The sequence below is a fragment of the Marivirga atlantica genome (assembly GCF_016734805.1).
In the GTDB taxonomy this organism is placed as follows: Bacteria; Bacteroidota; Bacteroidia; order Cytophagales; family Cyclobacteriaceae; genus Marivirga; species Marivirga atlantica.
In genome coordinates, this window is sequence record NZ_JAERQG010000003.1 from 1 (window position 1) to 57,671 (window position 57,671).

A 57,671-nucleotide genomic window follows, 5' to 3' on the forward strand; every position below is an offset into this window, starting at 1 on the left:
CTGTTAGCGGCACTGATGCTTCAGGATGTAGCAGCTCTTCTACCGGTACTACCTTTACCGTGGAAGATGCCCCTGCACAACCTACTATCTCCACAGCTTCAGCCACTGAATGCTTAGGAACAAGTGTTACACTAACAGCCTCTGCTGCACCTAACAGTGGTGCCTACAGATGGTACAAAGATGGTGTTTTAGTTGGTGGAGCTACTTCTCAGGCTATCGTGCTCAATACTGTGGCTGAGTCTGGTAATTATACTGTAGAGGTAACTGATGGTAATAATACAGCCGTATGTTACTCTACTGCTTCTGCTCCTACTACCGCTACAATCAATCCTTTGCCGAATGCCGGCTTATCGGTTACACCTTCAGCTACTGCTGTATGTGATGGGGGTTCTATTACTTTTAACATTGCAGGCTCACAGTCTGGGGTGAACTATCAGTTATTTGATGAATCTAATACGGCCATCTCTGCTGCTGTCGGGGGTAATGGTGGGAACATCAATATCTCCTCCGATCCTTTTGTGTTTGCTACACTGGGAAGCTCAGAAGTCATCACCGTGCGTGCTACCAATGCTTCTACTACTTGTACCGATGACCTTACCGATACTGAAACTATCACCATCAACCAAAATCCAACTACAGCAGATGCCGGAACAGACATAGAGCAGTGTGCTAATGGCACTTTCACATTATCAGGAAACAATCCATCAATCGGAACAGGCTTATGGACAGTAGTTTCAGGATCGGCTACAATTGACACGCCAACTGCCTTTAACTCCACTGTTAGTGGCGTAGCTGCCGGTACATCGGTTACTTTAAGATGGACTGTATCAAATTCGCCATGTATCAGCTCGAGTGATGAGGTAATTTTAACCAATTATCCATCACCTGTATTTGATCCAGTTCCTACAGATATAGAAGCTTGTTCTGGTGAACTAATCAATATCAACTTTAGTACGTTGTCAGGATCAGATAATATTAGCTGGTCAGCAAATAATACATTAGTAGGTAATCCGGCAAGTGGTGGTTCAAACCTCAATTTTGTTACAACTTCCAATAATACCGGTAGTGATATCATAACCACTATAACTGTATCAGCAACAAATGCTGCCTGTAGCACTCCAGTCACTACAGACTTCACTATTACTTTACATCCAACTCCGGATATAGCTAGTTTCTTCCCTCCTGTAGAAGTCTGTGAAAATGAAAATACTATTGATTTAAATGGTTTAGGTTTGTCAGCATTGCCTGCCGGGGGAACGTATTCTTTTAGCGGAGCAGGAATAACAGGAACTAATTTCGATGCAACTGTAGTAAGTCTTGGTGTTCAGGAAATTGACGTAACCTATACCACTTCAGATGGCTGTTCCAAAACTGAGCAAATCAATTTACTCAATGTAATTGCAGAACCGACTGCCAATGCAGGTTCACCGGCTGAAACTTGTGTAAACACTTCTTTTACAGTTTCAGATGCTTCTGCAACAAACAGTGCCGGAATACTTTGGACACATGACGGATCGGGAACTATAAGTAATGCAACAAGTTTAACGCCCACTTACACACCTGATGCCTTGGATGCAGGTACTGATGTGACTCTAACTTTAACTGTAGATGGATTTAGCGCTTGTGCAGATGCAGTGGACACTAAAACCTTAACTATTACAGCAGAACCTGTAGTAGATGCAGGATCAGACAGTGAAGTTTGTGCTTCTGAAGCTTCTTTCGATCTTAGTGATGCAGTAACTGACGCTTCTGCTGCTCAGTTCTCTACACTCAGTTGGGCAACTTCAGGTACGGGTACTTTTGATGATAATACCAGCCTGCTGCCTGTTTACACACCTTCTGCTGCAGATAAATCAGCCGGATCTGTGACACTCACACTTACAGCCAATGGAAATGGTTCTTGTGCTTCGGCTTCTTCTGATATGGTATTAACCATCACGCCTGTGCCTGTAGTAGATGCAGGTTCAGATAGTGAAGTATGTGCTTCTGAAGCTTCTTTCGATCTTAGTGATGCAGTAACTGACGCTTCTGCTGCTCAGTTCTCTACACTCAGCTGGGCGACTTCCGGTACAGGTACTTTTGATGATAATACGGCACTGCTGCCTGTTTACACACCTTCTGCCGCAGATAAATCAGCCGGATCTGTGACACTCACACTTACAGCCAATGGAAATGGTTCTTGTGCGTCTGCCTCTTCGGATATGATCTTAACCATCACGCCTGTACCTGTAGTAGATGCAGGTTCAGATAGTGAAGTTTGTGCTTCTGAAGCTTCTTTCGATCTTAGCGATGCAGTAACTGACGCTTCTGCTGCTCAGTTCTCTACACTCAGCTGGGCGACTTCCGGTACGGGTACTTTTGATGATAATACGGCACTGCTGCCTGTTTATACACCTTCGGCTGCGGATAAATCAGCCGGATCTGTGACACTCACACTTACAGCCAATGGAAATGGTTCTTGTGCGTCTGCCTCTTCGGATATGGTATTAACCATCACCCCTGTGCCTGTAGTAGATGCAGGATCAGACAGTGAGGTTTGTGCTTCTGAAGCTTCTTTCGATCTTAGTGATGCAGTAACTGATGCCTCTGCTTCTCAATTCTCTACACTCAGCTGGGCGACTTCCGGTACGGGTACTTTTGATGATAATACGGCACTGCTGCCTGTTTATACACCTTCGGCTGCGGATAAATCAGCCGGATCTGTGACACTCACACTTACAGCCAATGGAAATGGTTCTTGTGCGTCTGCCTCTTCGGATATGGTATTAACCATCACCCCTGTGCCTGTAGTAGATGCAGGATCAGACAGTGAGGTTTGTGCTTCTGAAGCTTCTTTCGATCTTAGTGATGCAGTAACTGATGCCTCTGCTTCTCAATTCTCTACACTCAGCTGGGCGACTTCCGGTACGGGTACTTTTGACGATAATACCAGCCTGCTGCCTGTTTATACACCTTCAGCTGCAGATAAATCAGCTGGATCAGTGACACTCACACTTACGGCCAATGGAAATGGTTCTTGTGCGTCTGCCTCTTCGGATATGATCTTAACCATCACCCCTGTCCCTGTAGTAGATGCAGGATCAGACAGTGAAGTTTGTGCTTCTGAAGCTTCTTTCGATCTTAGTGATGCAGTAACTGACGCTTCTGCTGCTCAGTTCTCTACACTCAGTTGGGCAACTTCAGGTACGGGTACTTTTGATGATAATACCAGCCTGCTGCCTGTTTACACACCTTCTGCTGCAGATAAATCAGCCGGATCTGTGACATTGACGCTTACAGCCAATGGCAATGGTTCTTGTGCTTCGGCTTCTTCGGATATGATCTTAACCATCACGCCTGTACCTGTAGTAGATGCAGGTTCAGATAGTGAAGTTTGTGCTTCTGAAGCTTCTTTCGATCTTAGCGATGCAGTAACTGACGCTTCTGCTGCTCAGTTCTCTACACTCAGCTGGGCGACTTCCGGCACAGGTACTTTTGATGATAATACGGCACTGCTGCCTGTTTATACACCTTCGGCTGCGGATAAATCAGCCGGATCTGTGACACTCACACTTACAGCCAATGGAAATGGTTCTTGTGCGTCTGCCTCTTCGGATATGGTATTAACCATCACCCCTGTGCCTGTAGTAGATGCAGGATCAGACAGTGAGGTTTGTGCTTCTGAAGCTTCTTTCGATCTTAGTGATGCAGTAACTGATGCCTCTGCTGCTCAGTTCTCTACACTCAGCTGGGCGACTTCCGGTACGGGTACTTTTGACGATAATACCAGCCTGCTGCCTGTTTATACACCTTCAGCTGCAGATAAATCAGCTGGATCAGTGACACTCACACTTACGGCCAATGGAAATGGTTCTTGTGCGTCTGCCTCTTCGGATATGATCTTAACCATCACACCTGTCCCTGTAGTAGATGCAGGATCAGACAGTGAAGTTTGTGCTTCTGAAGCTTCTTTCGATCTTAGTGATGCAGTAACTGACGCTTCTGCTGCTCAGTTCTCTACACTCAGTTGGGCAACTTCAGGTACGGGTACTTTTGATGATAATACCAGCCTGCTGCCTGTTTACACACCTTCTGCTGCAGATAAATCAGCCGGATCTGTGACATTGACGCTTACAGCCAATGGCAATGGTTCTTGTGCTTCGGCTTCTTCGGATATGGTATTAACCATCACACCTGTCCCTGTAGTAGATGCAGGATCAGACAGTGAGGTATGTGCTTCTGAAGCTTCTTTCGATCTTAGTGATGCAGTAACTGATGCTTCAGCTGCTCAGTTCTCTACGCTCAGCTGGGCGACTTCCGGTACGGGTACTTTTGACGATAATACCAGCCTGCTGCCGGTTTACACGCCTTCGGCTGCGGATCAATCAGCTGGTTCTGTGACATTGACGCTTACAGCCAATGGCAATGGTTCTTGTGCTTCGGCTTCTTCGGATATGGTATTAACCATCACACCTGTCCCTGTAGTAGATGCAGGTTCAGACAGTGAAGTTTGTGCTTCTGAAGCTTCTTTCGATCTTAGTGATGCAGTAACTGATGCTTCTGCTGCTCAGTTCTCTACACTCAGCTGGGCTACTTCAGGTACGGGTACTTTTGACGATAATACCAGCCTGCTGCCTGTTTACACGCCTTCTGCTGCGGATAAATCAGCTGGTTCTGTGACACTCACACTTACTGCCAATGGCAATGGTTCTTGTGCAGCGGCTTCTTCGGATATGGTATTAACCATCACACCTGTCCCTGTAGTAGATGCAGGATCAGACAGTGAAGTTTGTGCTTCTGAAGCTTCTTTCGATCTTAGTGATGCAGTAACTGATGCTTCTGCTGCTCAGTTCTCTACACTCAGCTGGGCGACTTCAGGTACGGGTACTTTTGACGATAATACCAGCCTGCTGCCTGTTTACACGCCTTCTGCTGCGGATAAATCAGCCGGAGCTGTGACACTCACACTTACTGCCAATGGCAATGGTTCTTGTGCAGCGGCTTCTTCGGATATGGTATTAACCATCACACCTGTCCCTGTAGTAGATGCAGGATCAGACAGTGAAGTTTGTGCTTCTGAAGCTTCTTTCGATCTTAGTGATGCGGTAACTGATGCCTCTGCTGCTCAGTTCTCTACACTCAGCTGGGCTACTTCAGGTACAGGTACTTTTGATGACAATACTGCACTGCTGCCTGTTTATACACCTTCTGCTGCAGATAAATCAGCCGGAGCTGTGACACTCACACTTACTGCCAATGGCAATGGTTCTTGTGCAGCGGCTTCTTCGGATATGGTATTAACCATCACACCTGTCCCTGTAGTAGATGCAGGATCAGACAGTGAAGTTTGTGCTTCTGAAGCTTCTTTCGATCTTAGTGATGCAGTAACTGATGCCTCTGCTGCTCAGTTCTCTACACTCAGCTGGGCAACTTCAGGTACAGGTACTTTTGACGATAATACTGCACTGCTGCCTGTTTATACACCTTCTGCTGCAGATAAATCAGCCGGATCTGTGACACTCACACTTACTGCCAATGGCAATGGTTCTTGTGCAGCGGCTTCTTCGGATATGGTATTAACCATCACACCTGTCCCTGTAGTAGATGCAGGATCAGACAGTGAAGTTTGTGCTTCTGAAGCTTCTTTCGATCTTAGTGATGCAGTAACTGATGCTTCTGCTGCTCAGTTCTCTACACTCAGCTGGGCTACTTCCGGTACGGGTACTTTTGACGATAATACCAGCCTGCTGCCTGTTTACACGCCTTCGGCTGTGGATAAATCAGCCGGATCTGTGACACTCACACTTACTGCCAATGGAAATGGTTCTTGTGCAGCGGCTTCTTCGGATATGGTATTAACCATAAACCCATTACCAATAGCAACAATTACTTCTACAGCAACCGAAGTATGCGAAGCTGATCCATTTACACTAAGAGGTACCATATCAGGTGGTGCTAATGCTGGAACCTGGAGAATTAAGGTTGGACAAGGTGCTGCAGCTGAAAACTCAGGAACTCTCTCTGCAACAGCGAACAATAGTGGCAGTTGGGAAGCTGTTTTCACACCTGATGGCTCCTACTTTGGTGCAGTTGACTTTGAATTTGTTGCCTCTGCCCCTACAACTTGTGCCGATAATATTGCTGATTACACGCTGAACATTAGATCTTTACCAAATGTGTTAAACCAGTCGTACTCACTTTGTGAAGATGTTGCTGGTACAGGAATCACGAACGTAGATTTAACTTCTTACAATGTTAATGTAACCACAGAACCTTTAGGTAACGTTAATATTGACTGGTTTACAAATAGTAGTTTAACTAATCCAGTAAATGATCCTACTGATGAAGATATTTTAAATAATTCAACTTATTATGCTCGCGTTACCTTAGCAGCAACTAATTGTTTTGATAAAGCTCAGGTTGACTTTCAAGTTAATCCTCAAATTGTGCTAACGGCCGGTTCCAACGAAGAAATTTGTGATGGAGAAACTTTAGACTTATCTACGTCATCAAGCTTACCAACACAAACCAATGCAACAACTTTAGTATGGACAACTTCTGGAGATGGTTCTTTTGATGATGCATCCAAATTAAGACCTATTTATACTCCAGGTCCAAATGATTTTACGAATAGCCCAATTACATTAACATTAACGGGATCAACTACCGGACCTTGTTCTACTGTACAGGACCAAATGACAGTAACTATCAAACCCGTACCAGTTATTAATGCTGTATCAGATATTACACTATGTCCTGGTGAGACGCAGTCCATTACAAATTTCAGTGCAGATATTAGTGGTGGTTCATGGACTTGGTCAGCTACAAATGCCAGTCAACTGGGCTTAGCTTCCAGTGGAACTGGTGATTTACCAGCATTTACTGCTCAGTCAAATAATACAGGTAGTGTAATTACTTCAGTTATTACTATTGATTATACTCTAAACGGTTGTAACAGCGCAAGTGAAACATTTAACATTAATGTGAAGCCAACTCCTGTTATTGATGATATCACAAATATTCAGGTATGTCCAGGTTCAGCTGTTAACATCAACTTTAATGCGAATACAACAGGAGAAACTTTTAATTGGTCAAATAATAATACTTCCGTTGGTAACTCTCTAAATGCATCAGGCACCGGAGACATAAGCTTTACAGCAGCAGCCAATAATAGCGGATCAAATATTACGAGTACTTTTACCTATTCCGCAACTCTTAATGGATGTACCAGTGTTATAAAAACGTTTACTGTAACACTATTACCAGAGCCAGTAATAAGTCCAATAGCTGATATTGAAGTATGCTCTTTCGATAATATTCTTACTTCATTCAGCAGTAATGTAGCCGGAAGTACCTTCAACTGGACTAATGACAATACGGCATCTGGAATACCGGCAAGTGGGACAGGTAACATAAATGTGACGGCCACGGAAAACCTAAGTGGTTCAGATATCATTAGTAATATTACTGTAACAGCCTCAAGAAATGGATGTACAAGTGGAATTGAAACTTTCACAGTTACAGTAAAACCAAAACCAATATTGGCTGCTCAAAGCACTCTTGAGATTTGCTCTAATGATGCTATTTCGGAAATTGTGCTAACAGATAACTCATCAGGAGCAAGTACTATTTCATGGACTGCCACTAATGCTGCCGCAATAGGTTTGAGTGCAGGTTCAGGTACAGGAAACATTCCTGCCTTTACAGCTAATATCAATAACACGACCTCATCTATCACCTCAAATGTGACAGTTACCAGTACCTGGAATGGATGTATTAGTGATCAGCTAAACTTCCAGATTAGGTTAAAACCAACTCCTATCATGAATGCTGTATCTAATAGTGAATTATGTGCAGGAGATAATTATAGTATAATATTTGCCAATAGCTTGGGTGCAAGCACTACTTATAGCTGGACAAATAGCAATACAGCTATAGGTTTACCTGCCAGCGGATCAAATAATATCAACTTTACTGCTGCTACAAATAATACAGGTTCCAATATAGTATCAACCATAACGGTAACGCCAACCAATAATAGCTGCGTAGGACCTGATGAAGTATTCACGCTAACATTAAAACCTACTCCTGTCATTTCTACTCTAAACAATGTGAGTTTATGCTCGGAAGAATTTATTTCAATTCCTTTCGCAGTAGATTTAGCTGATCCTAACTTAACTGTAATGAGCTCAGATAACAGCCTTATTCAGGGAGGAATCTCTATTAATGGTAATAATATTGAATTTACTACAGCTATTAATACCTCCGGAGCAGATAAAACAGCTGTAATCTCATTAAACGCCAGTAAAAATGGATGCTCCAATGTTGAGGATTTCATATTAACCCTCAAGTATAGACCGGTAGTGAGTGCTATTGCTGATAGAGCAGCTGTATGTCCAGGAGATATTATTACTGGTCAAACATTTAGTCATTCAAGTGGAACAGGAACATTCAGTTGGGAAATTACTAATCCAGCATTAATAGGAGACGCTACACCAACCTCAGGCACAGGTAATTTGCCTAGCTTTACGGCAGCAGACAATTTAACCGGATCACTGATTGAAGGTTACGTGAAATACTCTAGTACCAGAAATGGCTGTCTAAGCTTACCGGATTCCTTTAAGATAAGTATTAAACCGGCTCCAGTAATTACCAATACTGATGTGGTTTTCTGTGATAATGACAACGTAAACATCACTTTTGGTAACAACACAGGTACCCTAAATGCTAGTGGCGATGTAACATACTTCTGGACCAACAGTAACACTTCTATTGGTGTTAACAATGCCTCTGGTTCTACCACAGATAAAATTACAAGTGGTGGATTCCCTGCCAATGCAGGTTCTGGTACAACGGATAATATTGCTCAAATTGAAGTTTATGCCTCAATTGACGGTTGTGTTGGTCCACCTACAACCTTTGAAGTAAGGGTGAAACCTTTACCTGCTTTCACAACACCTGATGCCCAGTTCACTCAGACTACATGTTCAGGCGACACATTTACGTTTAATCCAGCTGCGAATGTTTCCGCTACGCAGTTCAACTGGAGCTTGACTTCTAATCCTGGAGGAGTTAATGGAGCAACACCTTCTGGAAATGGTAATATTAGCCTGGACCTAGTTAATAACACCAACACACTTCAAACGGTTGAATATGAAATAAGTACATTAAATGACAATTGTGCTGGTGAAACTAAAACTTTGACAATTGATGTATATCCTGAACTTAAACTATCTCCCCTACCTGCTGAAAGAGTTGTATGTAGTGGTAGTTCTTTCCAGCTTAATTTAAGCACCACAAACAATGTAAACGTTAGTGGAGAAGATGTAATCTATGAATGGGAAGTTTCATCCAATAATGTTGGTGCTACAAATGGATCTGGTACCCAGTTGATTGAAACACTAATCAACAATAAAACCAACGGAGAGCGCGATACTGTTTTCTATTATATCAGACCAACTTTGAATAGTGGTTTATGCGTAGGGTTGCGTGACACCATACCTGTAGTTGTAAATCCTGATGCGGAAGTATTTGCAGGTAATGATACTATAGTATGCGAAGGACAGCCTGTACTTCTGGAAGCTACCATCGGGAAAGGTGCTAGTAGTGGTTCATGGTCAGGTGGTGATGGTACCTTTAATAATAGAAATTCTCTAAGCACCTTTTATACGCCTGATCCTGACGAAATAGGCAAAACCATAACGTTCACATTTACCACAAATGATCCGGACGGTTCTATAGGCCCGTGTACTGCGATTTCTGATCAAGTTACAGTAACAATAGATGAATTACCAACGGCTCTAATTACAGGTAATCCATTCCCTTCTGGAGAATATTGTGTCAGAGAAGAGGCGCTGGTATTGGAAGGAAATAATATGAATTATAGCAGTCCTGATGTTGAATTCTTTGGTGCAGGTGTACGTTATGATGCTTCACAAGAAAAATATCTATTTTATCCTGACTCTGCAACAGTAGGTGGTCCTTATACCATTACTTATCAGGTTACCAATAATAATGGTTGTATAAATACTGATGAGGTTATTGTAACAGTTACTAATGGACCTAGTGCCGATTTTAGTATTCCTTCTGCTCTTGAAGTTAATGATGCATATATCGTATGTTTCAATCAGGATCCTGTTGAACTTCGTCCATTAGAGGATATCGGAGTATTTTCAGGAGATGGCGTAGAATTTAATTCAGATGGAAACCCTGTTTTCAATCCTTTAAATGTAGATGTTACTGATACCACAGAAGTTACCTATACTATTAATGACCCATCTTCCGGCTGTTTAACCAGTACCAGCGTATTTGTTTATCGATTACCAAGACCAGATTTTGAAGTTGAAGAGCGCAAATTGTGTGACATCAATCAGCCATATGCAATTATTATTGATGATTTAACTGCATACACAAATGACTATGATTCCATATTGGACGTGTCATATACACAAGTAGATAATAATGCAAACAGGATTTTAAGTCAGAATGGAGATACAATTACATTTGACACTCCAGGTGTTAAATCTATAGATATCACTTGGGAATTCGCCCTTGGCTGTTCCATCACTCAAAGGAAAACTGTTAATGTAGGTAATATTGAATCAATTGATTTCACTGTTGATAACATCAAAGTGACTAATGCCCCTCAGGCAGGTACCATGTTTAATGTGGTACTTGATACAATTAACCTTGAAATTGAAGACTACATTTGGTCATTTGGTGATGGTAGCCCAACCGAAACAGTAGCAGTTGGAAATATTGAACATAACTATAGTCAGGCTGGAACTTACAATATTGAGCTGACAGTTATTGACGAATACGGATGTTCAGTATCGGTTACAAGAACCATTAACATTGTACCTGCTATTAGCCAGGCTAACCTACCATATTTAGAAACTTTTGAAAACGGAGCTGGAGGTTGGTTCACAACTAGTGAGTCTAACACTTCTTGGATGTACACAACCCAAGCTACTGCATTCAGTAATGAGCAAAATAATTCTCAATATTGGATGACGGCAATTGATGGACAGGCCGGATATACTGAAAATGAAAGATCATATTTAGTAGGCCCTACTTTTGATCTTTCGAGTCTCGAGAAGCCAATACTATCTTTTGATATGTATCTGGATTTCCAGGATGGTGACTTATCTGCACTGGCAGTAGAGTATTCATTAGGTAATAATGAGTGGAAACTACTGGGTTCTCAAGATGACCAGCTGAATTGGTATAATGATGATAGAACTGAGTTCTTCGATAGGGATATAGACCGAGTAGGTGATGCCTGGGCGGATAATTCCAACAACATTGATGATGAAAACCAAGCACCATTTGTATGGGCCAGAGTAGCACATACGCTCGATCATTTAAAGAATGAATCAAACATCACCTTTAGAATTGCATTAGCGAGTAGTAATTATGATGAAACATCTTTAGGTGTTGCAATAGATAATTTCTTTGTAGGCAATAACCCTAACAATGTCCTTTTTGAGAATTTCACCAGCTTTGAAACAGGTGAAAATTATCTGATTCAAAATGAAAAATTAGTTAAAGCAATAGCTACACCTTCTACTAATCTGATACCGTTAGAATTCCATATCTCTTATCCTGAAGGTGATTCGTTAAATGCCAGATATCCTGTAGGCTTAGATACCCGAGCAAATAATTATAGCATTACCTCTGCTCCTACATTTGTGCTTGATGGTTCTAAATGGAATAATCAAAGTGAAGAAACGGCTATTGACACGGCAAAAATCTTAGAAAGATCATTACAAGCACCTGATACTTTAGTAAACATCCAGATAGATAATAGTGCTAATCAAAATACAGTGCGATTTACGTCTACCATTGCTGCCGATCCTAAGTACACTGATGAAAGCATGATCATTTATTACTTCATTGTTGAAAAACGATTAACTGTAAACATCAACGGTCAGAATCAAACCATATACAATGTGGTGCGAAAAACGCTTCCTGAAATAAATGGTACTTTGGTTGATAATGCAAGTCTGCCAAATACTACAACTTACGAGTGGCCTGTTAATAACATATATGCGGGTAATGAACTAGCCATTGTTACCGTGCTTCAAAACGTAGAAACCAATCAGGTGATTCAAGCGAGCATTACTGATATTAATGAGACCAAAGTAAACCAGAATATCTTGGCGCTAACGCCAGAAATAGATTTCACTAAAGTTGATGTATACCCTATCCCGACATACGATAAAGTATATGTTAACTTTAAAACCCCTCTTGAAAATCAGGTGAGCTACTTCCTGATGGATAACAGAGGTAGAGTCATCAAAGACGGTATTATAAAAATAGGCCAGAATATGCTAGAGTTATCATTTACTGATCAAAGTACTGGCGTATACCACCTGCTTTTAAAAGATGAAGAAGGAAATGTAAGCAGCAAGAAAATAGTCTTTAGAGATTAAGTTGAAGCGAAATAAATTATCTTTCTTTTATTAACTTTTTGCCAAACATCTTCACTATTTCAAGGTTACTGATAATGATTGTATTAATCTTACAATAAGATTAAAGTGCAATTTCATATGATTAGAAATTTAACTAATTTCGGGGAATCATAACTGGCTATATCATTAATTAAACTAAAAATTTAAATGGCAGATCAAGCTAAAATTTCTTTTAACGGAAAAGAATATGACTTTCCAATAGTAGAAGGTTCTGAGAAGGAACAGGCAATTGATATAAGTAAATTAAGAGCAGGTTCAGGTTTAATCACCATTGACCCTGGATTTAAAAACACCGGCTCTACAAAAAGTGCTATCACTTTTTTAGATGGTGAAAAAGGTATTTTAAGATACAGAGGTTATTCAATCGAAGACCTTGCTGAAAAATCAACATTCTTAGAAGTATCGTATCTTTTAATTTACGGGGAGCTTCCTTCTGAAACTCAATTAAAAAAATATCAGCAGGAAATTACTACGCACACTTTAGTGCACGAAGATATCAAAACCATTCTTGATGGTTTCCCTTCTAATGCACACCCAATGGGCGTATTATCCTCATTAGTTTGTTCATTAACAGCATTCTATCCTGAATCGCTTGATCCAAACAGATCTGCAGAAGCAGTTGATTTAAGCATCATCAGAATACTGGCTAAAATGCCAACTTTCGCTGCATGGGCATATAAAAACAAAATGGGTCATCCGGTTAATTATCCGGACAACGAATTAGACTATTGCTCTAATTTCCTGAAAATGATGTTTGCCTTGCCTGCAGAAAGATATAAAGCTAATCCAGTGGTAGCCAGAGCGCTAGATCAGTTATTGATTTTACATGCAGATCATGAGCAAAACTGCTCTACTTCAACTGTGAGAGTTGTAGGTAGTTCTCAAGCAAGTTTATATGCTTCTATTTCTGCTGGTATTAATGCCCTATGGGGTCCGCTTCATGGTGGCGCTAACCAGGCTGTATTAGAAATGCTTCAGCAGATTCAAGATGCTGGCGGTGATACTGCTAAATTTATCGCAAAGGCAAAAGATAAAGATGATCCATTCAGATTAATGGGCTTCGGACACAGAGTTTACAAAAACTTTGATCCTAGGGCGAAAATCATCAAAAAAGCTGCAGATGATGTTTTAGAACAGTTAGGAGTTGACGATCCATTATTAGATATCGCTAAAGAATTAGAGGAATATGCATTAAAGGATGAGTACTTCATCGAGAAGAAGCTTTATCCAAATGTAGATTTCTACTCAGGTATTATCTATAGAGCCATGGGTATCCCTACTGAAATGTTTACAGTTATGTTTGCATTAGGTAGACTACCAGGTTGGATTGCTCAGTGGAAAGAGATGAGAGAAAACAACGAGCCTATCGGTAGACCTCGTCAGATATATACTGGGCATAACCAGAGAGACTACGTAGAGGTTTCTAAAAGATAATTAGCCAATAAATTTTTGAATAAAGTCATCCTGAATTAATTTAGGATGACTTTTTATTTTATACTATATATATAATCACAATGAGTTTACAGGACGATTTTAAAGCAGCGGCAGAACGCTCAAAAACGGATATCAAAGAAAGACCATCAAACGATGAGTTGTTAAAACTATATGCGCTTTACAAACAAGGAGATGAAGGAGATGTAACTGGCGAAAGACCGGGAGGTTTCGATTTTAAGGCAATCGCCAAGTATGATGCCTGGGCTGAATTGAAGGGAAAGTCTTCAGAAGAAGCCATGCAAGAATATGTCGATTTGGTAAATCAGCTAGCAAGTAAATAATAGCAATGGGAAAGGATCAGAAAGAAATATTCTTAAATAATTTAGGGCAAACTACTCCTTTCCCATTTCTTCTTGAAATAGAAAAAGCGGAAGGTCTATACTTATATGACAAAGCAGGTAAATCCTATATGGATTTAATCTCAGGTATTGCTGTAAGTAATTTAGGCCATAAACATCCGGCTGTGGTTAAAGCTGTTAAAGAGCAGGTTGATAAGCACATGCACGTGATGGTGTATGGAGAGTTTATTCAGTCCTCCGTTAATCAGTTTGCCGAGCGACTTGTTTCCCTGCTTCCTGCTACACTTAATAGCGTTTACTTTACAAATAGTGGTGCTGAAGCTATAGAAGGAGCACTAAAACTTGCCAAGCGTTATACAGGTAGAACAGAACTCATTGCTTTCAAAGGTGCCTATCATGGAAGCACACATGGTGCACTTAGCGTTTCCGGCAATGAAACAAAAAAGTATGCCTTTAGACCTCTCCTACCAGATGTAAAATTTCTCAAGTTCAATCACCTGCCAGACCTGGAGGAAATCACCACAAAAACAGCCTGTGTATTGATCGAGACCATTCAGGGAGATGCAGGTGTCAGAATTCCCAATCAGGCGTACTTAGAAGCCTTAAGAGCACGATGTACTGAGAAAGGTACTATGCTCATATTTGATGAGATACAAACCGGAATGGGAAGAACGGGCAAGCTCTTCGCATTTGAACATTATGGCATTACACCAGACATTTTATGTTCAGCAAAGGCACTTGGAGGCGGTTTACCAATTGGTGCTTTTATAGCCGATAAAGAAGTGATGCGACAGCTCACATTTGATCCTATGCTAGGGCATATCACCACTTTTGGAGGCAATCCCGTTGCCTGTGCTGCAGGACTAGCCACGCTAAAAACTATTACTGAAACTGAGATACTTTCGGAAGTTGAGTTGAAAGGTGCTTTAATTGAAGAACTCATTCAGCATGATTCCATTCAGGAAATAAGACGGAAAGGCCTTATGTTTGCCATAGAATTTCAAACTGAAGATGAAGTTTACAAAATTGTAGAATACTGCCTCGATAAAGGCTTGATTTGTTTCTGGTTTTTATCATGCCCCAATAGTTTTAGAATAGCACCTCCCCTAACCATCACCCATGATGAAATTCATAAGGCTTGTGACATCATTAATGAGGCTATTAGGGTAACACATCAGTAATGAGTGCCTCAAATAAACAGCTCTTACCAGCTGAAGAAGTCGAACACCATTTTAAGCAGCTTTTACCAACTGCGGATTCATGTATTTATGAGCCTCCTAAACATAGACTAGTATTTGAATCAGAAAGTGTTGACACAAGCTATCTCCGCTTGCCCATACATTACATCTGGAATGAAGCCGCAAGAAGTATTATAACTACTGAAGACAAAGCCTATCTTATAAGCATAATAGAATCAGGCAATGCGGCCCTCGCTTACTGTGAAGATGACCAAATTATAGAGCATAAGGTATTCAAAGCCTATATGGTGCGCAAAAAGCAAGGTAAGAGCCAGATTAAGCACCTAAAAACCAAAGGTAAATCAAAAGCAGGTTCTCGCGTTCGTTTAGCTAATACAGAGCACTTCTTTGAAGAGATTCAAGAGCGTATTACAGAATGGCTGGAATACTTTGAGATAGAACAAATTGCCCTGAGCTGCTCGAAAACACTTTATCCATTCCTATTTTCAGATAACTTCGAGCTAGACAGAAAAGATGAACGGCTCATAAAAATACCCAAACATATACCTGAAGCCAATTTTGATAACTTATTAAGCATTCATGGGTATTTGATGAATGGGGAGTTGATTGAAGTGGTCTAACAATATAAATGTTCTTTGAACAACTCCTCCTAGGAGAAGAGCCTGTCCCGAGTATCGGGAAGGTTGGGAGGGTTGATTTGTTGATTTTAGCATAATCCAACTATCCTTAAAAAGTGAGACTTAGTTAGCCTGTTGTTGGAGTTATCTCCAACAACTATAACCAATTAGTTACTCTCTTTAATTTAAAAGCCCTTTTATTGAAATGTTGGTGATAACACCAACATTGGGAAAAATATTACCATCACCTTTAAGTGTAGGCACTTTTATAGTTTATTTTAGCTTTATAAACTATTTATAAAATTATGATTAATACTGAAAAAAGAATCGTTCAAGACTATATAGTTAGATTTGAAACTATTCCAACTGAAAGCGAAACCTTTACTGTTCATTATTTAGTTAATGAAATGTTAATTGAAGATTTAAGGCAATTGAATTTTTTTAGTTTAAAAATAGAAGGTGGACTAATCAATCAACATGAATTTCTGTGCTTTAAACATCTCTATAAACTTTACAAAAAACTATTTCAGTCAATTAAAAATAAAGAAAATGAAATACTTAATTCGCTCTATGTTGAAGATGATAGTTTAAATGAGAAATTGTATATCCTACGAGATATCTTATTATATAGACCTAAAACACATAAGCTATTTGAAGCAATGCAAAACCTTAAATAGGTGTTTTAAATGTACGAGCTTGTAACTTATGCTCCATCGAAAAGTCAATAAAATTAGATTCCTACGGAATGACTTTCATTAAAAAAAGTAGACGGTTAGACATAAAAAAACCACCCGTTCGTGCGAGCTTGCAGCTCGTGTCAAATCAGGTCTGCTTTCCTGTTGTTGGAGTTAACTCCAACAACTTTCTCCTAATTAATTTGAAAGCAGCTTTATTGAAATGTTGGTGATAACACCAACATTGGGAAGAAACAGTAAAGCTTGTAATTAACACTCCTCCTTGGAGAAGGAGGTTGGGAGGATTGATAAACTGTTAACACGAGCTTGCATCTTGTGTCTAATATGATCAAAAAAGATTCCTACGGAATGACTTTCATTAAAAAAAGTAGACGGTTGGACATAAAAAACCTCCTAAGAAATAAATCCCAGGAGGTAAAAAAATGTGAGGTCACGAGCGGATTCGAACCGCTGTAGATGGTTTTGCAGACCACTGCCTAGCCGCTCGGCCACGTGACCCTTTCGCCTTAGCGATCACAAAAATACAGATAATCCGCTTCTGAACAAATGCTAATTCACAATATTATTCAATTAAAAAGCATCAGCCTGATTATCAGTTAGAAAATTATACTATTAATTGAAATAGATTTCTCCACTACCTCACAAAATGACCGCTGTCAACAACTAGCTTACCAATTTTCCAAAAAACTTAGGCATAAAAAAAGTCCTGACAAATATCAGGACTTTTAATATCAGCATTTAGAGGTTAATTAATCCTCTTTTTTATCTTCTTTGTCGTCAGCCTTTTTTTCTTCAGCTTTATCTTCTGCTTTTTTAGCTTCTGCCTTTACTTCATCAGCAGCAGGCTCTTCTTTCTTAGCAGCTTTTTTAGCTTCAGCTTTTGGGGCTTCCTCTTCTTTCTCCTCTTTTTTAGGAGCAGCTTTCTTCTTAGGCTTAGCGTCACCTTCCATTTGCTCTTTAAGCGCAGAAAGTGCATCTAAATCACCAAGAGTTGATGCTGAAGCAGCTTGTTGCTTAGGCGCAGACTTTTTCTTGCCTTTGCTTGCAGCAGCTGGCTTCTTCTTAGGAATTTCAGCTTCTTCAGAGTGTGTATGTAAGTGAGAAAGTACAATTCTCTTATCATCTTTAGAGAATTCTAATACTTTAAACTCTAACGACTCTCCTACTTCAGCCATAGACTCATCAGCTTTCTTCAAATGCTTAGTAGCAGCAAAACCTTCAATACCGTAAGGTAACTCTAATATTGCGCCTTTATCATTTTTGCTAATGATCGTACACTTGTGGTTTGAACCAATTGTGAATACTGTTTCGAAAGTATCCCATGGGTTCTCCTCAAGTTGCTTATGACCTAATGCTAATCTTCTGTTTTCAACATCTAGCTCTAGCACTACAACATCAAGCTCTTCGTTTACTTTCACAAACTCAGATGGGTGCTTGATTTTCTTAGTCCAAGATAAATCAGAAACGTGAACTAATCCATCGATACCTTCTTCAAGCTCGATGAATAAACCGAAGTTAGTCATGTTTCTAACGATGCCTTTATGCTCAGTACCAACAGCATATTTAGTAAGAACCTCTTTCTTGTTCCAAGGATCTTCAGTAAGCTGCTTGATACCAAGAGACATTTTTCTGTCTTCTTTGTCAAGTGTTAATACTACTGCCTCAAGCTCATCACCTACGTTGATGAAATCTTGTGGATTTCTTAAGTGTTGTGACCAGCTCATTTCTGAAACGTGGATTAAACCTTCAACACCAGGAGCAATTTCTAAGAATGCACCGTAGTCAGCAACATTAACAATTTTACCTTTCACTTTAGAACCAACCTCAAGGTCAGAAGCTAATGAATCCCAAGGATGAGAAGTCAACTGCTTCATACCTAAAGAAATACGTTTCTTACCTTCATCAAAGTCTAATACTACCACCTTAACTTTTTCGTCAAGCTTAAGTACTTCTTCCGGATGGTTAATTCTACCCCAAGAGATATCAGTAATGTGAAGTAAACCATCAACACCACCAAGATCGATGAATACACCGAAGTTAGTCATGTTCTTGATTACACCTTCTAGTACCTGACCTTTCTCAAGGTTATTAAGGATTTCAGCTTTTTGTTTTTCTAGATCTTTCTCGATTAGTACTTTGTGAGAAACTACTACGTTATCGTTGCTATAGTTAATCTTAACAACTTTAACTTCCATTTTCTTTCCTACAAATACATCGAAATCACGGATAGGCTTCACATCAATTTGAGAACCTGGTAAGAAAGCTTCAACACCGTGTACATCCACGATTAAACCACCTTTAGTTCTTCTTTTCACCATACCCTCGATGATAGTATCATTATCAAGTGCACCCTGGATTTTCTCCCAAGCACCAACGATTTTCGCTTTTCTTCTTGATAAAACTAATTCACCGTTCTTGTCTTCACGCTCTTCTACATAAACTTCAACCGTATCACCTACTTTTAAATCAGGTAAATCACGGAATTCGTTAGTAGGTACAAGACCATCAGACTTGTAACCAATGTTTAAAACAACGTCACGATCGTTGATCGCTACTACAGTACCTTCAACAACTTCTTGTTCGTCAAGGTCAGTAGCTACGTTGTCATACATTGCAGCTAATTCTTCACGCTTAGCTTTTGAGTAGCCTTCACCAAAACCTTTGGTTTCAAATGCTTCCCAATCGAACTCTTCGTTCTGTACTTTTTCTTGATTCTCTGCCATAATTGTCAGGACCCTATCATACAACTAGGGGTCGGGTCAAACCAATAGCCGTTTTTAATTAAAAATACTTAGTTCTTGAAATAAGAAATAAGCCGTTCACTCGAACGGAGTGCAAAGGTAAAGATTTTTATTGACAACAAAAGTATTTAGCCATGAATATTACTAAAACTAATAGCTTGAAAATGCGGAAGTTAGCTAGTTTAAATAGTGTAATTTGAATAGAAAATTATCATGCTACTCTAAACCTTCAAGAAATCCGGTATGTGCTGATTTTCGATTGAATGAACCATCAAACAATAGTGGCCAGTCAGGTCTGTCATATTGATTGATAATCCAGGAATCCGGATCGCGTATACCCCATACTGTTATGGCGTATTTAAAAGGGTCAGGTATGTCATTATATAAATCAACTACTTCTTTATACTTCAATCGTTGATCAAAATCCCGCTCTTCTGTAAGTGTACCCACTATTTCCCTACCATCAGGATTAACCCTAACATCTAACTCTGAAAAGTGTACTATTAAATTTCTTTCCAAGGCTTTATCAACATCATCTTGTATTTGCTGTCGCGTTGGGCTATCAATGCTTATATGCATTTGAAGTCCCAGGCCATCAATAGGTACGTTATCAGCTTGTAGCTCATCAATCAAGGCATAAACATCGTTCTGCTTAGTTAAGTCTGCCGGTGTGTTGTAGTCATTGTAAAATAACAATACATCCGGATCTGCTTCTCTGGCCCACTGAAAACATTTTGCTATGTAATCAGGCCCTAACTTATCAAGAAAAATAGTGTTTCTTACACCTCCACCATCATTTATAGCTTCATTAACTACATCCCAGGAGGTAATCTTACCAGCATATCTTGTTACAACGGTCTTGATATAATCTTCCATAATCTGTTCAAATTCTTCGTTTGAACCTGTAAATGTAGTCATCCAATCAGGCACTTCTACATGCCATACCAAAGCGTGACCGTGAATATTCAAATTATTATCAGTAGCATACTCTACTAATGCATCTGGTCTTGTCCAGTCGTAATCACCGGGTCCTAAGAAAATGGTTCTCATTTTCATTTCACTTTCAGCTGTAATGCTGTTAAACTCGTTAGTCAACAAATCATTATAACCTCCGGTGAGCCGGTTTGTACTTACCGCGGCACCTACAAAAAAGTTACCGGCTGCTTTATCTTTCAAATTAACATCAGTATCGATAATTGTACCTGTAGTAGTTACCATCACCACATTTGAAAAATCTGACTCAGCTGATTCTCTCACTGCCTTAACTCTAAAATAATACTCGGTAGCAGGTGTTAAATCTGTAACCTCAGCAGTTAAAGCTGTAACTTCCAGCGATTCATAACCTTCAATGAAACTAGTAAAATCACTCTGGAGTGATACGTCAAGCCGATAACTTTTTGCTGTTGAAACGAAATTCCAGCTAGCAGTGAAACTATTATCCGTAATATCTGAAGGCGTAGTGGCAACAGGATTTTTTAAGGAAGGCAGGTCTGGTTCATCCCCATCATTAGCACAAGCATTTAACAGAAATGCTATGCTCATTATAAAAAACAGAATAAGATTTTTCATTATCGGTTGTTTACTCATTACAATATGTTAAATAGTACGTAAGTGATCATTTGTTTAAAACAGCTAATCATTCAAAAAAAGTGAGGACCAAGGTCCTCACTGTTATATTAAATCACACATCTGCACAACAAAAGTACGCTCACTAAGAATGATTTTTGGATTCAATAATCATTCTTGGTATTTAGTTTCTGTATTTAATCTTCAAATTATCAAAACTAATGATAGTAGGGTTTGGCGTATCACTTTGAACAATACCAACATTAATTTGATTCACTTGAGTAGGATCAGGACTACCTTCAACCACCTCGCCAAAACCATAGTTATTACGGAATTCTGACAGTGGTATAGAGTATGTATTCCATTCAGTATCCTCTGATTTGAAGTTGTAAGCGAAATTTTCTCCACCTATAGCGTTAAGCTGTATGGCTACATGAGCTCCAACAACATTTGTACTTATGTCTATATCAATATAGGCTTCTGCCGGATCGGTACTATTTTCATCTAAAAAGTTAGCACCTCCGCCAGCACTTGTTCCGTTATAACCATTTTCTGTAGAGCCTTCCCATGAAAATTGAGCATAATTTCCTGTCGGCCCTCCTGTAACGTTCGTATCAAATGCGGCTACATCACCAAAAGAGAACCATTCTTGCCTAACTCCACCGCCATCAAAATCAGAGATGTTAACTATAACAAATCCTAAACTAACCTCTAAAAATTGTGTTAGGGTGCCCCCAGGGGTTGTTATGGCTAAATCTGCCCCACCAGTTGCTGTTTCAGGTATAAGTATTGTGAGCGATTCGTCCGAACTAACATTATATTCAATGGGTTCACCTCCAAAGGTTACACTGCTCACATCAAAAAACCATTCTCCTTCAACAGTAGCAAAATTTCCTACTAAAGGTGTTTCTGGCGTAATACTATTGATAACCGGAAGTGGCTGCAAGATTTCAAAATCAGTAGTAAACGTACCACCAGCTGAGGTTTGAAAAGTTAAAGGCTGAACTCCAAATCTGCTGCCTAAAGACATATCAAACGGGACCGTAAAAATAAATGCCCTGTCCGAATTATAAGCCGGATTAAAGCCAACATCAATCGAATCGTCTAAGGTGATCTTTTCTAAACCTTTAAGTCCCTGACCTTCTACCCTAACTTGACTAAGCGGATAAGAAGCATTTAATAAATCTCCGGTATCTGAAACAATAGCATCTACTTTTATATCAACATCTTCTTCTTTACAAGAAGAAAATGTCAAAATCAATACCATTAAAATTGCGATATTTTTTATTCTAATCAACATAAAACAATTAGTTAAAATTATAAGGAACAGGCTGCTCTAACAAAGAAGGATTTGTGTCAATTGCCGATTGAGGTATCGGTAATTCAAAATAATTAGCACTAGGCGTAATCTTAATTGAAACCAATTCAGTTCTATCAACATCTGAATAAAAGCCCACCTCTTGTTGTGAGATTACAGATATTGCCTCATTTATTCCTCTTCGTTTTAAATCAAAGAAGTATTGACCCTCCAACGCAAACTCGGCTCTTCTTTCCTTAAACAATTCTTCTCTCGTTAAGACAGTTTTAGTTGGTAAACCAGCTCTCATTCTCACTTCGTTATAGGCATTTAGAGCAGAAGGATCAGATGTTGACGAGCCGCCTGCTAGCTTAGCCTCAGCATGCATCAATAATACATCTGCATATCTTAGTATGATAGTATTCTGAGATGTCTTCATAAAGAAAACATCACTTCTTTCAGCAGCAGAACCTACAATATATTTCCTAAAATTAGCGGCTGTGGCAGAAAGGGTTTTTTCATAGGTAAATCCACCTTCAGAACTTAACAATTCAGGATAGAAATCACCATCCTCCATTATTGTGGCTTTTTTCCTATTATCATCCTCTTCATATTCCTCTTGCAGTGAAATAGAAGGCAAGTAAACGCCCCAACCGTCTTGACCTCCTGTAATTCCAGAACCAAAAGGTACGATATAAGCCTGGTTGGTATTTTGTGTTCCCCAAACTGTAGCAATTGATATCCACTGAAGGGCAAACATGCTTTCAGCACTGTTATTATTTTCAGGACTATTAAATAGATCACCGAATTGTTGAATGAGTGAATATTGCCCTCCAATTATCTGCTCTGTCAGATTCGCGCATTCAGCATATTCTCCTAAGGTAAGATGAACTTTTGCTAAAATTCCTTTAGCTACTTCCTTGGTTACAAAACCTCTTTTCGCAGCAAAATCAGGTAAGTTTTCAGCGGCAAATTCCAGATCAAGTTTGATAAACTTGTAAACGTCTGCAACCAGGTTTCTTTTCGGTTGAGGTTCGGTATTAATTCCATCTACAATAGGTACTGCTCCGAAAGCTCTAACCAAATAGAAGTAAGCATTTGCCCTCATGAACTTCCCGATACCTATTAAGCTATTATAATCATCTTCAGGTAGCTCATCTTTTCGCTCTTCCACTAAGCTCATCAGGTTATTCGCCTGATCAATAACTGAAAACAGGGAGACATAACCTTCAGTAAGAATAGGGTTTTGGGAAGTTACCTGAGCATCTCTAAATTGTTGGTAGGCACCATCAACACTGTAAATATTACCAGCATACATGTCGCCAACAGCAATTAAAAACTTATCATTGAACGCAAACCATGGCTCGAAATACATTGTTTCTGCGATACCATCAAAAGCAGTTATGCCTTCTGGTAAATCAGTTGGGGTTAGTTGTGTTTCAGATGGTGCATTTAGAAAATCATCTGAACAAGAACACAAAACTAACAATGTAAATAGCGAACCTAATCGATATTTATTTATAATTCGTTTCATATTATGTGTTTTAAAATTTGAATATTCTTAACCATGAGTTTATTAGAATTCTAAGTTAACGCCTATAGAGGATATCCTAGGAACAGGAAACCTACCCAGGTCGATACCATTTAATGTTACATTCTGATCTAAACTTCCTAAAGATGGATCAAAGCCTGAATAGTTAGTGAAAGTGTATAAGTTCTGAACACTAGCATAAATTCTTGCTCTTGTGAAGAAGCCATTACCTAAGATCCTGTCAGGCACTCGATAACTTAACATCACATTTTGAATTCTTAAATAAGATCCGTCTTCAACAAATCTGTCAGAGATTCTTCCGTTTCCGTTAGGGTCTGTTAAGGTTAATCTAGGCTCGTTGGTGTCTTCATTTACACCTTCTTCGAATGCATTTAATGCACGTGGAGTAACATTTGCATATCTATCTCCAAAGCCCGGCACAATACCATCAATATAATGTCTGGTAAAATTGTAGATATCATTACCCTGACTTCCTTGCAGTGTAATATCTAAGGCAAAGCTTTTATACTCAAAATTATTAACCAGACTATAGGTGAAATCCGGAATAGCATTGCCAATAGGTGCCTGGTCATTTCCATCAATCACTTTATCATTATTTAAATCCTTAAATCGGATATCTCCCACAGCTGTTCCCTCTTCCTGTAAAGGACCTGCTGCTAATTCTTCGGCATCTCTAAAAAGACCATCAGTCACGTATCCATAGAACTGACCTACAGGCTCACCTTCTGTCGTTCTTGTAATAGTGTATTGATCAAACTGTACTCTACCTAGCAATGATTGTCCCTGACCTTGGAAACGCGTCAATTCGTTCGTATAAGTTGAGAAAATAGCAGTGGTTTTCCAGAAAAAGTCGCTTTTAGAGAAATTAAGCGAAGTTAAAGTTAACTCAAAGCCTTTAGTTTCGATAACACCAGTATTTATAAAGAAATCTTGCGCACTTTGATTGGACTCATCGTTAATACGTCTTGCCAAGAAATCTGATGAATTTTTGATATAATAATCAGCCGTTAGCTTTAACCTATTATTCAACACACCTGCATCAATACCCAGGTTGAACGAATTTAAAGACTCCCACTTAATATCAGGGTTTCCTAAATTATCAATTGTAGGTGAATTACCTCCAAATGGTGATGGTACTAAGGATAGTATTGTTTGAAATCTATTAGGCGGAATATTTTGATTACCAACTGATCCGTAACCGGCTCTAAGTCTTAAATTACTAACAAAAGTTAAGTCGGATAAGAAGTTTTCATTGCTTAAGGTCCATCCACCAGATACAGATGGAAAATATCCCCATCTGTTATTAGGGCCAAAGTTTGAAGAGGCATCAGCTCTTATAGAGGCTGAAAAAGTGTATTTATCTTCAAATCCGTAAATGGCTCTTGAAATGTAAGAGGTCATAGCCCATCTACCTGAGCCATTACCATTTTCTGCCGTTTCAGTATCACCTACATCTAAATTCGTGAAATCTTCATTTAAAAATTGGCCTGCCCTAAAACCATTTAAATATTCATATCTATTTTCCTGTGCTTCCTGTCCTACTAAAACAGTTAAATTATGTTTTTCGGCAAAAGTCTTTTTATAAGTTAAATAGTTTTTGAGGTTCCAATAGTAGCTCTGCTCTTGTTGTTTATAAGATCTGTTTAAGGTCTCTACAATAGTACCCAGATCAAATGCCGGAGCAAAAGAAGCGATTTTACCGAATCCTAAATCATATCCAAGTTCCGTTTTGAATGTAAGGCCATCGAAAAACTCAATCTCTCCAAAAATATTTCCAAGAAGCTGAGTTCTTTGTGTTGTTGCATTATTGATTTCAGCCAAAGCCACAGGGTTAGTTGCCTCGTTTCCGCCCGAGCCTATGTTATTTGCCGGTCCAGCAAAAGAACCATCAGAGTATCTAACAGGTAATTCTGGTGACTGCCTTAAAGCATTCATAACAGTACCTCCCCTATCATCATTTCTTACCACTCTTTGAAGCGATCTATTGATTGATAGATTGTTACCAATTTTTAGCCATGAGTTAACTTTACTGTCAACATTTACTCTAAGTGATAACCTGTCAAAACCAGAGTTAATTACCGTACCTTCCTGATCAAAATAGCCAAATGAGGTATAGTATCTGGTATCATCATTTCCTCCTGATATTGATAGTTGATGACTCTGAATTGGAGCAGGTCTAAAAATTTCTCTTTGCCAATCAGTACCACTACCTAATAACTCAGGAGTTTGATATTGAAATGGAATAGGCTCTCCATTTAACTCTAAAAGCTTTGTTTGATACCTAGCGTAACCAGGTAAGTCTAATACATCTACAAAATTGATGTTCTCTTGAACACCAGCATAAGCTTCATATGCTATTTTTGCTTTACCTCTACTACCCTTTTTGGTAGTAATAAGCACAACCCCATTGGCACCGTTTGCACCATAGATTGCAGTAGCAGAAGCATCTTTTAATATGTCGATAGATTCAATGTCAGATATATTTAAACCAGCCAGTGCTGAGTTTCTTGTCTGACCATCTCCACCTCCAAATAATCCGAATGAAAACGACTCATTGTTTCTATCAGGGAATACCGGTGTTCCATCTATTACATATAAAGGCTCATTACCATTAATTGAAGTTATACCTCTAATTTGAACGGAAATACCACCTCCTGGCGTACCTGAATTTTGAGTTACATTCACACCAGCAGCCTGACCAACTAAAGCCTGATCAATTGAAGTAAATGGCTGATCTTGAATTTCCTCAGCTGTAACAGATGAAATAGCACCAGTTAAATCTTCTCTCCTTTGTGTACCAAAACCAATCACTACTACCTCCTTAAGGGTTTCGGCATCGTCCTTCATTGTAACATTCATTGGAGCACCAAACTTTGCAGGTACCCTTAAAGTCTTAAGACCAACAAAGGTGAACACCAAAACGGCATCTTGCGAAACGTCATTCAACTTAAAGAAACCTTCAGCATCGGTAGTGGTTCCGAGACTAGTTCCTTCAATAAGTACGTTCACACCAGGAATTGGTGACCCGTCTTGAACTACTCTACCTTCTACACTTTGCGCATAAATAACATTTGCAAAAGTTAGAATGAATAGTGTTAAAACTGTTTTAAAAAAATACATTCTCATAATATTTACATCTTGAAATTAACTTTTAATTGTTTTCCTATTACCTCGTCAAATTCGAAGGAAGTTAAAGCTGGAATCTTGGCACTCATACAATAAGGTATTCATGCATTTCAACTTTAAATTCTTTCTAAAGGTCTAGTAAAAGAAGGTTAATCAGTAGAACAAATGATGCATTTTATAGCATAAATAGTGTAAAATGCACTAAATCTATGCAAACGTTTGAATTCTAATAAACATTGAATGTGATTACTGGCTGAACTATATTTTTTCCATTATAAAGTTTTGATTTTTATAGCAGTTTAATTTAAAATCTTGATAGAACACGTCTACTCATCTATTGATCAATGGGTAAAATTTAAAAGATTAGGGCTCAATAAACCGTATAAGAATTATAGTTAAAGAGAGCTTCCTAAAAACGGCCTAAGGAAAGATTAATGGAAAGTTTGAAATCTGATATAAGGCTTACTCCGGCTGCAAGTTTTTGCTTTGAGTTGGCACGTGGCCATACTTTGTTTTAAAGCATTTAGTGAAATATGAAGGGGATGTAAAGCCTACCTTATAACTTACCTCGTTTATATTATCATCACCTTCATCAATCAAACTCTTTGCTTTCTCTAACCTTACATTTCTTATAAATTCATTTACCGACACACCAGTTAAGGACTTAATTTTGCGATATAACTGACTTCTACTCAAAAATATTTTTGATGCCAGAAAATCTACATTTAGCTCAGGTTTACTAATGTTATCGTTAATAATCAGTAAGATTTTTTGAATGAATTTTAAATCAACGGTTGTGGTGTTTTGTGTACCTTCCTTGATAATACCGGTATATAAATTATTAAAAATTAGTTGCCTGCTTTTTATTAATTGAGACAAACTTGATTTTAAAATACTCATATCAAAAGGTTTGCTTAAATAGATATCAGCTCCAGAATCAATGCCTTCCAACTTATGAGATACCATTGCCTTTGCTGATAACATCAATATTGGGATATGACTTACTTTAATATCGGACTTTATATTCTTACATAATTCCAGTCCATTCATCTCCGGCATAATTACATCGGTAATTATAATATCAGGAAGTTTACTGAGAGCTAAATCATAGCCTTTTTTACCATTCTCAGCTACTAACACTTTGTAAGTTGCTTTTAGCTCATTTTGTAAGTAATTCCTTAATTCATTATTATCTTCCACAACCAAAACCGTATGTTCTTTTTTGGTTTTATCATCGTTGGTGTTTGATTCATCTTCAGTGGTAGATGGAAGCTCTAGATTCTTTATGAAGTGCTCCTTTTTAAAAGGTTTATCACTAAAATCAATCTCCTTAAACATTGCCTTACCCTTTGGAAAGGTAATTGTAAAAGTAGTCCCTTTATTTAAAGCACTTTCAACATCTATCTTGCCTTTATTTAATTCTACAAATTCCTTTACAACTTCTAATCCAATTCCTGTGCTTCCGTAGTAAGCTTTGTTCAAATTATTAACCTGATAGAATCGGTCGAATATTTTACTCAGGTTCTTTTTGTCTAATCCGGCTCCGGTATCTTCAACAGAAACGGTATAATAATCTGAGAGACTGGTTCCCGCTTTTGCTAAATTCGTTTCTCCAATACTAGTTTTATCTTCGATTTTTACTTTAATGGTTCCCCCATCTGGAGTAAACTTAATTGCATTAGAAATTAGATTAAACATTATTTTTTCAAACATATTAGGATCTAGCCAATCCTTTAATTGTTCATCTGTACTTTCTATAAATATCTGGATTTGCCTTAGCGAAGCCTCTTCTGCAAAATAATCCACTATATCTCTTACAAATCCAACTATCTCAATTTCTGACACTTGTAGAGAAACCGTGTTAAATTTGAGCGTATTAAAATCCATCAACTCATTAATAAGTCTGGCTAATCGATCAGAACTTTTATGAATAGTTTTTAGCTTACTCAAAACTGACGTAGACAATGCCTCTTCTTTATTTTTCAGGATATCTTCGAGCGGATTAATGATTAGGGTTAGTGGTGTTCTGAATTCGTGAGAAATATTTGTAAAGAACTGCAGCTTTTTGTTATTCAATTTTTCTATTTGGGCTGCTTTCTCTCTTTCTAAAATTACGGCCTGTTTAGATTTAACTCTGTTTTTGTATAATCGGGCTATAAAAAACAAGAAAAATCCCAGCAATATGGTATAGAGGATATAAGCATAGTAAGTTTTCCACCAAGGAGGTAAAACTGTGATTTGTAAGGTTAAGATTTTTGATTCCTTGTCCTGATTCCTTCCTACTGATTTTAATTTAAAGAGGTAATTTCCAGGTTCCAAGTTTGTATAGGTGGCAGCAGTATTATTTCCCACATAATTCCAGTCATCCTCAAAACCCTCTAAAAAATAGGCATATTCATTTTTTCTGGTATCCTTAAAGTCAATTCCTACATACTCGACTGTAAAAACCGACTGATCATGATTTAAGGTCAATTGTTCTGTTTGAGAAATTACTTTAGTCAGCGGAGAGTTCTCCTCATCAAGACTAACAGACTTATTAAACAATTTAAAATCTGTAAGATATAAATGCGAATCATTTTCAACTTCAAGAACTTCTTCCGGATTAAAGTAATTTAGGCCTTCATAGTTACCAAAATATAAATAACCTCTGTTATCTCTGTAGACAGCATTATTTCTAAATTCATTTGACAACAATCCGTCTTCCTTAGTGAAATTTGTGCTTTTTCTATGCTTAAAATCTAATTTGGTTAAGCCATTTCCTCCACTAATCCATAAGTTGTTATTATTATCTGTAATAATGGCTCTCACTGATTTTTCATCCAAATATGGGAATGAATCATAATTCAAGAAAGTGTTTGTCTTTTTGTTAAAGCTAAATAATCCGGCACCATCAGTACCTACCCATATTGTTTTATCGTTAGACTCGTAAATTGATAGGATAAGTTCAATTGAATTATGATTTTTTGCAGCTTTCATCATTTCACCTTGCATAGCGGTTAACTGAGTCCCATCTTCAGCATTTAATTGTAATCGATATAGACCTGAGATAGTACCTATCCATAAATAATTATCAGAATCTACCAGTACCTTTCTTATGAGCGCCCTGTCAATATCATTGCCATCTGAAGCTGTCATATTAAAATGAAAAAAGTCCTCTTCTGAGGGGCTGTAATAATGTAATCCTCTTGTAAATGTTCCTATCCAGATTCTTCCTTTAGAGTCTTCCGAAAAACTGAGGATTCTGTTTGATTTCAAACCTGAGGTATTTGAAATATTAAAATTTTTGAAATGATCATCTCCATTTCTTAGTAAATAAATTCCATTACTCCAGCTTCCCAGCCACATATTATGCTTACTATCAATAAAGATAGTTTGTATGTCATTTGCATCTAATCCGGCATAATAGCTTTGATTTTCATTATTTACCTGAATAATTCTTTTCTTTGCAGGATCAAATATATCTATTCCACCTCCCTCGCTACTCATAAATATTCTTCCTGATTGATCCTTAACTACAGAAGTGACCGTACTGGCTTGTAAAGAGTTTTCGTCATTAGGTAGGGCTTCAATTGAATTGAACTTATTGTTAGTCTCATTAAAAGTGCCCAATCCTTTATTGTAATAGCCTAACCAAACTATATTTTCATTATCCTCATATAGTGACCAAATAGAGTTAGACCTTAAACTTCTTTCTTGCTGTATATTATGTAGGTATTTTTGATAGACTTTTCCCTTTTCATCTACTATTATGAGGCCGTCATTTTCTGTACCACAAAAGATAAAATTAGGCTCAACTTCAATGAGGGATAAAATTTTATTTTGTGTAATTGGAAAGGTATCAAATTGGTAATTATCAATATCAGGCTTTACTCTCATTAGCCCATTCGAGGTAGTGCCAATCCATAGGAAACCACGTTGATCTACCTGCAAACTTTCAATTGATACTGAAATAGGAGATTTCTGAAATTTATCTTTGAATACTTGAGTTGCCTGATATTTATGATCCAAACCAAATAAACCATAATTAGAGCCTACATAAATTGAGCCTGAATTAGTTTTAGACAGACTTGAAATTTGAAAATCGCTATTCTGGAGAAGTTCAGTTGCTACTCTGGTGATTTCAAGAGTTTGTCGATCGAGCTTAAACAAACCAAAACCATAAGTTCCTACTATTAAATCACCCTCATCATCTTGTATAATGCTATTAACTGAAGCAGGTTGTCCATAGTCATTTTCAATTACTTCTTTAATATTAACCAAAGTAAAAGCATCCAGATTACGATCATAGAAACACAAACCTTCTTTTGTTCCTACCCACAACTTATTATCTGTATCCAGAAATAAGGTGTTAATGAAGTCACTGATTATCCCTGTGCTACTATTATAATCGTACTCATAACCTATATAGTTCAGCCCATCATATCTGTATAAGCCTGATCCATCGGTTCCAATCCAAATAAATTCATTTTCATCCTTTATTATAGAGGTGATGGCTCTTTTAGAAGTGGCTTCTGATATGCTCCTAAATTGATAATTTTCAAACTTATTTTGAGCAAATAATAGATTAAAGCTGCATAGATAAAATACAATTAGATATTTGAAACTCCTTTTATATATCACACTATAATGGTACATATTAAATTTCACTTTACGAATACAGTGACTCCATTGGCAATCAATACTAATACTATTTTATTTTAGCTTAGTACAGAATTTAGTTGACTACAGGGTTAAGCAGTTTTATTCTCTCTTAACTTATAGATTAAATTTTAATTTCTCTATTTCTTCATTGAAAGACTAATTAGAAAGTTTATATATAAACTTAACCAAAAATGGACTATCGCCTATCATTGACTAATTTAATACAAATTCACCTTTTAATCCTTTTATAGAGCTTTCACCAACCATTACTTTAAAAGCCCCTGGTTCTATTATAAACTTACCTTGGTTATTATAGAAGCCTAAATCATCTTCAGTTAGAGTGAATTGTACAGTCTTCGTTTCTCCTTTTTTAATATCTACTAATTCAAACCTTTTCAGCTCTTTTAAAGGCCTTACTATGCTGGCAACCTCATCATGGATATATAATTGAACTATCTCTTTTCCATCAAACTCACCTGTATTCTTCAACTCTACCGAAATGACAATTTCCTCTCCCTGTTGATAGCTTTCTTTATCTATCTTTAAGTTGCTGTATTCAAAAGTGGTATAGCTCAAGCCATATCCAAATGGATAAAGTGGAGTCTTCTCTACATCTATATAATGAGACCAAAACACATTATTATCTTTATCTGTAGGCCTTCCAGTACTATAATTATTATAATAAATCGGGCATTGTCCCACATTTCTAGGGAATGATATTGGTAACTTTCCACTTGGATTATAATCACCGTATATCATTTGTGCAACCGCATTACCTGTTTGAGTTCCTAACTGCCATGCTTCAACAATTGCCGGAATATTTTCAGCTGCCCATGGAATAGCAAGCGGACGGCCATTATTTAATACCAATACAATTTTAGAATTTACTTTATATATTTCTTCTAATAATTGTTGCTGATTTCCAGGCAATCCTAATTCTGTTCTACTTCTACCCTCTCCACTTTGGAAACCATGTTCACCTAAAACCATTATTACAACATCAGCGTTCGATGCCACATTCTTTGCCGCTTCGAAGCCAGAGAAATCTGTACTATTAATATTAAGTTCATTCACAAATTGTGTTTCTCCTATAGTTACATCAGTTCCTTTCTCAAATACAAGTTGATTATCGGTATACTTTTCCAGCCCTTCTAATACAGAAACTGCCGTTCCATCTTCAGAAGCTAACCTCCAGCTACCTAGCGGACTATTTTTGTCATTTGCCAAACTACCAATTAAGGCGATTTTCACACCTGATTTCTTTAAAGGCAGTAATCCACCCTCATTCTTTAGCAACACGATTGATTTCTTTGCCATGTCTAACACAGCATCATGATTTTCCTTGCTCCCAATTACTGATTTTTCACGTTCCTCATCACAGTATTTATAAGGATCATCGAAAAGACCCAGTTCAAATTTCACTCTTAGTATTCGTCTGGTAGCATCATCTACCAAGCTTTCTTTTACCTTTCCTTCTTTTACCAATTTTGCTAATTCGGAAACATATACGTGCGAAGCCATATCCATATCAGAACCAGCCTCAACTGCTTTTAGGGCTGCATCATTTGCATCCTTGGCGTAGCCATGAGCAATAAGCTCACGAATAGAAGCCCAATCGGAAATGACAAATCCATTGAACTGCCAATCACCTTTTAGTATATCTCTTTGCAATAGTTTGTTTCCTGTAGCCGGAACACCATTTAGCGTATTAAAAGAATTCATTAAAGTACGCACACCAGCATCTACCGAAGCTTTAAAAGGAGGCAATACTGTATTATGCAGCTTTGAAATGCTCATGTCTGCCATATTATATTCTAATCCTGCTTCTGCGAAACCGTAGCCTGCAAAGTGCTTGGCACAAGCCGCAATGGTATTCGTTTCAGCCAATGATTCACCCTGAAAACCTTTAATTCTCGCTTTTGCTATCTCACTGCCTAAATAAGGATCTTCTCCTGCACCTTCCATTACTCTTCCCCACCGAGCATCGTTAGAAATATCTACATTAGGTGCAAATGTCCAGTTAATACCGGAAGCGGCCGCCTCAGAAGCGGCCACACCAGAAGATTTTCTAATAGCCTCTAAATCCCAACTAGCTGCTTCAGCTAAAGGAATGGGACCTAAAGTCTTGTGACCATGAATAACGTCATAACCAAATATAAGTGGAATACCCAATCTGCTTTCTTCAACGGCTATTTTTTGAACTGCTTTAACATTTTTCACACCTGTTACATTCAGCATTGAACCTACCAATCCTTGTTTCAGATGTTCTAATTTTTCTTTTTCAGATCCACCTTCTGGTCGTGGCCCAGTAAAATCCCATGTTCCATTGTATTGGTTCATCTGGCCCACTTTTTCTTCCAGTGTCATCTGATCCATAAGCAGTGTGATGCGCTCCTCAATAGGTAGCTTTGTATTTAAGTGTGCATTCGTTTGCGCATACGCCCATGAAACAAGACCTAACAATAGCGCTGTTAAATATTTGGTTTTATGATTCATTTCTTCTCTTTTTTATATTTTTTTAGTTGTCAGCCTTTCTTCGAAGGCGTCTCAGATACCTCTTTTTTCTATTTACCCTATGGGTATAATCAAAGTCTAAGTATGATAAAGGGCCTTCAATTATTTAGACTTAATTTCCAAAAGCTTATAGACATCACTAGTTTACTAAATCTCTTTTAGTGACTTCTACCCAATCAATAAAGTAAAAAGCCTTGGTAAACCCATCTATTAAGTCGTTATCGAAAATTGTCCCATCGTGCCCTACATTTAAGTTAAAAATGATGATATGGGGAGTGAAGTTCCGTAATTCAAGATTAGGATCTGTTTCGTTATTATAAGTCTTTACATATTCATCATTTACAAAAATGTGAATAGATTTTGAACCACCATCATCCAACAAACGCATTTCAAGCGTGTGCCAACCATTGGTTGTATCACTTTCCAAATCATATTCATGAACTGTATTATCATGAGATAAAGTGTTTACACCGACAGTGTTTCCATAAAAAATATTACTTGCAAACACTTCACTGTCACCGTAAGAATAACCTTCCATAATATCGATTTCACCCTTTGTAGGCCATCCATCCTCGTCCACCGTCCAAAAGGCAGGCCATAAGCCGTATGTTTGATCAAAATTCACATAACGAGGTGAGCCGTCAGGATTTCTACCATCTTGAGCCAATAACTTTAGGCTCGCTTTAAACCTAATCTCCTCATCCTGCTCTGGGCCATATTTTATTTTAGATTTAATGTGACCCGCCTGGAATCTATTCCCTCTTCTAACTGCTGAAAGTTCCATGACTTCACGATTATCCCATTGACTATAATTGGCTTGACTAGCTCGGTAATCGGTAGTTTGAGTGGAATTATAATCTGCTCGGCTATTCTCAAAAATCCAATTTATGCTAGAGCTACTACTGTCAGTAAAATCGTCTCTAAAAACAGTCCGCCAAGGGCCTAACTCTTTACCTTCAATTATTTTGTCATAATAGGTCGCTTCATTAATTATATCAGTTTTCTCCTGCACTGGTTCAGGCGTCTTTTGATCTGTACACTTAATTAAAATTAAGGCTATTAACACAGCCAAAACCAACACTTTTATTAATTCATTATTCCTCATTATTCTCCATTGGATTTATTAGTGATAAAAATCAGGTTTTATTTTTGGAGGAAGTATAATTTGTGAAGCGTTTAATGATAAAAATGTAGCATAAATGAAGCTAAGCATGCAAAATATTACCATTTTAGCACTATATGCATCAGATAGCTAATGCTTTTCTTAATGGTAATGAGGAGCTATTATTGATACTTTACGTAAGACATTTAGTACATCTAAGCATTTGTCTTACTCATTTTGAGCATCCAAAACGATTTAGTTTACTATTTAATTATCCAGATTGGGCCTCTATATACTTGTTTTCAAAAGGTGAAAATATTAGCAATGGAAAGGGATTAATTTAATAGTCAATTTAAAAAAAGTGGAAGGTTAAACCTGCTATAAAATTCAAGCCATTAGCTTTTCTTTCTTTCCCAGATACCTCTTCCATCGTTCGTTAATATGCCCGGAAAAATCTCTGATAAACATGATATAACTGGGTTTAAAAGGAGCTCTGATAAGCTTCATTCCACTAGCTTCAGGGGTGTAATGACCTTTTTTAGCGTTACATCTTTTGCATGCAGTAACCAAATTAGTCCAAATTGATTTACCTCCTTTTGAGCGAGGTACTAAATGGTCTAAAGTTAGATCCTTTTCAGAGCCACAGTATTGGCATGTAAATGCATCACGTTTGAAGATATTTTGTCTGGTAAGCATTACGCCTTTATAAGGCAGATTGGCATATTTGTTTAAACGGATTACACTGGGCAAGGCAAAACTCTTGTCAACCGTTCTAAGTGGTTGATCATCATCTTCCAATAATTCTGCCTTCTTGAGGTAAACTAAAAGAAATGCTTTCTTATAACCACAAACTGTTAGTGGGCTAAAGTCCTGATTTAATATTAAAGTTCTTTTATGCTCAATCTCCATAAGCTTAATACTTTAAGCAGGGAGATCTTTCAATTTAGGTGATTACCCTGCGGATATCTGACAAATAGTGTGTATAACGCTTTTGTTCGACATTGAATATACCATTTTCATCAATTAAATCAATTCGAACTTTGCCCGAAGCATGTATAATTGTCTGATTTTCAAACAAAATACCCACATGAGTCACTTTTCTATCAGCATTTCTGAAGAACAGCAGGTCACCAGGAATGGCTCCTTCAAAATTTTCTACCTCTCTACCTTGAGTTACCTGTTGCGAAGCATCTCTCAACAGTTTGTACCCACAAATTCTAAAAACCACTTGTGTGAGGCCAGAACAATCTATACCGAAAGGTGATTTACCACCCCATAAATAGGGTGCGTTGAGATATTTAAGCGCAATCAATTTTACGTATTCAAAATCCCTTCTTTCACTTAAACTTTTTGCCTCACCATTAAAGCCAAGATGTTCTTCAATTTTAAAAATCTCATTTGTAGAAATAGGAATAATACTTCCTAAAGTAACAGGTACAAGGTTCTTATTATAAAGAATGGATGCCACCAGATCGGTACAGATTTTATAAGTGGAATTATTAATCTGATCAAAATACTCCGAGCTTATGGCATGAAACTGCTTGCGGTCTATCCAACCTTTGTAGCCGTCAAAATAATTCTGGATTTTAATCCACTTTTCTGCTACTTCAAGCACACTGTAGTGTTCACCAAACAATAGCTGGGTAACAATTTCAGCTTTATCAGAGCCTTCAGCCCTCACAGGAATTATACTAAGCCTGCCTATACCTTTTTGACCTGCTTCCATTATTTAGAATTTCATTTTAGAAAGCTCCCGTTTCATGTCTTTTTCCTTAATGCTATCTCGCTTATCATGGATTTTTTTACCTTTTGCCAAAGCAATCTCCATTTTTGCTAAACCACGAGCATTGATGTAAAGCTTAGTAGGTACTATGGTCAATCCCTTTTCTTCCATCTTCTTTTTAATCTTCTCTATTTCCTGCTTTTTTAGTAGAAGCTTTCGCTCTCTCTTTTCTTCGTGATTATAATGCGTACCTAATTCATATTGACCAATATGTAGGCCTCTTACAAACATCTCTCCCCTGCTCACATAACAATACGACTCTTGTAAATTCACTTTATTTAGTCGTATAGCCTTTATTTCGGTACCTTGAAGTACCAGACCAGCCTGAAAAGTATCAAGCCATTCATACTCAAAGCGAGCTTTTTTATTTTTAACTAATATGTTTGAGCTAAACTGTTTTTTATCTCCCATAATGAGATTTTAATTATCGCGTAATTAGAATCAACTACCCAATATAATGTTTTTGAAATACTTCTTGAATTTTATCTTTAGGCAAAATTCTTTGACCTGTTTGTCCTTCTGCCACTAGTCTACTTCCTACAAGTACTTGATAAGAGCATATAATTTCCTGATTCAAAATCTCCTCAAAGGTAGCAATAATTTCTACGGCTTCACCTAGAAAAGCAGGTGCCTTATGATTGATTTTTAAGGAAGTTCCAATTCCTTCCTCATCTTCATCAAGCATCTCCAAAACAAAAAGCCTTGTGCTCCACTCTATTTCTCTGGCTAATGCAAAAGTAGAACATACTTTATGAACTGATTGCCCTTCGAAGGCTGCATAATCAGAAGCTTTCACCTTAAAATGATGTGTTTTGGTATCACCTTTATTAAAAAGATTTTGCATAATTATTCAGCAGTAAATTTCATTCTTGGTTTAGGTGCTGCATTAATATTTTCAAAATCCTCTTTAAGATATTTGAAGTGAGCGGCCATGGCAATCATACCGGCATTATCCGTGCAATATTCGAATTTAGGAATGAATATTTCCCAATTAAGCTTCTGGCCTAAAGTATTAAGTTGTTCCCTTAAATGTGAATTAGCTGATACACCACCTGCTATAGCAATCTGATTAATACCAGTCTGCTTGGCTGCTTTCTTAAGTTTTTGTAATAAGGTAGTGATTAGTCTATGTTGAACACTGGCACATATATCATTCAAATTATCTTTTACAAAATTTTCATCCTTTTGATGATGGTTTTGAAGAAAATATAAAACCGCTGTTTTTATGCCACTAAAGGAATAATTCAGTCCTGGCATTTCTGTTTCCGGAAAACTAAAGGCCTCCGGATTGCCTTCCTTGGCATATTTATCAATCATAGGTCCACCAGGATAAGGAAGTCCTATAATTTTCGCAATCTTATCAAATGCTTCACCAACCGCATCGTCCTTGGTCTCACCTAAGATTTCCATATCCAAATAATCGTTTACCTTCACAATTTGGGTATGTCCGCCACTAACAGTTAAGCATAAAAAAGGAAAACTCGGTTTTGGATCTTCAATAAAATGAGCCAAAATATGCGCCTGCATATGATTTACCCCAATCAAAGGTATTTTTAATGCCGATGCCATTGACTTAGCAAAGCTACTCCCCACTAATAAAGCGCCTAATAATCCAGGACCTTGTGTAAAAGCTACTGCATTTAAATCCTTCTTCTTTATATTTGCCAATGAAAGTGCCTGGTCAACCACTGGGATTATATGTTGTTGATGTGCTCTGGATGCAAGTTCCGGAACAACTCCACCATATTTTTCATGAACTGACTGTGTAGCTACAATGTTGTTAAGGACTTTCCCGTTTTGAATAACTGATGCAGAAGTTTCATCACAGGAAGACTCGATCGCAAGAATAGTAATATCCATAATTTGAAGGAAGAACAAAATATTTCGCAAGGTATTAAAAAAGGAATCGCAAAAGCAATTCTCTATATCTTCCTTATCGTCTTTTTTGCACTCAGCTTTGTGGCACTAGCCATGCAATCCTCATATGTACAAACTAAAGTTGCACAGTACGGAAGCGAATACTTAAGTGAAAAGCTAGGGTTTTCTATCACCATTGAAAGGGTAAACATTGAGTGGTTCGATAAACTTGCCATTTCTGATTTAAAGGTAAAAGATCGTGAAGGTGAATCATTTATAGATGCCAAAAGATTAGTTGTGGACTACGATATACGTGAGTTGATAACGCCTGAAAATATTGTGCTTGATGAGGTTAGCTTGACCGAATCGCGTGTAATGCTCAGAAGAAACAAAGGAGAAGATCTTTTCAATATAGATAACTTTATTTATGCTATAAAAGAATTTGCCGGAGCAGGTGATAGCACAAAGGCTCCTAAAACCTTCATCATGAATGAAGTAACACTGAAAGACATAACCTTGGGTATTATTAATCTGGATAATGATAGTATTACAGAAGGATTTAATTACAACCAGTTTATATTAAAAAACCTCAATGCTTCTGTAAATGGATTCAAGACCAGGAGAGATACTATAATGATGAAAGTTGAGTCGCTCACCGCAGTTGACTCAGCCTCATCTTTAACAATAAAAAGTCTATCTACTGACTTCGAGATATCACAAAGTAAATTAAGCTTAGCTCAATTAGATTTAGATGTAAATGACAGCCATATAGCCGACTCCATAGTTTTCAATTATAATTCAATGAGTAATCTATCCTATTTGGTAGACTCTGTTAAAATTGCCGCTAACTTTAAAAACACCTCTATTCACGCTAAAGACCTGGCTTATTTTGCTCCTTATGTAAAAAGATATAAAGACACCTATAAATTAAATGGCAGCTTCTCCGGCAAAGTGAAGAACTTCTATGCAAAAGATATTGACCTCGTATTTGGAGATAACTCACATTTGAAAGGTAGGCTAAGGATGGATGGATTGCCAGATTTTAATGAGAGTTTTATTGACTTCACTTTACAAGAAGCCAATTTCACACCCAAAGATATTTCTCAATATGTGGTTGATAGTCTCACAAACAGAAAGATTGATATATTAGGCCCTGTTGATTTTAAAGGAAGATTTACTGGTTTCCCTAAAGATTTTGTAGCCAATGGTGTATTTACATCCCAGCTTGGTAGAATTGAGTCAGATCTTAACCTCAAAATAGCTCAGAATATTGAAGAATCGGAATACTCCGGTAATTTGTCCACTTTCAATTTTAACATTGGTAGGCTTTTAGAGGTAGATTCTTTACTCCAAAAAGTACAAATGACAGGTAATGTAAAAGGAAAAGGATTAAGCCTTGCTACTGCTAACCTTAAACTAAATGCCAATCTGGGTTTCATTGGAATCAATGGTTATGAATACCAAAACATTAAAACTAATGCTCAGCTAGCAAAAGAGTTTTTTAATGGTGAAATTACGATCAATGACCCTATCCTTAAAATGGATATGGATGGTTCTATAGATTTTAGAGATAAAAAGAATATTGTAAACGTTAATGTAGCAATTGATACCGTAAACCTCAGGGCTGTTAATCTCTCTAAAAGTGATATTTATGTCAAAGCAGAAGGCACCTTAAAATCAGAAGGAAATAGCTGGGAAACCATAAAAGGGCAAGCGTATTTAAAAGACGTTTATGCTAAATATGGTAACAACAGCCTTCAGTTGGACACACTTGGGGTAATTACAGATGTGAAGGATCAATACAGGGAACTTTATATCAACTCAGATTTAATTAGTGGCAGCCTAAACGGAGAATATGAGTTTTTACAGTTGCAGAAAGATATAGCCGTGATGGTAAAAGAGTTTCGATTAAATATTAAAAATGATGCTAATCAACTCAATGAGTACTATAGTCAATTGGATACTTTAGCTAACTACCCTGATTACCAAGTGCTATTTGATTTCAATATAAAGGCAATAAATCCTTTAATTCAACTTTTTGTTCCTGAGCTTTACATCCAACCAAACACAAAGATATCTGGTAGTTTTAACAATGGTATCAACAGCATATTTAACTTAAGCGGCACTATAGATTCAATTAATTATGATGGTTCCAGCTTTAAAAACAATGAGATTGACGTTAACCTTTCAAAAGATCACCGAAGCAGAAATGTGCTCGGTATGGCTTACGTTTACTCACAAAGTCAAAAGCTATTTGAAGAGCTTGAAACTGAGAATATCGAATCAGAATTAATCTGGACAGGACAAGAAATTGATTTTAATGCCTTTATTCAACAACCTAAGTTTGACAATGATTTAGATGTTGCAGGTTTGTTAACCTTTAAGGAAGACTCTACTGAAATTCGAATTGATCAATCTCGTATTAAAGCGCTTGATAAAAACTGGAGTTTTATTGAAAACAACCTTTTTACCATTACTGATGGAGAATACTATTTCAAAAATTTTGGTCTTTTAGCTGAATCAGAAAAAATTGTACTTGATGGTGTTTTATCGAATGATTCCAGCAAATACCTAACTACTAAAGTTGAAAACTTCAACTTATCTGGTATTAATACCATTTCAACTACACGAGAGTTTGAGGGCTCCATCGATGGGATCGTTAACATCAATAAACTCAATGATAAATACCTGATATTGAGTGATGTCACAATTGATGATCTCTATGTTGATGCTTTTCTGGTAGGTGACATTAAAGGAAAGTCCAACTGGAAGGCAGAAAGCAAACAATTAGGGCTAGATTTTATAGTAAATCGGAATGGAACCGATATTATTAGTGTAAATGGTAATTACACACCTAACAAAGCTAAAAATACTCTGGACTTAGAGGCCACGCTTGATAATGCTAACCTGGTTATTGCAGAACCATTTATTAACACCATTTTTTCTGATATTAAAGGTTTGGTAAATGGCAATTTCAAAATTACTGGTGATCTTAATTACCCTATTGTTAGTGGCTTGGGTAAAGTTAGAGCAGGGCAAGTGCGAGTTAATTACCTAAACACACTATATGATTTCAATGGAAATGTCTCTTTTGATTTGAATAAAATCACCTTGCAGAATATTGAATTGAAAGATCAGCAAGAAAATCTGGCTTATCTTTCTGGTGATTTATTGCATGATGGCTTTACCGACCTTTTCCTTGACCTAAAAGGAAACATGTACAGCTTTAATGTATTAAACACTACAGCTAATGATAATAGCCTTTACTATGGTAATGCCTTTGTTAGCGGTGACATTTCTTTTTATGGGCCAGCCAATAACTTAGTTGTAGATGCTAAGGCTCGATCCGAAAAAGGTACCAAACTGTTCATTCCGGTAGAAAGTACTTCCTCCGTTCAGCAGGAAGAATATATCCATTTCATTAATATCAAAGATACCGCCAACCATACATCAACTCCTATCAACACTGTAGATGAAGTGGATATAACGGGTTTAACGCTAAACTTTGATTTGGAAGTTACACCAGATGCTTATGCCGAAATCATTTTTGACATTAAATCGGGCGATATCATAAGAGGTCGTGGAAATGGTGAAATAAGTTTAAATATTGACACCAATGGTGCATTTACCATGCTGGGTGATTATACCCTTACTGAAGGTGGATATAACTTCACTCTATACAACATCATTAATAAGGAGTTTTCTATACAACCTGGAAGTAGAATATCATGGGATGGAGACCCTTATGGAGGTAATTTGGATATTACAGCCGTTTACGAGCAAAATGTATCCTTACTACCAGTTGTAGATACCACCTACAGTGATAGCCCAGAATTAAGAAGAAGATACCCTGCTAAAGTTATATTGGATTTGGATGGTGATTTACTACAACCACAGGTAGATTTTGATATTGACATCAGTGGTTATCCTGAAAGTATAACCTCATCAGTTGGAGCCTACTCATTAGGACCAGTAATGGCGTCATTTGAGGCGGAACTTGAAGCAGATGAGCAAGAGATGAAGCGTCAGGTATTTAGCTTAATTATTCTTAGAAGGCTTTCTCCACCATCTTCATTTGCTGTTAGTGGATCGATAGGTAATTCGGTGAGCGAATTTCTCTCCAATCAGTTAAGCTACTGGGTAACTCAAATTGATGAAAACCTTGAAATTGATGTGGACTTAGGATCATTTAGTGATGAAGAATTTAATACTTTTCAATTAAGATTATCATACAGCTTTCTGGGTGGCCGACTAAGAGTTACCAGAGATGGAGGTTTTTCACAGGGCAATACAACCGATGTTAACCAAGAGATTCTCGGTATTTTAGGTGACTGGTCAGTAGAATATTTATTAACTGAAGATGGTAAGCTAAGGGTTAAGGTTTATAATAAAACCAACTATAGCGCAATTGACAAAGCCACCAACAGTGCTACCACGAGTACCGGAGTCAGTTTAGTGCATGTCACCTCCTTCAACCAGATAAGAGAAGTATTTAATAAAAATAAAGATAAACCAAGCCCTCCAGAGAATAAACAAGAACCTGAAGAAGAAGAAGAAGAAGAAGAGGAAGATAAAAAAGAAAAAGATAATACTCCTCCATCTGATCCTCAGGCCATCTTAAGAGAAGATGAGGAAAGCACATCAAACGATGAACTAAAATAGCTCACCCTAGTTGATTAGCCTAAAAGCTAAAAACATTGAGTAAAGTAAATATATTTTGGTTTAGAAGAGATCTTCGCCTTTTCGACAATACAGGACTCCATTATGCCCAACAAGACGGCATTCCTGTCATCCCCCTTTTCATTTTTGACACGAATATTTTAAACGATTTGCCAAACAAGCAGGATGCTCGTGTTGAATTCATTCATTCTGAATTGAAAGATATGAACGAGAAACTCAATAAAATAGGCTCTAGCATGCTGGTTAAACATGGTAAACCTGATGAAGTTTATCGAGCCCTAATTGATGAATTCGACATCAACGCTGTCTATACCAATCGTGACTACGAACAGTATGCTAAAGATAGAGATGAAGACATCTCTAACATATGTGAGCATCATGGCATTGGTTTCTATGATTTTAAAGATCATGTGATTTTCGAAAAGGAAGAAGTACTAAACGGCAGTAATGAGCCCTATAAAGTTTTCACGCCATATAAAAATAAGTGGTTAGAAAAACTCGCCTCCGGCTTTATCCATCCTTATAAAGTAAAAATGGATAAGGAGTATTTCTATCAAAATAAATTTAAGCTCCCTGCTTTAGGCGAAATAGGTTTTGAAGAAACTGAAATTGATATTCCTAAAAAGAAATACAAAGAAGATATCATCGAAACGTATGACAAAACCAGAAACTTTCCTGCAAAGAATGGTACCAGTCGCTTAGGAATACACTTGCGCTTTGGTACCATCAGTATTCGTGAGGCTGTTTCAAGAGCTCAAAATTTAAACGATACCTGGTTAAACGAACTGATCTGGCGTGATTTCTACAGTATGATTTTAGCCAACTTTCCTCATGTAGAGAACGGCTCTTTCAAAAAGGAATATGATAACATACCATGGAATAACAATGAAGAGCAATTCAAAAAATGGTGCGAGGGCAAAACAGGATACCCTATAGTTGATGCAGGAATGAGAGAGCTCAATAATACAGGGTATATGCACAATAGAGTTCGCATGATAGTGGCAAGCTTTCTCACCAAGCATTTATTAATTGACTGGCGCTGGGGTGAAGCTTACTTTGCCGAAAAGCTTTTAGATTATGAGTTGGCAAGTAATAATGGTGGCTGGCAATGGGCCGCTGGTTCAGGAACAGATGCTCAACCCTATTTCAGAATATTTAATCCTTACAGTCAGACAGATAAGTTTGACAAAGACAAAAAATACATCAAAAAATGGGTTCCTGAGTTTGGCACAGATAAGTACCCTGAACCAATAGTTGATCATAAAGAAGCACGTGAAAGGGCACTGGACACCTACAAATCTACCTTGAAAAGCTAAAAGTAGCGCTTTAATAAATACCTTTGTTTCATGAGTATTGGACGCTTGTGCTTTTTATCTTTTATTGTTTTTGTCCTGAGCCATCCAATATCAGCTCAGCACCAAGATTCCGTTAATCGTGCCAAGTTGAAAAGACTTATTTTGGTTGAATCTGGTGTTTATGCAGCTAGCATTATAGGCTTAAGTTACATTTGGTATGACAGCGACAATCGTCAATCATTTCATTTTTATAATGATAATAAACAATGGCTTCAAATTGATAAGATGGGTCATGCCTATACGGCTTACCATGTCAGCAGCTTGAATGCCAAGCTTTTTCAAAATGCAGGACTATCAAAAGAAAAAGCTTACTTATGGGCCGGAATCAGCAGCTCTACTATGATGCTCACTATAGAAGTTTTTGATGGTCTTTCACCGGATTATGGTGCTTCCTGGGGCGATGCCTTAGCAAATTCGATAGGTGCCTTTCTCCCCTATCAGGAGCTATTATGTGGAAAGGCATATATTCATCCAAAATATTCTTTTTCACCATCCCCATTTTCAGAATTAAGACCAAATGTACTTGGTGAAAATTATTCAGAACAATGGTTAAAAGATTATAATGGACAAACTTATTGGTTAAGCACCAACTTAAATATCTTTTCTAAAAACAACATCTTTCCAGATTTTTTAGCTTTTAGTTTAGGTTATGGTGGAGATCGTATGGTTTACGGAGACCCAGATGAAAATGAAATGAACGGATATGATTCATATCGGCAATATTACCTGAGTCTGGATATAGACTTTAGCAGTTTCAACACTGACAAAAAGTGGTTAAAAGTGCTTTACTACGCACTGAATTTAATTAAAATACCTCTACCCACTTTAGAGTATAACAAATTCGGTTGGAAGTTTCACCCGATATATTTTTAAAAAGAATTAAATATTAACACAGATGAATGTAGGAGATAAAGTAAGGTTGCTTCACGGCAAAGAAGAAGGAATAGTAACTAAAAAGCTAGACAGAGGTCTGGTAGAAGTAGAAATTGAGGATGGTTTTGGCATTCCTGTTTTAGAGACTGAATTAGTGGTTGTTGCTGCTGATGAAAGTACTGCATTTTCTGATAAACCAAGAAACACCGTAGAGACAAAAAAAACAGCTAAACCCAAGAGTGTTGAAAAAGGATATTATGTTGCCATTATTCCATTGAATGATCAATTACACAGCATCTATTTAATAAACCAAGAAAATAGCGATGCACTGGTTTTAGTAAATGAATTGAATAATAAACACGAAGAGAAAAGTATACTTTCAGAGAAAATATTTGCGGGTAATAGAACAAAAATAACTGAAAGAAATCTAAATCATCTAAATACTTGGCCAACCTTATCCATTACAATTTTGGAAGAAAACAATAGCTGGAGCATTGCTAAGAGGCCTGAAAAAATAAATCTCAGCATTAAAGCAAAGCACTTTAAAGGTGAACTTAAACCAATTACCAGCCTCAATAAAAATGGCTATTTAATTCCTTTAAATTCTGTCAGCAAAGAGAACATTGAACCAGAAGTAATTGATGCTGATAAATTAAGAGAGGGCATGTATGCTCAAAAAGAACAAAGCTTTCAAAGGGAAGGTAAAAGAATCAGTATTGACTCAGAAGTGGATCTGCATATTGAAGCTTTAAGATCGGATGCAGATCAAATAAAGCAAAATGAAATTCTGGATATTCAGCTTCGCGCTTTTGAGCAAAAGTTAAGTCAAGCTATTGCAGCAGGTTTAGATGAAATCACTTTTATACATGGCGTGGGAAACGGAATTCTCAGAAATAAAATCCATAAATACCTTTCGCAAAGCGACCATATCAAGTTCTTTAAGGACGCTCAGAAAGAAAAATTTGGTTATGGAGCAACTTTGGTAAGGATAAATTAAAATTTTATCTTAATTTTATACCAAACTATTAACTTTTAGCAATACCACTACAATCACTTTTATAACCTAAAAATACTCGTGCTATGAATTTTAACGAATTTATGGAATCTTACGCAAACGAAATTGGTGGTCAGTTTCAGGAATATGATACCAACAAATCGGTTATTATTTACCCATTAGGCGGCAATAGATACCAAGCTGTATTAGGAACCAAAAGAAACAGTGAGATTACCAATAAACCTAGTATTGAATTTACCTCAAAAGTTTGCGAGTATTCAGAATCAATAAATCTGGAAAATCTGATTAGAGCGAATTCTTCATTTACAGCAGCACGTTTTGTGTTAATAGATGATTTTATAAGAGTTGAAGCCGCTACTTATGCTGAAACAGCAACAGAAAGTGTATTGAAAAGTATTATTGAAGAGGTAGCTACTGTAGCAGATGCCTGGGAGCATAAGCTAACAGGACAGGACGTTCACTAATATTTCCGTTTCAAAATCCTTTTGTCAATTTATTGCGTTAAATTCAACGTTGAAATTAATTTAAAATCTTAATTGCAAGCTGTCTTATCGTGCTGGTCCCGATAGCTATCGGGACAGTAAGGAAAGTCCGGGCAACATAGAGTGCCGTACCTTGGGAAACCAAGGGTGATGATTATATCATTAACAGAAAGTGCAACAGAAAACAAGTAGCCCAGGCAAGTTTACTTCGTCTGGGTCATAGTGAAAAGGTGCGGTAAGAGCGCACCGTGTTTGGCGGTAACGTCAGCAGCTAGGTAAACCTTGCGGGTTGTAAGGCCACATACATTTTTGCTCCCGATCGCTATCGGGATAAGTGTTACTCGCACTAAATCACAGTTTTGGCTGTGAAGTAAAAAGGGGTAGGCTGCATAGATAAATGATAAGAGCCTTGATAATTATCAGGGATACAGAACCTGGCTTATAGGCTTGCAATTATTTTTAACCTTATACCAATGGCAAAAATTCTATTAGTAGATGATGAAGCAAGTATCAGAAACACCTTAAAAGAGATACTTGAATATGAAAAATACGAAATTGAGGAAGCATCGAATGGCGAAGAAGGGCTAAAGAAAATTGAAAACCAACAATTTGATTTAGTGCTTTGCGATGTTAAAATGCCTAAAATGGATGGGCTTGAGTTACTCAATGCTGTTTTCGAAAAAGAATATGATGTTCCTTTCATCATGATTTCTGCTCATGGCACAATTGATACTGCCGTTGATGCCACTAAAAAAGGAGCCTTCGATTTCATTTCTAAGCCACCTGATTTAAATAGGCTATTAGTTTCTGTCAGAAACGCATTGGATAATTCTTCCTTAGTAAAAGAAACAAAAACGCTACGCAAAAAGGTCTCTAAAAAATACCAGATGATCGGCTCCTCTCCTGCTTTAGGTGAAGTAAAGGAAACCATTCAGAAGGTAGCACCAACTGATGCCCGTGTGTTAATACACGGTGAAAATGGAACTGGAAAAGAATTAGTAGCCCGTCAGATTCATGAACAAAGTGAAAGGGCTAAATCTGCCATGATTGAAGTAAACTGTGCAGCCATTCCATCAGAGCTCATTGAAAGTGAACTATTTGGTCACGAAAAAGGGGCTTTTACATCAGCTGTAAAACAACGCATAGGTAAATTTGAACAAGCCAACGGAGGCACACTTTTTCTTGATGAAATTGGAGACATGCCTTTAGCAGCTCAGGCTAAAGTATTGAGAGCACTTCAAGAGAATAAAATCACCAGAGTTGGTGGTGATAAAGACATCAAAGTAGATGTTAGGATTATTGCTGCCACTAATAAAAACCTCAAAGAAGCTATTGAGAAGAATGAATTCAGAGAAGATTTGTATCACAGAATAAGTGTGATAAAAATAACTGTCCCTCCTCTTAAGGAGCGTAAAGAAGACATCCCTGAATTGGTAGATAAATTTTTATCAGATATTGCCGATGAACACGGCAGCAAGAAAAAGTCTATTAACAAAGACGCTCTTAAACAGCTTCAAAACTACAGCTGGAGTGGTAACATTAGAGAGCTACGTAATGTGGTAGAAAGATTGGTAATCTTATCAGGTGATGAGATAAATGCCGAAGATGTTAAGAAGTACACTGAATAATCAGTGTGCTTTTTTAAATAGTAGCCTCTATCTCGGCTCCCTCTGAATCTACATTAAGATCGTTAGATGCATAAGTAGGACAGGTTTTTTGAGCACATGCTCCAATAAATAAGCCTGCAACAACGATTAGTAAAATTTTTTTCATGACAAACGTTTTATTCAATACTTATGAATCAAATATAACCTCAATTATTTATAAACTGAAAATTATAACATAATAAATTTAACAAAGAATCCTTAAAACATGCAAATCATTGCAGTCATATTCAAAATACCAACTGCAATGATTTACTTGTTGCTTAACTATAAGCTTATTACAATTTTACCTTGTGTGTGGCCTGTATCTATTTGATCAAAAGCTTCATTAACCTCTTCTAGCTTGTAGTTTTTTTGCACTGGTATCTTAATATTACCAGCCTCAATGATTTCGCGCATATGATCCAATTCTCTTGAATTTGGCTCTACAAACACAAAAGTGAAGTTGGTAGACTCTTCAAGCGTATCACCCTGTCTAGCTATAGAGACTATACGACCATTCTCTTTTAAACACTTTTCACCAATCTTCGTGCTATCACCTCCAACTGCATCAAAAACCATATCAACGCCTGTTGAGCTTATTTCTTTTAGGGCCTCTTCTACTCTATTATCTTTATAATCAATACAGTAATCGGCTCCTAGTTCAGTCAAATAATCATGATTCTTTTTACTTGCCACGGCAATAACCTTGCTGCCATGATACTTAGCTAATTGTACAGCAAAAGTACCTACACCTCCAGATGCTCCTAAGATTAAAATAGCTTCATCGGCCTTCAATTTACCCGCATCAAATAATGATTGATAAGCCGTTAAACCTGCCAACGGCACACCTGAGGCTTCTTCAAAACTGATATTTACGGGCTTTTTTGATAAATAACTTTCTGGAAGTGCTATATACTCAGCAAATGTTCCAGCATGTAATAAGGGTCTTCTGGCGTAGGCATAAACTTCTTCTCCTACTCTAAATCTTCTGGCACTGTGCCCATTTTCTTCTACAACGCCAGCCATATCCCAACCTAATACTATAGGAAATTCAGAAGGCATTCTGTCCTTCATATAACCTAATGATAGTTTCTGATCAACAGGGTTTATGCCACTTGCCTTTATTTTAACCAAAACTTCGCCCTCCTTGGGGCTTGGCTTTTCTCTTTCTTCAATGATTAATTTTTCTCCGTATTCTTTTAATACTGCTGCCCGCATGTCCTTTTTCTATTTAATATGAAAGTTTAATAAGACAACAGAGAGCAGAAACCAGTGTTCAGAAAAATTACAAGACCTTAATAATAAAAATCATTGCGTTCTTCATCAATCTCAATATTAAGCTCGGTGGAGGCTCCTAATATGCCATAGCCACCCTTTACATTAGAATATACCTGACTTGGTTCTACAAATGCTTCAGGATAACGATTGTTTTCCAGGCTTAATAAGTATTTATATAAAGCCTCACTGAATTGATAAAAGACTACAGATGAGCCACTTTTGGTATATGAATATTCGTCTTCATACTCGTAGTAACGGAGGTCATTGTATGATCTAAAGACATTGCTATAACTTTCGCCATTAAAAAGGTCATCTCGGATACCTATCATCGAATTATAGTTATAGTAAATCTCATCAACAGTTGGGTCCGCGCTTTCTAAACCTCCGTAGGTATAACTATTGTAAACGGTATCCTCCCCATACTCTTTATCATAATAAAGATCGTAAGATGAAACAGCTAAACCATAATAATCTTCAGAAGTCTTTTCATCCTTAAATTGTAATGAAATCTCACTTTCCGAATAAGTACCATAACCATCATTCACTTGCTTGGTTCTGTGTTCAATGGTTATTTCATCAGGATTTAACATTAATGGAACAGTTACTGATGCCTCTAAATCCGGATAAGAAGGATACTCAACAGTAATTTCATACTTATAACCAGGCTTTATAGTTAAACCATCTAAAGTATAGTAAGATTGCTCGTTTCTTGTCATTAGGCCAACTAACTGATCATTTTCATAAAGATTGACCACTGCCGTATTAATTTGTCTTATTTCACCCTTTTGAAGAATTGGTTTACTGGCAAACACACTTACTTTAGGGGTTTCACCAGCTTTGAGCCAGCCATTTAATACGAGTACGCTTTCCTGCTCATCAACATCAATTGTAACATCTTTAAAACAGGATGTTACCAATAACATTAAGCCAACCAGATAAAAAATATTTTTAGTTTGCATTAGGTCTTACTTTAAAACTATAACTAATTGAAGGGATAAATTGGAAAATGCTTAACTGCTCAAAACCAGTTGAACCATCATCTTTCGTGTAGGTCTGTATAAAAAATGGGTTCTGTCTATTATAAGCATTATATACGCCCAAACTCCAGATTCTTTCACCCCATTTTTTCTCTTTGTGCCAACTGAAACCTATATCTGCTCTATGGTAAGCAGGCATGCGGTAAGCATTTCTATCGCTATACTGATAGACTTCTTCATAATAACCATAGTTATCATACCCTTCTGGACTCAGTTGGGGATATATTGCTGTAGGGATAGTGATGGCATTTCCGGTACCGTATACCCAGGTGGTATTCATTTCAAATTTATCACTGAATTTAAAATTCAACACAACACTTAAATCATGTCTTCTGTCATATTTGTAAGGATATATTTTACCAAAGTTTAATTCATCAAATTGTCTGTTATTCCATGAAAGCGTGTAACCTACCCAGCCGGTAACTTTACCAGTGTTTTTTCGTGCCAAGAATTCTGCTCCATAAGCCCAACCTCTACCTGAGGTAACCTTTGATTCCCAGTCGTTTGATACCTCCAGAAAGTTAGCTCCTTCACGATACTCAATCAGGTTATCCATGGTTTTGTAGTATGCTTCTGAGCTTAATTCATACTTATCATCTTGAAGCGATTTATGTATACCAACAGCAACTTGCCGACTACGCTGTGGCTTAATGTTATCAGTTGCCGGCACCCATAAATCAGTTGGCAAACCAATGCCGGAATTAGTCAACAAATGCAAGAACTGAGACATTTCGGCATAACTGGCCTTCACTGAAAGACTCTGATTAAATAAATACCTCGCGCTTAACCGTGGCTGAAGAGAAGTGTAAAGCTTTTTATTCACATAAAAGGCTGATGCATTGAGGCCTACATTAAGTTTAATCTTATCATTTAACGTGTAATCGTCTTCAACAAAGAACATATACTCATTTCCATAAACGGGTTTTACATCGGGCAAATCAGCTTCTTCATAAAGTCCTTCATCTACATTAAAGGCCTCTGGTTGAAAAATATGGTAAATATATTGTGTTCCGAATTTGATGGCATGTCTATTATTAGGGAAGTAATCAAAATCTGCCCGAATAGAATAATCCCTTATACCTGAATTATAGGCTGCATAGAAATCATACTCGTAGGTTGTATCAGTTTCTACAGTTCTACTATATGAATCATTAAAAATATTGAAACCGTATTTGCTAAAAGTTGCAGTCGTATTTAGAAACAGCTTGTTATTGATTAAATGATTCCATCTTGCTGCGGTAGTAACATTACCCCAATATATACCTGATTCATCTTCCCAATAATCATTACCTGAAACATCTCTACCACTTTTATCTAAAGCATAGAATTTGTCCGTTCCGGTATAAGCACTAACATATACCCTATCTTTATCGCTGATGATATAATTCGCTTTTCCATTAAAGTCATAAAAGAAATAACCCAGATCAACATCAGAATCAGTACTCATTTTAATGAGTGGTCTGGCTAACAAATCGATATAAGTCCTTCTACCAGAAAGTATGATGGAGGCTTTATCTTTTATGATGGGTCCTTCAACCGAAAGCTTAGAAGAAATAAGTCCGATACCTCCATCTGCCTGCCAATTATTCATATTACCTTCTTTCATGTTGATGTCAATCACGGAAGAAAGTCTGCCTCCATATCTAGCCGGAAAGCCTCCTTTGATTACTTCAACATTGTTAATAGCATCGGCATTGAATACAGAGAAAAAACCGAATAAATGAGAGGCATTATAAACGGGAACTCCATCCATCAGAATCAGATTCTGATCAGGTCCTCCACCGCGTACATAAATACCACTGCTTCCTTCACTACCTGATTGCACACCGGGCATCAACTGAATAGCCTTCAGCACATCTACCTCACCTAAAAGTGCAGGAATATTTTTAATCTCCTGAGACTTAATGGTCATTGAACTCATCTTAGTAAGCTCAACACCTGGTCTGGTTCCTTTTACGGTAACCTCTTCCAACTCATCGGCCATTGAAAGCCTAAAATTTAAAGTGCTGTCAGCGTTTAGTTTTAAAAAGGCCTTTTCAGTTTTATAACCTACATAAGAGACCTGAACAGTAGCGGTGTCACCCTTTAAGCTTAGACTATAATACCCGAATTGATTAGTGGTGGTGCCATGCTGAGCGGATGGTTGCCAGATATTAGCGCCAATAAGAGCCTCACCAGATTTGGCATCTCTCACATAACCATTAAGTTGATGTTGAGCTTTAACTTGCCAAAATAGTAGTAGTAAAAGGGTCACTAGCCCTATTCTTTTTGTCATGGTTCGAAATGGTAGTTTTTAAGATTGATTTTTTTAAGTTATTTCTTAGACCCAGAACTATTTAATAAGGTTGGAAGCCTATAAAAAACAATCTACAAACGTAACTAAATAATTTAAATTGAGTAGCTCTTAACTTTTTTGACTAAAAAATATTTAGGTTTTATTATCAGTAAATAATCGTGAAATTTGCCAGATGAAAAATCCCGTTTCAGACACAATTGTTGCCCTTTCTACTGCGCCAGGCGTTGGTGCTATAGCCGTCATCAGACTTTCAGGAGATGATGCTATTAATTTGGTTAATTCCGTTTTCCATGGAAAAAACCTACTATCGCAACAAAGTCATACAGCGCATTTTGGTACAATTAGAGATGGCTCTAAAATTTTAGATGAAGTATTGGCTACCGTATTTATAGCTCCTCACTCCTTTACTAAAGAAAATGTTGTGGAAGTAAGCTGCCACGGTTCACCATTTATAGTACAACAGCTGATTAAACTTTTTTTAAGAAGAGGTGCTCGCCTGGCCAAAGCAGGAGAATTTACACAGCGTGCCTTCCTGAATGGGAAATTTGATTTAGCACAAGCCGAAGCAGTTGCCGACTTAATTAATGCCGATACAGAAGCCGCCCATAAAGCAGCTATGAACCAGATGCGAGGCGGTTTCTCAGAGCAAATTAAACAGCTAAGACAAGAACTTATTCATTTCGCTTCTATGATTGAGCTGGAGCTGGATTTTGGTGAGGAAGATGTTGAGTTTGCTGATAGAAGTGACCTGAAGAATTTAGTTGACAAACTATTATCCGTCATAAAAATATTGGCCAATAGTTTTGATTTGGGTAATGTGATTAAAAATGGTGTGCCTACCGTAATAGCTGGAAAGCCTAATGCCGGTAAATCTACTCTATTAAATGCCTTACTGAATGAGGAAAAAGCCATTGTATCCGATGTAGCAGGCACAACGCGCGACTTTATTGAAGATGAGATTAATCTTGAAGGCGTAGTTTTCAGATTTATTGATACCGCAGGTTTACGTGATACTGAAGATAAAGTAGAAGCAATTGGCGTGGAGCGTACCAGGGAAAAGATGAAACAAGCCTCACTCATCATTTATATGTTCGATTTGAAGAATGACAATATTGTTGAGGTTAACAGAGAAATCAATATGCTCGAGAACCTTGGCATTCCATTCATCAAGGTAGGCAATAAAGTGGATGAGGTACAAGCTGAGCTTTATGAAGCCATGAAAAAGGATGATACTACCCTATTTATTTCAGCTGTTAATAAAGAAAACCTTGAGCTACTTAAAGAGAAGCTGGTAGAAACTGTAAATCTTGACAACTTCAAAACAGGTGATACAGTTGTAACCAACATAAGACATTACGACAACCTGATACAAACGCAAAATGCGTTACAAGCGGTAATGGAAGGACTCAATAGCGATGTTACCGGAGACTTCCTAGCAATGGACATCAGACAAGCTTTACATTACCTGGGTGAGATTACTGGTGAGATCACTACAGATGACCTTTTAGCCAATATCTTTAGTAAGTTTTGTATCGGAAAGTAATTACTTTTCGAATAGTACGCTAAACCCTTCTTTTACTTGCTATTAGACTGTTTTTACTTCCTTTACTTGTTGCTAATTTTCCTATTTTTTCCTATCTTTCGTTTCTAATTTGTTGCTGAACAATCAATATTTGTTGTTAGCAACAGATTTTTAAGATAGAGGCGAGATAATGTTACATACAGATACATCCTGATACAAAGGGATACACTCTGATACAGAAACAAGCCCAAAAAGGAAACACCATGAGCAGCAACATTCGAGTTCCCAAAATCTGTCAGCATTGCGGTACTGAGTTTATCGCCAAGACTACTGTGACCAAATTTTGTGGTGATAACTGTGCCAAGCGTGCCTACAAGAAACGCAAGAGAGATCAGAAGGTACAGGAGATTGCCCCTACTGCGGTACAGAAACAGGAATACAATCAGGAACAAGTCAAAGACAAAGACTTTCTAAGTATTGCCGAAACCTGCAAACTACTTGGAGCAAGTAGAATGACTCTGTACCGTCAGATCAAGAACGGAAAAATTCAAGCTGCGAAAATTGGTAGCCGTACCATCATTAAGAGAGAAGAAATCGAAAAACTGTTTCAGGCATGAAAGTAACACTAAGAAAACGCAATCAAGGTGGCAAGACCAGTCTATACCTAGACTACTACCACAAAGGGAAAAGGAAAACCGAATACCTCAAATTATACCTTTCTCCCAATGCAAAGACCAAAGAGGAAAAGGAAGTCAACAAAAAGACCCTTCAATTAGCTGAGACTATCAGAGCACAGCGACAAATCGAAATCCAAAACGGTGTTTATGGATTCAGAGATAATGAGAAATTGAAAGGCAGCTTCCTTGCATACATTGAGCTACTGGCTAACCAGAGACAAGACAGTCCTGGCAATTACGGCAATTGGACAAGTATGCTGAAACATCTAAAGGCTTTCTGTTCCTATGAGGTTTCCTTCTCAGATATTGACCGACAGTTTATTCAGGATTTCAAATACTACCTTGATAAGAAGGCTATTGCACATGGTGACCAGAAACTATCTCAAAATTCTAAGTACTCCTACTTTAACAAGCTGCGAGCAGCTTTAAAGCAAGCAGTGAAAGACGGTATTCTACCTACCAACCCAAGTGAAGGGGTTGACGCCTTTAAACAAGGTGAACCTGAAAGAGAATTTCTGACTTTGGAGGAACTGCAAGCAGCAGCCAATACGGAATGTGAAATACCTCAGATGAAAACGGCATTCATATTTTCATGCCTTACAGGTCTGAGGTGGTCAGATATTAATAAGCTACTCTGGTCAGAGGTGCAGCACTCAAATGATAACGGGTATTACATCCGATTCAGACAAAAGAAAACCAAGGGAGCAGAAACCCTCCCTATTTCAGAACAAGCCTTTGGCTTGCTCGGTGAAAGGCAAGCTCCAGAAGAGCGAGTATTCAAAGGATTGAAATACTCTGCATGGCATAACCTGAAATTGCAACAATGGATGATGAAAGCTGGTATCTCCAAAACCATCACTTTCCATTGTGCCCGTCATACCTATGCCACTTTGCAGCTTACGGCAGGAACTGATATTTACACAGTCTCAAAGCTCTTAGGCCATAAGGAATTGAAGACCACCCAAGTCTATGCCAAAATCATAGATGAAAAGAAACAGGAAGCAGCCAACAAAATCAAACTTGACCTATGAGCAATCAAACCAAATTACTTGACGACATCCTGTACCAAGAGCTTCGCCCTTGGTTAGGAAAAAACAGCCTTGATCAAAAGTATGCTTCCAAACTCAGTAGCGTAAAGGAAGCCTCCACAGATTTTCAATTCAAATATGAAATCAGCTTTCACAGGCCATTCGATCACAAAACAAAGTACTATTCCAAACTAATATTGAATAATGTCAAATCAGAATGTGTCAGGCTTGTCGAGCTGATCAAGGAGGACAACAACGAAAACTTAATCAAGTATTGGCTTGAAGACACACTTAACAAGCGGATTAAAACACGTTTAAAAGACCTTGGAAAGCTCATTAAAGAAAAGGACTATGCACTGACGTACATAGATCCTAAAAAAACATCCTTTGAATTAGACCAAACTCACAAGGCAAACACATTCATCTTACAGCTTCTAAAGCTTGCATACATGCAGCTTTACTTAGAAATCCAAAATGCTTTCAGCACTTGGATAGAAGATCAATTCATACTGGAGGACTTTTACAGCCAACTACTTTTAGAACCTGTCCCGGACAAACATTTCTTGAAACCAGTTCAAGTAATTGAAGTTGAATCCAAACCATTACCAGCAGCCAAAACGGAAACCGCAGCAACGGCAAATTCATTTCATTCATTTACCTACAAGCAGCTAAACACCAACCCAGATAAATTGACCGATTTATGGGATAGCCTAAAGCTGAATCATTTCATTAGCAAATCCACAACCCTACTCAACTTCAAAAAGGTATTCTCAGGAGGTGAAATCAAAACACCTATAGAATGGACAGGAAATATCAGCGAGCTATTCTATTTCATTAAGCTGATATA

33 protein-coding genes, 1 tRNA gene and 1 other RNA gene (1 of these 35 running past the window's edge) are annotated in these 57,671 nt (G+C 37.5%); 17 read left to right on the forward strand and 18 right to left on the reverse strand.

The genetic code is table 11. The annotated features are described in order from the left end of the window. The first annotated feature begins 59 nt into the window (after window positions 1-59). The 6 genes from JKP34_RS11790 to JKP34_RS11815 all read left to right on the forward strand — a co-directional run bounded on the left by JKP34_RS11790 (window position 60) and on the right by JKP34_RS11815 (window position 16,738). Window positions 60-12,413: a PKD domain-containing protein gene (locus JKP34_RS11790; RefSeq protein ID WP_317193694.1), complete on the forward strand. Its 12,354-nt coding sequence runs from the start codon at window positions 60-62 to the stop codon at window positions 12,411-12,413. A gap of 186 nt (window positions 12,414-12,599) precedes the next feature. Continuing rightward, on the forward strand, window positions 12,600-13,886 hold the full coding sequence (locus JKP34_RS11795; protein WP_201921562.1) for a citrate synthase: 1,287 nt from the start codon (window positions 12,600-12,602) through the stop codon (window positions 13,884-13,886). Window positions 13,887-13,966: 80 nt separating this feature from the next. Then, window positions 13,967-14,227 carry an acyl-CoA-binding protein gene (locus JKP34_RS11800; RefSeq protein ID WP_201921565.1) on the forward strand — a complete coding sequence of 87 codons (261 nt, stop codon included), beginning with the start codon at window positions 13,967-13,969 and terminating at the stop codon, window positions 14,225-14,227. Between the two features lie 5 nt (window positions 14,228-14,232). Next, the gene (locus JKP34_RS11805; RefSeq protein ID WP_201921569.1) at window positions 14,233-15,426 is read left to right on the forward strand and encodes an aspartate aminotransferase family protein; all 1,194 of its coding nucleotides are present in this window, start codon (window positions 14,233-14,235) and stop codon (window positions 15,424-15,426) included. Then, window positions 15,426-16,064: a hypothetical protein gene (locus JKP34_RS11810; RefSeq protein ID WP_201921572.1), complete on the forward strand. Its 639-nt coding sequence runs from the start codon at window positions 15,426-15,428 to the stop codon at window positions 16,062-16,064. Before JKP34_RS11805 ends, JKP34_RS11810 begins: the two co-directional genes overlap by 1 nt. A gap of 302 nt (window positions 16,065-16,366) precedes the next feature. Then, entirely contained in the window at window positions 16,367-16,738 is a 372-nt protein-coding gene (locus JKP34_RS11815) for a hypothetical protein (protein WP_201921575.1), read from the forward strand. A gap of 445 nt (window positions 16,739-17,183) precedes the next feature. On the opposite strand, the gene JKP34_RS11820 is transcribed toward JKP34_RS11815, so the two are convergent. The 14 genes from JKP34_RS11820 to tsaD form a co-directional block, all read right to left on the reverse strand. Further along, window positions 17,184-17,254: transfer RNA gene (locus tag JKP34_RS11820), tRNA-Cys, on the reverse strand. A gap of 251 nt (window positions 17,255-17,505) precedes the next feature. Beyond that, window positions 17,506-19,479, reverse strand: a complete 1,974-nt coding sequence (gene rpsA, locus JKP34_RS11825) for a 30S ribosomal protein S1 (RefSeq protein ID WP_201921578.1) — start codon at window positions 19,477-19,479, stop codon at window positions 17,506-17,508. A 234-nt stretch (window positions 19,480-19,713) separates the two neighbouring features. Continuing rightward, window positions 19,714-21,066, reverse strand: coding sequence for an endo-1,4-beta-xylanase (locus JKP34_RS11830; protein WP_201921582.1), 1,353 nt, complete (start codon window positions 21,064-21,066; stop codon window positions 19,714-19,716). Between the two features lie 181 nt (window positions 21,067-21,247). Next, on the reverse strand, window positions 21,248-22,363 hold the full coding sequence (locus JKP34_RS11835) for an IPT/TIG domain-containing protein (RefSeq protein ID WP_201921585.1): 1,116 nt from the start codon (window positions 22,361-22,363) through the stop codon (window positions 21,248-21,250). Between the two features lie 7 nt (window positions 22,364-22,370). After that, window positions 22,371-23,894, reverse strand: coding sequence for a RagB/SusD family nutrient uptake outer membrane protein (locus tag JKP34_RS11840; RefSeq protein ID WP_201921588.1), 1,524 nt, complete (start codon window positions 23,892-23,894; stop codon window positions 22,371-22,373). A 42-nt stretch (window positions 23,895-23,936) separates the two neighbouring features. Beyond that, window positions 23,937-27,032 (reverse strand): SusC/RagA family TonB-linked outer membrane protein, encoded by a 3,096-nt coding sequence (locus tag JKP34_RS11845; protein WP_201921591.1) that lies wholly within the window; start codon window positions 27,030-27,032, stop codon window positions 23,937-23,939. A 468-nt stretch (window positions 27,033-27,500) separates the two neighbouring features. Continuing rightward, window positions 27,501-31,673 (reverse strand): hybrid sensor histidine kinase/response regulator transcription factor, encoded by a 4,173-nt coding sequence (locus tag JKP34_RS11850; RefSeq protein ID WP_201921594.1) that lies wholly within the window; start codon window positions 31,671-31,673, stop codon window positions 27,501-27,503. A 219-nt stretch (window positions 31,674-31,892) separates the two neighbouring features. After that, on the reverse strand, window positions 31,893-34,175 hold the full coding sequence (bglX, locus tag JKP34_RS11855) for a beta-glucosidase BglX (protein ID WP_201921596.1): 2,283 nt from the start codon (window positions 34,173-34,175) through the stop codon (window positions 31,893-31,895). Between the two features lie 157 nt (window positions 34,176-34,332). Continuing rightward, window positions 34,333-35,298 (reverse strand): glycoside hydrolase family 16 protein, encoded by a 966-nt coding sequence (locus tag JKP34_RS11860; protein ID WP_201921598.1) that lies wholly within the window; start codon window positions 35,296-35,298, stop codon window positions 34,333-34,335. A 384-nt stretch (window positions 35,299-35,682) separates the two neighbouring features. Further along, a complete protein-coding gene (locus JKP34_RS11865) occupies window positions 35,683-36,204 on the reverse strand; it encodes an HNH endonuclease (RefSeq protein WP_201921602.1) in 522 nt (173 codons plus the stop codon). 34 nt (window positions 36,205-36,238) lie between these two features. Continuing rightward, window positions 36,239-37,021 (reverse strand): C40 family peptidase, encoded by a 783-nt coding sequence (locus JKP34_RS11870; protein WP_201921606.1) that lies wholly within the window; start codon window positions 37,019-37,021, stop codon window positions 36,239-36,241. A 3-nt stretch (window positions 37,022-37,024) separates the two neighbouring features. Next, window positions 37,025-37,489: an SsrA-binding protein SmpB gene (gene smpB, locus JKP34_RS11875; protein WP_201921609.1), complete on the reverse strand. Its 465-nt coding sequence runs from the start codon at window positions 37,487-37,489 to the stop codon at window positions 37,025-37,027. Between the two features lie 34 nt (window positions 37,490-37,523). Further along, complete coding sequence (locus JKP34_RS11880; RefSeq protein ID WP_201921614.1) at window positions 37,524-37,922, reverse strand: thioesterase family protein; 399 nt, start codon at window positions 37,920-37,922, stop codon at window positions 37,524-37,526. Between the two features lie 2 nt (window positions 37,923-37,924). Continuing rightward, the gene (gene tsaD, locus JKP34_RS11885) at window positions 37,925-38,938 is read right to left on the reverse strand and encodes a tRNA (adenosine(37)-N6)-threonylcarbamoyltransferase complex transferase subunit TsaD (protein ID WP_201921617.1); all 1,014 of its coding nucleotides are present in this window, start codon (window positions 38,936-38,938) and stop codon (window positions 37,925-37,927) included. Between the two features lie 3 nt (window positions 38,939-38,941). Between tsaD and JKP34_RS11890 the strand changes: the two genes are divergently transcribed. From JKP34_RS11890 to JKP34_RS11920, 7 genes are all read left to right on the forward strand, one after another. Then, a complete protein-coding gene (locus JKP34_RS11890; protein ID WP_201921620.1) occupies window positions 38,942-43,597 on the forward strand; it encodes a translocation/assembly module TamB domain-containing protein in 4,656 nt (1,551 codons plus the stop codon). Window positions 43,598-43,632: 35 nt separating this feature from the next. Then, window positions 43,633-44,931 carry a cryptochrome/photolyase family protein gene (locus tag JKP34_RS11895; protein WP_201921623.1) on the forward strand — a complete coding sequence of 433 codons (1,299 nt, stop codon included), beginning with the start codon at window positions 43,633-43,635 and terminating at the stop codon, window positions 44,929-44,931. A gap of 126 nt (window positions 44,932-45,057) precedes the next feature. Beyond that, complete coding sequence (locus JKP34_RS11900) at window positions 45,058-45,843, forward strand: DUF2279 domain-containing protein (RefSeq protein WP_201921626.1); 786 nt, start codon at window positions 45,058-45,060, stop codon at window positions 45,841-45,843. Window positions 45,844-45,865: 22 nt separating this feature from the next. Next, window positions 45,866-46,840: a Smr/MutS family protein gene (locus JKP34_RS11905; protein ID WP_201921629.1), complete on the forward strand. Its 975-nt coding sequence runs from the start codon at window positions 45,866-45,868 to the stop codon at window positions 46,838-46,840. Window positions 46,841-46,923: 83 nt separating this feature from the next. Continuing rightward, window positions 46,924-47,322, forward strand: a complete 399-nt coding sequence (locus JKP34_RS11910; protein ID WP_201921632.1) for a hypothetical protein — start codon at window positions 46,924-46,926, stop codon at window positions 47,320-47,322. 71 nt (window positions 47,323-47,393) lie between these two features. After that, an RNA gene (gene rnpB, locus JKP34_RS11915) (RNase P RNA component class A) lies at window positions 47,394-47,798 on the forward strand. A 15-nt stretch (window positions 47,799-47,813) separates the two neighbouring features. Continuing rightward, window positions 47,814-48,968, forward strand: a complete 1,155-nt coding sequence (locus JKP34_RS11920) for a sigma-54-dependent transcriptional regulator (protein ID WP_201921635.1) — start codon at window positions 47,814-47,816, stop codon at window positions 48,966-48,968. Window positions 48,969-48,981: 13 nt separating this feature from the next. Here the strand turns inward: JKP34_RS11920 and JKP34_RS18320 are convergent, their stop codons facing one another. The 4 genes from JKP34_RS18320 to JKP34_RS11935 all read right to left on the reverse strand — a co-directional run bounded on the left by JKP34_RS18320 (window position 48,982) and on the right by JKP34_RS11935 (window position 53,576). Further along, a complete protein-coding gene (locus tag JKP34_RS18320; protein WP_262895663.1) occupies window positions 48,982-49,113 on the reverse strand; it encodes a hypothetical protein in 132 nt (43 codons plus the stop codon). Window positions 49,114-49,271: 158 nt separating this feature from the next. Further along, on the reverse strand, window positions 49,272-50,204 hold the full coding sequence (locus tag JKP34_RS11925; RefSeq protein ID WP_201921639.1) for an NADP-dependent oxidoreductase: 933 nt from the start codon (window positions 50,202-50,204) through the stop codon (window positions 49,272-49,274). Window positions 50,205-50,281: 77 nt separating this feature from the next. After that, complete coding sequence (locus JKP34_RS11930) at window positions 50,282-51,223, reverse strand: DUF4249 domain-containing protein (RefSeq protein ID WP_201921642.1); 942 nt, start codon at window positions 51,221-51,223, stop codon at window positions 50,282-50,284. Beyond that, the gene (locus JKP34_RS11935) at window positions 51,213-53,576 is read right to left on the reverse strand and encodes a TonB-dependent receptor (protein WP_201921644.1); all 2,364 of its coding nucleotides are present in this window, start codon (window positions 53,574-53,576) and stop codon (window positions 51,213-51,215) included. The genes JKP34_RS11930 and JKP34_RS11935 overlap by 11 nt, the downstream gene beginning before the upstream one ends. Before the next feature lie 193 nt (window positions 53,577-53,769). Between JKP34_RS11935 and mnmE the strand changes: the two genes are divergently transcribed. The 4 genes from mnmE to JKP34_RS11955 all read left to right on the forward strand — a co-directional run. Then, window positions 53,770-55,140 carry a tRNA uridine-5-carboxymethylaminomethyl(34) synthesis GTPase MnmE gene (mnmE, locus tag JKP34_RS11940; RefSeq protein WP_201921647.1) on the forward strand — a complete coding sequence of 457 codons (1,371 nt, stop codon included), beginning with the start codon at window positions 53,770-53,772 and terminating at the stop codon, window positions 55,138-55,140. Between the two features lie 311 nt (window positions 55,141-55,451). After that, window positions 55,452-55,736: a helix-turn-helix domain-containing protein gene (locus JKP34_RS11945; protein WP_245986460.1), complete on the forward strand. Its 285-nt coding sequence runs from the start codon at window positions 55,452-55,454 to the stop codon at window positions 55,734-55,736. After that, window positions 55,733-56,827 carry a site-specific integrase gene (locus JKP34_RS11950; protein ID WP_014022280.1) on the forward strand — a complete coding sequence of 365 codons (1,095 nt, stop codon included), beginning with the start codon at window positions 55,733-55,735 and terminating at the stop codon, window positions 56,825-56,827. The genes JKP34_RS11945 and JKP34_RS11950 overlap by 4 nt, the downstream gene beginning before the upstream one ends. Next, window positions 56,824-57,671 carry the 5' portion of a hypothetical protein gene (locus JKP34_RS11955; RefSeq protein WP_014022281.1) on the forward strand. 169 nt of this gene lie beyond the right edge of the window, so only the first 848 of its 1,017 coding nucleotides appear in the window; it begins with the start codon at window positions 56,824-56,826; its stop codon lies off the right edge, out of view. The genes JKP34_RS11950 and JKP34_RS11955 overlap by 4 nt, the downstream gene beginning before the upstream one ends.

What these genes read in the sequence shown, in the direction of transcription:
- JKP34_RS11810 (WP_201921572.1), top strand. Translation starts at nt 15,426, where the DNA reads ATGAGTGCCTCAAATAAACAGCTCTTACCAGCTGAAGAAGTCGAACAC.
- JKP34_RS11925 (WP_201921639.1), bottom strand. Translation starts at nt 50,204, where the DNA reads ATGCGGGCAGCAGTATTAAAAGAATACGGAGAAAAATTAATCATTGAA.
- JKP34_RS11935 (WP_201921644.1), bottom strand. Translation starts at nt 53,576, where the DNA reads ATGACAAAAAGAATAGGGCTAGTGACCCTTTTACTACTACTATTTTGG.
- JKP34_RS11840 (WP_201921588.1), bottom strand. Translation starts at nt 23,894, where the DNA reads ATGAAACGAATTATAAATAAATATCGATTAGGTTCGCTATTTACATTG.
- JKP34_RS11870 (WP_201921606.1), bottom strand. Translation starts at nt 37,021, where the DNA reads ATGGAAGCAGGTCAAAAAGGTATAGGCAGGCTTAGTATAATTCCTGTG.
- JKP34_RS11815 (WP_201921575.1), top strand. Translation starts at nt 16,367, where the DNA reads ATGATTAATACTGAAAAAAGAATCGTTCAAGACTATATAGTTAGATTT.
- JKP34_RS11950 (WP_014022280.1), top strand. Translation starts at nt 55,733, where the DNA reads ATGAAAGTAACACTAAGAAAACGCAATCAAGGTGGCAAGACCAGTCTA.
- JKP34_RS11795 (WP_201921562.1), top strand. Translation starts at nt 12,600, where the DNA reads ATGGCAGATCAAGCTAAAATTTCTTTTAACGGAAAAGAATATGACTTT.
- JKP34_RS11905 (WP_201921629.1), top strand. Translation starts at nt 45,866, where the DNA reads ATGAATGTAGGAGATAAAGTAAGGTTGCTTCACGGCAAAGAAGAAGGA.
- JKP34_RS11865 (WP_201921602.1), bottom strand. Translation starts at nt 36,204, where the DNA reads ATGGAGATTGAGCATAAAAGAACTTTAATATTAAATCAGGACTTTAGC.
- JKP34_RS11910 (WP_201921632.1), top strand. Translation starts at nt 46,924, where the DNA reads ATGAATTTTAACGAATTTATGGAATCTTACGCAAACGAAATTGGTGGT.
- JKP34_RS11845 (WP_201921591.1), bottom strand. Translation starts at nt 27,032, where the DNA reads ATGTATTTTTTTAAAACAGTTTTAACACTATTCATTCTAACTTTTGCA.
- tsaD (WP_201921617.1), bottom strand. Translation starts at nt 38,938, where the DNA reads ATGGATATTACTATTCTTGCGATCGAGTCTTCCTGTGATGAAACTTCT.
- JKP34_RS11805 (WP_201921569.1), top strand. Translation starts at nt 14,233, where the DNA reads ATGGGAAAGGATCAGAAAGAAATATTCTTAAATAATTTAGGGCAAACT.
- JKP34_RS11920 (WP_201921635.1), top strand. Translation starts at nt 47,814, where the DNA reads ATGGCAAAAATTCTATTAGTAGATGATGAAGCAAGTATCAGAAACACC.
- JKP34_RS11860 (WP_201921598.1), bottom strand. Translation starts at nt 35,298, where the DNA reads ATGAGGAATAATGAATTAATAAAAGTGTTGGTTTTGGCTGTGTTAATA.
- rpsA (WP_201921578.1), bottom strand. Translation starts at nt 19,479, where the DNA reads ATGGCAGAGAATCAAGAAAAAGTACAGAACGAAGAGTTCGATTGGGAA.
- JKP34_RS11930 (WP_201921642.1), bottom strand. Translation starts at nt 51,223, where the DNA reads ATGCAAACTAAAAATATTTTTTATCTGGTTGGCTTAATGTTATTGGTA.
- JKP34_RS18320 (WP_262895663.1), bottom strand. Translation starts at nt 49,113, where the DNA reads ATGAAAAAAATTTTACTAATCGTTGTTGCAGGCTTATTTATTGGAGCA.
- JKP34_RS11830 (WP_201921582.1), bottom strand. Translation starts at nt 21,066, where the DNA reads ATGAAAAATCTTATTCTGTTTTTTATAATGAGCATAGCATTTCTGTTA.
- smpB (WP_201921609.1), bottom strand. Translation starts at nt 37,489, where the DNA reads ATGGGAGATAAAAAACAGTTTAGCTCAAACATATTAGTTAAAAATAAA.
- mnmE (WP_201921647.1), top strand. Translation starts at nt 53,770, where the DNA reads ATGAAAAATCCCGTTTCAGACACAATTGTTGCCCTTTCTACTGCGCCA.
- JKP34_RS11880 (WP_201921614.1), bottom strand. Translation starts at nt 37,922, where the DNA reads ATGCAAAATCTTTTTAATAAAGGTGATACCAAAACACATCATTTTAAG.
- JKP34_RS11835 (WP_201921585.1), bottom strand. Translation starts at nt 22,363, where the DNA reads ATGTTGATTAGAATAAAAAATATCGCAATTTTAATGGTATTGATTTTG.
- JKP34_RS11850 (WP_201921594.1), bottom strand. Translation starts at nt 31,673, where the DNA reads ATGTACCATTATAGTGTGATATATAAAAGGAGTTTCAAATATCTAATT.
- bglX (WP_201921596.1), bottom strand. Translation starts at nt 34,175, where the DNA reads ATGAATCATAAAACCAAATATTTAACAGCGCTATTGTTAGGTCTTGTT.
- JKP34_RS11800 (WP_201921565.1), top strand. Translation starts at nt 13,967, where the DNA reads ATGAGTTTACAGGACGATTTTAAAGCAGCGGCAGAACGCTCAAAAACG.